This window comes from Pseudomonas sp. GNP012 (assembly GCF_054343835.1).
This window is the reverse complement of record NZ_JBTGUU010000001.1, coordinates 1,067,501-1,125,171: the sequence shown is the minus strand read 5'-3', so window position 1 is coordinate 1,125,171 and position 57,671 is coordinate 1,067,501. Positions and strand designations below refer to the sequence as shown.

Sequence of the window (57,671 nt, the reverse complement as noted above, 5' to 3'; positions counted from 1 at the left end):
CCGTGCGCGAATGCGCGTGGCCAGCAGCGAGTGCCCGCCGAGTTCGAAGAAGCTGTCGTGCACACCGACGCGCTCGACGTGCAGCGCTTCGGCCCAGATCGCCGCCAGGGTTTTTTCCAGGTCGTTGCGCGGCGCGACGAAGGCGCTGCGACGCACATCGAGATCGAGCAAGGCCTGGCGATTGAGCTTGCCATTGGGCATCAGCGGGAAACGCTCCAGCACCTGCAAGCGCGCCGGCTGCATGTGCTCGGGCAGCACCTGCCCCAGATGGCTGCGCAATTCGTTGAGGCGGATGTCGGCGGTGTCGGCCGGGGACAGCACGAAGCCCAGCAGTTGCGGGCCGGTCGGGGTTTCCCGGGCGATGACGGCGGCGTCCTCGATGCCCGGCGCGCTGCGCATGGCCGCTTCGATTTCGCCCAGTTCGATGCGGAAGCCGCGGATTTTCACCTGGTGATCGACCCGGCCCAGATACTCCAGCACGCCATCGGCGCGATAGCGCGCCAGGTCACCGGTGCGGTACAGGCGTTGGCCCGCCGCCTTCGCAAACAGGTCGGGGACAAATCGTTCGGCCGTCAGCGTGGCACGCTGCAAGTAACCCCGGGCAATGCCGGCACCGCCGACATAGAGTTCACCCTCCACGCCCACCGCCACCGGTTGCAGGTCCGGGCCGAGCACGTGAATGCGCATGCCGGCAATCGGCTGGCCAATCGGAATGCTGTCGGCGTCCTGACCGAGCGGCAATTCCCACGCCGAGCACCACACGGTGCCTTCGGTTGGGCCGTATTCGTTGACCAGTGCCACCCCCGGCAATGCCTCGCGATGTCGCTGCACCAGGGCGTTGCTGCAGGCTTCGCCGGCAACGATGACGCAGGCCAGGGTCTGCTGATCGAGGTGTTCGAGAATCTGTGCGTGGTAGGACGGCAGAGTCAGGTAGTGGGAAATCTCTTCGCGCCGGATCAGCGCCGCGAGTTGCGCCGGATCCTTGTAGCGGTCCTCGTCCGGCAGGCACAGGGTCGCGCCCTGCCCCAGCGCCCAGAACACCCCGGCCACCGAACTGTCGAAGGAGAACGACGAGAGCATCAGGAACGCGCGCAGCGGCTGGCGATAAAACCCAGTGCGCGCCAGGGTCGAGGCCACGGCGTTGGCATGACTGATCATCACGCCCTTGGGTTTGCCGGTGGAGCCGGAGGTGTAGATGACGTAGGCCAGGTTGGCGCTTTCGCCCTGAGGTGCAGGCTCGGTTTGCGCGGCGGTCCAGACGTCGGCCCCCGGCATCAGGGAAGTTATCTGTTCATGACGCAATGCGTCCGGCAGCGGCTGGCAGGCCAGCACCTGGCGCGCGCCGGTATCGGCGAGCATGAACGCCAGGCGCTCGATCGGGTAGTTCGGGTCCAGCGGCAAGTACGCAGCGCCGGCCTTGAGTGTACCCAACAAGGCAATGACGATTTCCAGCGAGCGCTGGCCGTAGACCGCGACGATTTCATCCGCCGCCACACCTTGGGCGCGCAAGGTATTGGCCACCTGGTTGGCGCGCGCATCCAGCTCGGCATAGGTCAGGCGCTGACCGTTGATACTCAGGGCGATGCGTTGCGGATGCAGGCGTGCCTGTTCGCTGAACAGCTCTTGCAGGAAACGGCACGGCAAGGCCTGGCCGGTGGCGTTCGGGTTGAAGCCCTCGATCAGGCGGGTTCGCTGTGCAGCATTGACCAGACTCGCCTGAGCCAGGGTCAGCTCGGGCGATGCCAGCAATTGACGGCTGAACTCGACAAACTGCTCCAGCCATTCGGCCAGCATCGACTCCGGCAGCGCACCGTCGAGACACGACAGCTGCAACTGTTCGCCCTGGACACGCAGGCGCAGGACTTCGGGGTTGGCGTCGTCCACCTCGATACCGGCTTCGATGGCGGCTTGATAGACGAAGCCGTAACGCAGAGGCGCGGTGCCTTCGGCGCTCAGTTCGAACTCGTTGAGGCAGTCGAGCCAGGACAACGACTGCTCAACGCTGGCCGCAAAGGCTGCCAAGGCTTGCGCCAGTGTCTGCTGGCTACGGTGCTCGAAGGCCACCGGCAGACGCCGGGCGAAACGGCCGAGGGTGGCGGCGGTCTGCTCGTTGCGACCGTCCATCTGCCAGCCCATCAGCAGTTTTTCCTGCTGGCCGATGCGTGCAACGAACGCGGTCCACAGCAACAGCGCCACTTGCTCCGGCTCAACGCCCGCGTCAACAGCGGCCCGTTGCACCCCAGCCAACCATGGCGCGTCAATCAAGGTGGCCTGACGACGAACCAAGGTGACATCGAGCGCTTTTTCGAACGGCAAGCGGTGGGTCACGGCGAACTGCTGTTGCAGGTTGCGCCAGAACGCGGCGCCCTGGTGGCCGATGTCTTCTTCGCGCAGCTCTTGCTGCCAGGCGCTGTAATCCAGGTATTGCAGCGCGTCCTCGTCTTCGACCAGGGTTTCGCCGCGCAACAGACTGGCGAGTTCAGCCGACAGCACCCGCAGCGAGGCCTCGTCGAAGCTGCACGCCGGGGTCAGCAGAGTGACGATGGATTGCCCTGCTTCGCCCTCGACCTGTGCCACCACCAGCACTTGGTTCGAATCTTCAACCAGGATTTCACGGCTGCGGCTCAAGGCCTCGGCCACCGAAGGCTGGTCGCCCAGCACTGTCAGTGGCAGCGCCTCGCACAGGCTCTGCACTGGCCACTTCATGCCCGGCAAGCGGCGGTACACCGTGCGCAGGGTTTCGTGACGCCGGCACATTATCTCCAGCGCCGCCCGTAACGCCCGGGCATCCACCGGCCTGGCGACCGACAATGTCAGGGCGGCGAACAGCGGCCGGGCACCCAGCTCCTGGACGCGCAAATAAAAGGCCTGCTGGGCCGAAGTCTGGAAGACGTCTACCGAAGGTTCGAGGGCGGTGGTGTTCATGTCGGGTGTCCTTATTCCTGATCCAGGTCGGCGCTTTTCTGCGCGATGGCCATGGCCGTGAGGATTTTTCTGAAGCCAGTGAATTCGTTGCGCGCATGCACGCTGAGGATGTTGTCGAGCAGGACCACGTCGCCCTTCTCCCAGGCGAACTCGACCATCACCTCGCGGTAGATGCCTTGCAGGTGGCGAATCACGTCGTCGGGAATCGGCGAGCCGTCGCCGAAGAAGGTGTTCTGCGGCAGGTCTTGGGGGCCGAATTCACGCAGCAGGTTGTCGCGGATGCTGTCCGGCAGGGTCAGCGCGTTGAAGAAGGTGCCGTGGTTGAACCAGATGCGCTCACCGGTCAGCGGATGGCGCACGATGGCCGGGCCGTTCTGCCGGGTGCGCAGGCGGTTGCCGGACTTCCACTCGGCCTGGATACCGATTTTGGCGCAGTAGGCTTCGACCTCTGCGCGGTCCTCGCTCTGGAACACGGTCTGCCACGGCAGGCCCATGCCGTCGCCGTAGTTGCGCACGTACATGATGCGTTTACGGGCAAATTCTTCGCGCACCGCCGGGTCGATCCGCGCGAGGATCCGGCGGGTATCGCCGAAGGGTGTTTCGCCGCCAGTGGCCGACGGGGTGTCGCAGTAGAAATACAGGTGACGCGGGAACACCGGCGAATACGAGTGTTCGTTGTGCGGGAAGATTTTCTCCGGCGCCGGGTAATCGGTGGAGCTGTAGATCTTGAACTGACCGGTGATCTGGGTGCGTGGCGAGGCGCGGAACAGGTACTCCAGCGCGCCGCCTGATATCGCATCGACGCAGCGGTTGAACTCGCCGATATCGGCCACCTGGAAGCCACGGAACAGGATTACCGCGTGTTCCAGCAGCTTGCTTTCGATCAGCGCGCGATTCTGGCTCGCCCATTCCACCAGGTTCACGCCGGACACGGCCGGACGGCACACCAGCGGCATGCTGTGGCCTTCGAACATCGGCGCAAAACTCACCAGCCGCGTCGGATCGGTGGACAGGCTTTTGCGGGCACCACGACCCATCTTGGGAATGGACTTGGTCGTTGAAACGGTCATAAACCCCTCCAGAAAATGTTGACGGCGGCGCTATAGGGCGCCGCTGCCTGAATCAGTCCGCTGCGGTTTGCGCTGTCGGCGCGCCCCGGCTCGCCGAGCGGCGCTTGATCGCCATGGCGCCACCGAGCAAGGCCTTGCGTTGCTCGTTCAAGCGCGCATCGGCACGGCGCTGGACATCGCTGGCCAGGTTCAGCAAATCACCGACCTGCAACGGCTCAGCGCCTACCAACGCCTGGAGCACCGCCCGGATCTGTTCGAACAGACATTCCAGCGTGCTCGGCAGGTACTGGCCGGCCGGTGTCTCGAAGCTCAGGTGGATGTGCTGCGCGTCGTTGTAGAACGCAGCGACCATGCCGATCTCGGCGGCCTGACGCCCGGAGGGGAAATCCTCCACGTGCAACCCATCCATCGAGGGCAAGCGAGCGACGCCTTCCTGGTAAATCAGCTTGATGTCGAACAGCGGCGAACGGCCGGCCCGGCGCGGCAAGCGCAAGGCTTCCACCAGGCGCTCGAACGGCAGGTCCTGATGGTCCGAAGCCTCCAGCACCGCCCGGCGACAGGCCTCCAGCAACTGCGCTGCCGGCTGCCCGGCATCGACTTCCACTTGCAGTACTAGTTGGTTAACGAAGAAGCCGACCATTTCTTCAAGCTCGGCTTGATTTCGGTTGGCGATATCGGTGCCGATGCGCACCCGAGCGACCTCGGTACGCTGGCGCAACACCAGGGTGAAACCGGCCAGCAGCAGCATGAACAGCGACAGGTCGCGCTGTTGGGCAAAGTCGCGCAACTGCTGGCTGAGTTCGGCACTGAAGGTGAAATGCGCGCTGGCACCTTCTTGCGCCGTGCGCCGGTCGCCATCGGCGGGCAGCTCCAGCACGGCTTGCGGCTCGGCAAGGCGCTGCTGCCAGTAGTCGAGCTGGCGTTGCAACTCGCCGCCCTGCTCCAGCCACTGGCGCTGCCATTTGGCGAAGTCGGCGTACTGCACGCTGTGCGCCGGCAATTGCGGGGTCTGGCCACGGTTGAGGGTTGGATACAGCGTGACGAATTCATTGATCAGCACGCGGAACGACCAGTCATCGGCGACGATGTGATGCACCGTCAGCAACAACACATGCTGGTCATCCGCGACCCGCAGCACCCGCACCCGCAGCAACGGGCCGTGGCGCAGGTCGAACGGCCTTGCGACTTCCTCGCGGGCCAGGTGTTGCGCCTCGACGTCCGGCGCCGGCAGATGCCGCAGGTCGCCGGCCTCGAAGCTCAATGGCAATTGCCGGTGTACCCGCTGCCAGGTCTGACCGTCTTCTTCGTAGAAGGTGGTGCGCAACACCGCGTGGCGCTGCACCAGGGTTTCGAAGGTCTGGCGCAGGGCGTCGAGGTTCAGCTCGCCGCGCAGGCGCAGGGCACCCGGCATGTTGTACATCGAGCTGTCCGGTTCCAGGTTCCACAGGAACCACAGGCGCTGCTGGGCAAAGGACAGCGGCTGGCGTTCGCCAGAGGTGTCCGCCACCAGCGCCGGGCGTTCACAGCGGTGTTGCAGGGTCTGCACCTGAGCGGCGAAATCCTCAAGGCGCGGGTGTTCGAACAGGCTGCGCAGGCTCACCGACAGGCCCATGCGCTGGCGGATCTGCGAGACGATTTGCGTCGCCAGCAACGAGTGCCCGCCCAATTCGAAGAAGCTGTTCTCGCGGTCGACGCGACTGACCTGCAGCACCTGCTGCCAGATCTGCGCCAGCTGGATTTCCAGAGCCCCCTGCGGTGCGCTACCGGTTGCGGCCTCCCAGACTGGCGGGGCCGGCAACGCGGCGCGGTCGAGTTTGCCGTTGCGGTTGAGGGGCAACGCGGCCAGCACCACCAGTTGCGTCGGCAGCATGTAGTCCGGCAGGCGCTCGCCCAAGGCGCGGCGCACGGTGTCGGTGAGTTGCCGCGCATCGGCGTCCAGCTGTTCACCCGAGGCTGGCACCACATAACCGATCAACTGCTTGCCGCCGACGCCTTCGTGCACCAGCACTGCGGCTTCGCTGATCATCGGCAGGCCTTGCAGGTGCGCCTCCAGCTCACCCAGTTCGACGCGGAATCCGCGAATTTTCACCTGGTGGTCGATACGCCCCAGGTATTCCAGTGCGCCATCCTCTCGATAGCGCGCCAGGTCACCGCTGCGGTACAGCCGTGCCCCCGGCGTGGCGGAAAAAGGATCGGCAATGAAACGCTCGGCACTCAAACCCGGACGCTGGTGATAGCGCTGGGCGAGGCCGGCGTCACCGCCGATGCACAACTCGCCGACGCAACCGGTCGGCAGCAGGTGCCCTTCGCTGTCCAGTACATACAACGCACGCCCCGGCAACGCCCGGCCAATCGGCACGCCAATGGGGTTGCGGGTATCGGCCAATGTGCATTCGTGGGTACTGGAAACGACCGTGGCTTCGGTCGGCCCATAGGTATTGAGCAGGCGCACATCGCCCAGACCGGCGGCATGCCACAACTTCAGGCCTTCGAGCGACATGGCCTCGCCACCGACGTGGACCTGACGCAAGCGCCCTTTCTCACGCTGCGTTTGCGCAGCCCACTCTTGGGCCAGCAAGAACCAGTAGGCGGCCGGCAGGTCGGCCAGGGTCACACCACGCGCGATGATCTGCCGATAAAGCCTGTCGGTGTCCCACAACTCATCACCGCGCATCACCAGCGCCGCGCCCACGCACAGCGGCGGGTAGCACTGCTCGACAAAGCCGTCGAAGCTGAAAGTGGCGAATTGCAGCACACGGTCTTGCGCTGTGAGTTGTGAATAGTCCGCCGCGATCACGCAAAACTCGCGCAGCGCGGCGTGGGCCAGGCACACACCTTTCGGGCGTCCGGTGGAGCCGGAGGTGTAGATCAGGTAGGCGAGGTCTTCGGCGCTGGCGAGGTTGTCCGGGTTTTCGGTGGAGTAACCGTCAACGCTCGCCTCCAGCGCCAGGCGCGGCAAACCTTGCGGCAGCGCTACATCGGCGAGCAAGCCCGCTTGCACCAGCAGCAGATCCATGCCGCTGTCTTCGATCATGTAGGCCAGACGCTCGGCCGGGTAGTCCGGATCGAGCGGCACATAACCGGCGCCGGACTTGAGGATGGCCATCAGGCTGACGATCATCTGCGCATGGCGCCGCACCGACAGGCCCACCCGCTGCCCCGGTGCCACACCCTGGGCGCGCAGGCGATGGGCGAGCTGGTTGGCTTGCGCATTGAGCTGGGCGTAGGTCAGGCACTCGTCGCCGACCATCACCGCCAGTGCATCGGGCGTGCGTGCCGCCTGTTGCTCGAAACGCTGATGGGCCAGCAACGGGCTGTCGATTTGCGGCGCAGGCGGACGGGAATACGCCAACACTTTTGCTTGGGCCGTGAGGTCCAGCAAGCTGACCGCACCCAGTGCCTGTTGTGGCTGAGCGACGAACTGCTCCAGCACCTGCAACAGGCTGGCGCCCAACTGGCTGATCTGCGCAGCGCTGAACCGGCTGCGGTCGAAACTGAAATCCAGACGCAGGGTGACGCCGACTTCGATGCCGAGGGTCAGCGGGTAGCTGGTGATTTCGTGATTGCGCAGCGCACCGAAGGTCAGGCCCGCTGGCGCCCCTTGCTTGAGGGCTTCGGCCACCGGGAAGTTCTCGAACACCAGCAGGCTGTCGAACAGCGCCCCCTGTTGCCCGGCCCAGCCCTGAATGTCGTACAGCGGCACGTGCTCGAACTCGCGCAGGCTCAGGTTCAGTGCTTGCAGGTGATTGAGCCACTGGGCCACCGACTGCCCTGCCGGCGGCGCGGCAATGATCGGCAAGGTGTTGATGAACAGCCCCAATTGCTGCTCGATGCCCGGCAGCGGTGCGGAGCGTCCAGCCATGGTGGCGCCGAACGCCACGCAGGATTGTCCGGTGTAGCGCTGCAACAGCAGGCCCCAGGCGCCTTGCAGCAAGGTATTGAGGGTGATTTTCTGTTGGCGGGCGAAATCGCCCAGGCGCTGTAGTGCGGCGCTCTCAAGGGTCAATTGATGTTCGCCCATGCCGCGTCCTTCGACCGGTGTCGGCAAGGCTTGCGCCAGCAGCGTCGGCGTTTCCAGTGGCGCCAGCGCTTGCTTCCAGAACTGTTCGGCGGCCAGCAGCGGCTGCTGTTGAATCCAGCCCAGATAATCGCGGTATTGCCCCAACGGCCTGGCCAGCGTCTGCCCGGCATAGTGCTGGATCACTTCGCCGAGCAACTGCGCGTTGCTCCAGCCATCCATGAGGATGTGATGGCTGGTGTAGATCAGGTGCCAGTCTTCAGGGGTTCGGCGCACCAGCACCAGGCGGAACAACGGCGCGGCGCCGAGTTCGAAGCCGCGACTGCGCTCTTCGGCGGCCAGTGCATCGAGGTCGACATCGGCCGCTTCGATCACTTGCAGTTGCAGGTCGATCTGGCGATGAATCACCTGATGCGCGCACTCAAGCCCCAGCCAGTGGAAGCTGCTGCGCAGAATGTCGTGTCGGTTGATCGCCGCCTGCCAGGCCCGGTCGAATGCCGCCAGTTCCAGCCCCTGGATGTCCAGGCGCAATTGATTGATGTAAGCCTCGGCCTGGGGCTCGTACAGGGTGTGGAACAGCATGCCCTGTTGCATTGGCGTCAACGGATACAGGTCCTCGATGGCCGCTGCCGGGACAGGCAAGGCATCGAGTTGTGCCCGGGTGATGCGCGCCAGCGGGAAGTCCGACGGCGTGACCTGGCCTGGCGTTGTCGCGCAGCAATGTTCGATCAGTGCCTTGAGTTCTTCGGTGTAGGCATCGGCCAGTTGCTGCACCGTGGAGTCGGCGAACATGTCGCGGCTGAAACCCCATTGCAGAGAGAGCTGCCCGCCATACACCTGGCCTTCCACGGTCAGCCAGTTGGCCAGCGGTGCATCATCGCCCTGGGCCTGACCAGCACTTTCCGCGGCCGGGATGAACAGCGCAGCCTCATCGAACTGACGGTCGAACTGCCCCAGGTAGTTGAAGGTGATGCGTGGCGCCGGCAGGTCTTGCAGAAGCTGGCGCTGCGCCGGTTCGCCGAGATAGCGCAGCAGCCCATAACCCAGGCCTTTGCCGGGAATGGCGCGCAGTTGTTCCTTGATCGACTTGATCGAATTTGCCGCCCCGACTTCGGGTTGCAGGCGCACGGGAAACAGGCTGGTGAACCAGCCGACGGTGCGGCTCAGGTCGAGGTCGTCGCCCAGGTCTTCGCGGCCGTGGCCTTCTAGCTGGATCAGCGTCGAGCCCTGCCCGCTCCAGCGGCAGATGACCCGCGCCAACGCCGTGAGCAACAGGTCGTTGACCTGGGTGCGATAGGCCGCCGGTGCCTGTTGCAGCAACCGGCGGGTCAGTTCGGCATCCAGTGTCGATTCGATCTTGCGCCCGTGGCGCTGCTGCAAGCTGCCCTGCGGATTTTCACACGGCAGGTCCCGGGCATCCGCCAGTTGCGCCTGCCAGTACGGCAGTTGCCCAGACAAGGTGCCGGCATGCTGTTGCAGGTGCGCGGCCCAGGCTTGATAAGCGCTGGTTTTCCCGGGCAGCGCCACTTGCCGGTAAGCCTGCTGCAAGTCTTCGAGCAACACCCGCCACGACACGCCGTCCACCGCCAGGTGATGAACCACCAGCAACAGGCGCTGGCTGCCATCGTCAAGGTTGACCAGCAAGGCCCGCAGCAGCGGCCCGCTGGCCAGATCGAGGCTGCGTTGCGCTTCATCGCACAGCGCGGTCAGAGCTTCGGCCGAAGACGCCTGACGTTGCCACAACCCAGTGGATTCGACCTGCGGCCCATGGTGTTGCTGCCAGCCTTGGGCACCGTCGATGAAACGCAGGCGCAAGGCGTCATGATGATGGATGACGGCCACCAAGGCCCGCTCCAACGCTTGCGGATCCAGCGCTTCCCGGGGCGTCAGCAGCAGCGACTGGTTCCAGTGCTGACGTTGGGCAATGGCCTGTTCGAAGAAGTAATGCTGCGCCGGGGTCAGGATCACCTCGCCGCTGACCGGGCCTTGATCGATGCTGCTGCGGCTATCGAACGTCGCGACCAAAGCCAGGCTGCGCACGGTCTGGTACTGGAACAGATCTCGCGGGCTGAGGCGAATGCCGGCCTGGCGGGCGCGGCTGACCACCTGGATGGAAATGATCGAGTCGCCGCCGAGTTCGAAGAAATTGTCTTCAAGGCCCACCGGTTGCGTGCCCAATACGTCCTGCCAGATCTGCGCCAGCGTGGTCTGCATGGCATCCTGCGGTGCGACGAACGCCTGTTGCGGCGCGGCGTCCGGTGGCGGCAAGGCCTTGCGGTCGAGCTTGCCGTTGGCGGTCACCGGCAAGGCATCCAGCGGCATCAGGTAGGTGGGCACCATGTATTCCGGCAGGCTGCCGAGCAGCCAGGCCTTGAGGGTTTGCGGCCATTGCACATCGGCGTCGGCGTTTTCCAGCACCAGATACGCCACCAGATGCTTGCCACCCTGCACCAGCACCACGGCCTCGCGCACCAGGTCATGCTGCATCAGGCGGGTTTCGATCTCTCCCAGTTCGATGCGCAGGCCGCGCAATTTGACTTGATGGTCGAGGCGCCCGAGGTACTCGATCACGCCATTGGCACGCTGCCGGACGCGGTCACCGGTGCGGTACAAGCGCGCGCCGTCGTGGAACGGACACGGCACGAAGCGCTCGGCGGTGAGTGCCGGACGCCGGTGATAACTGCGCGCCAGCCCGGCGCCGCCGAGGTACAGCTCCCCCGCCACGCCCGCCGGAACCGGGAGCAATTGCGCATCCAGCACATGGGTACGCAGGTTGGCGATGGGCCGGCCGATGGGCACGCTGTCGGCGCCTTCATCAACGCAGGTCCAGTGGGTCACGTCGATGGCTGCCTCGGTCGGGCCGTACAGGTTGTACAACCCGGCGCCCGGCAGCTTTTTGAACACCTGCAATTGCGCATCCAGCGGCAAGGCTTCTCCACTGCAAGCAATGCGCTTGAGGCTGGTGCAGGTCTCGACACCCGGTTCGTGGATGAACGCCTGGAGCATCGACGGCACAAAGTGCAGCGTGCTGATGCGGTGGTCAGCGATAAGGCGGATCAACTGCGCCGGTTCCCGATGTGCGCCCGGCGGCGCCACCACCAGACGCGCGCCGGTCATCAGCGGCCAGAAAAACTCCCAGACCGACACGTCGAAACTGAACGGGGTTTTCTGCAATACCGAATCGCTGCCATCGAGCCCGTAGGCCTGCTGCATCCAGCACAAGCGGTTGACCAGCGCCGCGTGACTGTTGCCGGCGCCCTTGGGCTTACCGGTGGAGCCGGAGGTGTAGATCACATAGGCCAGGTTCAACGGATGCACCTCGACCTGCGGGCAGGCGTCGCTGTAGCCATCGAGCCAGTCGTGCTGCCGGTCCAGGGCGATGACCTTGACGCCGTCGGGGGGCAGCGCGCCGAGCAGGGTGCCTTGCGTGAGCAGCACGCCAATCGCGCTGTCGTCGATCATGTAGGCCAGACGTTCGGCCGGGTACTCCGGGTCCAGCGGTACGTAGGCACCTCCGGCCTTGTGAATGGCCAACAGGCCAATGACCATGTCCAGCGAACGCTCGACGCAGATCCCCACCAGTACATCCGGGCCAACGCCCTGCTCGCGCAGGTAATTGGCCAGGCGATTGGTTCGGGCATCGAGTTGCGCGTAGCTCAACTGGCGCTCGCCAAACACAAGAGCCGTTGCCTCGGGCGTGCGTCGGGCCTGGGCCTGGATCAGCTGATGCATGCACTGCTCGACGGGATAGACCTCGGCGGTGCGGTTCCAGTCCTGCACCAGCACCTGTTGCTCATCGGCACTCAGCATCGGCAACTCGCCGATTTTTTGCGTCGAGTCGTCGACTAACGCCTGCAACAGACGCGTCCAGTGCCGGGCCATGCGCGCGATGGTGTCGGCTTCGAACAGGTCATTGGCATAGGTCAGCGCGGCGTGCAGCTTGCCGCCCTTCTCCCAGGTGTCGAGGGTGAGGTCGAACTGGGTGGTGCGGCTTTGCCAGTCGATGCTGCCCAGCACCAGGCCGGAGGCGGTGCTGACCGACGCCATGTCGGCCACGTGCGGCTGGTGGTTGTACATCACCTGGAACAACGGCGTGTGACTGAGGCTGCGCTCCAGCTTCAACGCTTCGACCAGACGCTCGAACGGCAGGTCCTGATGGGCCTGGGCGCCGAGGGCGGTTTCCTTGACGGCGCGCAGCAGGTCGTCGACCCGGGTCTGGCCGTCCAGCTGGGTACGCAGCACCTGGGTGTTGACGAAGAAACCGATCAGGCCTTCGATTTCCCCACGGTTGCGGTTGGCGATGGGCACGCCGACGCGGATGTCGGTTTGCCCGGTGTAGCGATGCAGCAACGCGTTGAAGGCGCCGAGCAACAGCATGAACAGGGTGATGTTGTGCTTCTGCGCGGTGCTGCGCAGTTGCTCGGCCAGTTGCGCTTGGACCGCGAATTCGTAGCGGGTGCCGCGATAGCTCGGCATGGCCGGGCGCGAATGGTCCAGGGGCAATTCCAGCACCGGATGTTCATCGCCCAGTTGTGCCTGCCAGTACGCCAGTTGCCGCGCCTGCTCGCCCGCCTCCAGCCAGCGGCGCTGCCACAGGGCATAGTCGCTGTACTGGATCGGCAACGCTGCCAGCTGCGGTTGGGTGCCGGCATCGAAGGCGTCGTAGCAGCGGATGAATTCGTCGATCAGTACGTTCATCGACCAGCCGTCGGAGACGATGTGGTGCAGGGTCAGCAACAGCACGTGTTCTAGTTCGGCGAGCTTGAGCAAGGTGACCCGCAGCAGCGGACCGGTCGACAGATCGAACGGCAGCATCGATTGCTGCTCGGCGGTGTGCGCCACGGCCCGCTCGCGCTCCTCGGCGGGCAGTGCGCTGAAATCCACCTGTTCGATCCGCAACGGCGCCGTGGCAGGCACTTGCTGCAAGCTGTTGTCGGCCTGACGCTGGAACACCGTACGCAGGGTTTCATGCCGCGTCACCAGGCTGGCGAACGCCTGGTCCAGCGCCAACAGGTTCAAGTACCCGGTCAACCGCACCGCGCCCGGCAGGTTGTAGGCGCCACTGTGCGGGTCCAGCTGCCAGAGGAACCACATGCGTTGCTGGGCGTACGACAACGCCTGGCGATCCTCGGCCTCGATGCCGGCCGGGATCGGGAAACGGGCGAAGTCCACGCCCTCCTTGTGCAAGGCCGCAAGGAACATCTGGCGCTTTTCCAGGGGCAACCCGATAAACCGGCGAGCAAGTTTCAAGGAGTCTTCAGCATTCATCTATCGGCATCCGCATCAGTAGGCAGCAGGCGCAAGGGCGCGTCGTCCCTATAAAACGAATGCAGGCGGGAAAAATTAGCGGATCAGGTAAAAGGCAAAACGCGGAAAAACAGGTTGATAAATACCCCTGTGGGAGCGGGCTTGCCCGCGAAGAGGGAGTGTCAGCAACATACTTATCGCTTGACACACCGCCTTCGCGGGCAAGCCCGCTCCCACAGGTTTTGTGGTGAATTCAGAATAGGATCAGCCCACAGCCATCAATCCATGCCGCCGATGATGCCCCTCAAGCTGATCCTTGATCACCCGCAGTACCTTGGCCTCCTGCTCATGGATGAAGAAGTGCCCGCCGGCCAGCATGTCCACCGAGAAACTGCCGCGGGTTTCCTGGCTCCAGCCGATCAATTGCTCGGTGGTGGCGCGGTCGGCCTTGCCGCCGAGCACGTGCACCGGGCACTTGAGCGGCGGGCGCTGGATCGGTGCGAAACGCCCGCACAGCAGGAAGTCCGCGCGCAGCACCGGCAGGGTCAGGCTCATCAACTCTTGATTGGCCAGGATCTCTTCGCTGGTGCCGTTGAGGGTGCGCAATTGCTCGATCAGTTCGGCATCGGTTTTCGGCTGGGCAAAGCCGCGGTCGTAGTCGGCGCGCAGGGTCGGCGCGGCAGTGCCCGAGGCGAACAGCGCGACCGGTTCCGGGCAACCCAGCGAGCGGAACGCGTGGGCCATCTCGCAGGCCAGCAACGCCCCCATGCTATGGCCGAACAACGCATACGGCGCCTTGAGCGTGGCCTTCTGTTCGTGGGCCAGCTGCAGCGCCAGGCGGCGCATGTCGGTGTGCAAGGGCTCGCCATATCGCGCGCCCCGCCCCGGCAATTCCACCGGTTGCAGCTTGAGCCATTCCGGCAGTTTGCGCCGCCAGCGGCTATAGACCATGGCACTCGCGCCCGAATAGGGCAGGCACAGCAATGTCAGCGGGGTCACCGGGATTTCCTCGAAGGTTGTCTGCTTGGAGAACGGATGAGGTGCCCAAAGAATTAGCCATATGAGTAACCCTGTGGGAGCGAGCTTGCTCGCGATGGGGGCGTGTCAGACACCAATGATGCCGACTGATACTGCGCCATCGCGAGCAAGCTCGCTCCCACAAGGAAATGCCCCGCAGTCAGATCTTCATTTCAAATGGCGATAGCTCGGGATCGCGGAGCCGAGCACCACCGCCCCCGCCGCAATCGCCAGCCAGAATCCGCTGCGCGCGCCGAAGGCGTCCACCAGCCAGCCGGAACCGGCGGCACCGATCGCGACGCCGATGCTCAGCCCGGTGACTAGCCAGGTCAGGCCTTCGGTGAGTTTGGCCGGTGGCACGATCTGCTCCACCAGGGCCATGGCGACGATCAGCGTCGGGGCAAAAAACAGCCCCGCGACAAACACCGCCAGCGACAAGCCGAGAATGTTCGCCGCCAGCAACAACGGCAAGGTGGTCACCGCCGTTGCCACGCCGCCGTACAGGAACAGGCGCGCCAGTGGTACTTTCGAACGCAGCGCGCCGAAGGCCAGCCCGGCCAGGCACGAGCCGATGGCGTACACCGACAGCACGATGCTCGCCGCCGCCGGTTGACCCTGCTGCTGGGCGAAAGCGACGCTGACCACGTCCACCACGCCGACGATGGTGCCCATGGCGACCATCAACAGCATCAGCAATTGAATGTCGCGCGAGCGAATGATCGAGCCTTGATGGTGATCTTCGTGGGGATGCACCGGCGGTTCCGTGCTGCGCTGCAACACGAACGCGGTGACGCCGACGGCCAGCGCCAGCAAGGCCGCCAATGGCCCGGCCTCGGGAAACGCCACCACACACAGGCCAACGGAAAGCGGCGGCCCGACGATGAAGCAGACTTCATCCAGTACCGATTCCAGGGCGTAGGCAGTCTGCAGCTCGGGGCGACCGCGATACACCTCGGTCCAGCGGGCCCGCACCATCGCCGACATGCTCGGCATGCAACCGGCCAGCGCGGCGAAGACAAACAGTGTCCAGTGCGGCGCCTGCAACCGCGTGCACAGCAACAACAGCAACAGCGCCCCGCCGCCGAGCAGCGCCGCCATCGGCAGAATCCGCCCCTGGCCATACCGATCCACCAGTCGCGAGACCTGGGGCGCACAAAAGGCCGTGGCCAGGGCGAACGTCGCCGCCACCGCGCCGGCCATTCCGTAGCCCCCCTGCAACTGCGAAAGCATGGTGATCAGGCCGATGCCGGTCATGGAAATCGGCATGCGCGCGAGCATGCCGGCCAGCACGAATGCGCCGCTGCCAGGGGCTTTGAACAACTCGCGATAGGGGTTTGCCATGGGTCAGGTCTCATCAGGGGACTGCACGTTGCCATAACGGCTGATTGCAGGGGAAGCGTGGAATTGTTGGTTGAATGTGAAGGCCCCTTCGCGGGCAAGCCCGCTCCCACAGTTGATTTGTGCACGCCGTCCAATGTGGGAGCGGGCTTGCCCGCGAAGGGGCCAGTACAGACAACCCACGCCCCCCGCCAAGTGAACTCTCGGCCACCCAGACCAGTCAGCTAAATAGGCCCCAGACTCCCGGAGTTACGCGACAATGGCTGATCACCCCGAACGCCAAAGCCCCATCGACGCCCACGGCATCATCGGCGACATGCGCAGCGCGGCGCTGGTCAATGACAAGGGCAGCGTGGATTTTTTCTGCTGGCCGGAGTTCGACAGCCCGTCGATCTTCTGCTCGCTGCTGGACACCCCCGAGGCGGGGATTTTCCAGTTGTCACCGGACTTGCCCGACGCCCGCCGCGAACAGATTTACCTGCCCGACACCAACGTGTTGCAAACCCGCTGGCTCAGCGACCGCGCGGTGGTCGAGGTCACCGACCTGCTGCCCGTCGGCGACACCGAAGACGACCTGCCACTGCTGATGCGGCGGATCCGCGTGGTCAGCGGCCGCGCCACCTTCCACATGCGTTGCGCGGTGCGCCATGACTACGCCCGCGCCAACACCCGCGCGAGCATGGACAAGGATGACGTGATCTTCGAGGCTGCCGACCAGCCATCCCTGCGACTGTGCGCCGATCAAGCCATGCACATTGATGCCAATGGGGTGGTCGCGCAGTTCACCCTTGAACAAGACCAGACCGCCCAGTTCCTGCTCGGTGCACCTGGCGACCCACGCTTCAGGGAGGGTGCCGCCGATCTGTGCCTGGAACGCACCCTGAAGTTCTGGCGCGACTGGATCGGCCAGTCCAACTACCGCGGGCGCTGGCGCGAGAGGGTCAACCGCTCGGCCCTGGCCATGAAGCTGCTGACCTCGCGCAAGCACGGCGCCATTCTCGCCGCGGCTACTTTCGGCCTGCCGGAAAGCCCCGGTGGCGAGCGCAACTGGGACTATCGCTTCACCTGGATCCGCGACGCTTCGTTCACGGTCTATGCGTTCATGCGCCTGGGCTTCGTCGAAGAGGCCAACGCCTACATGCGCTGGTTGCGCGGGCGGGTCAGCGACTGCCAGGGCAAGCCGATGAAACTCAACATCCTGTATGCCATCGACGGTCGCCAGGAATTGCCGGAAATCGAGCTGACGCACCTGTCCGGTCATGGTGGCGCACAACCGGTGCGCATCGGCAACCAGGCGTACGAACAGGTCCAGCTCGACATCTTTGGCGAACTAATGGACGCGATTTACCTGGTCAACAAGTACGGCGAAGCCATTTCCCATGAAGGCTGGAAACAAACGGTGGAAGTCATCGATCAGGTTTGCCAGACCTGGGAGCAAAAGGACGTCGGCATCTGGGAAATGCGCGGTGAGAAGTACCACTTCCTGCATTCACGACTGATGTGCTGGGTCGCCCTGGACCGCGCCATCCGCCTCGCGTCCAAACGCTCGCTGCCCGCCCCGTTCGCCCGTTGGGACCAGACCCGCCAGGCGATCCATGCCGACATATGGGAGAACTTCTGGAATGACGAGCACGGGCATTTCGTCCAGCACATCGGCGGCACCGGCCTGGACGGTTCGATGCTGCTGATGCCGCTGGTGCGCTTTGTCAGTGCCCGCGACCCGCGCTGGCTGGCGACCCTGCAAGCCATTGAAAAGAGCCTGGTGCGCGACGGCATGATCTACCGCTACCGCAACGACGACAGCCAGATCGACGGCCTGCCCGGCAACGAAGGCGCCTTTGCCGCCTGCTCGTTCTGGTACGTCGAATGCCTGGCCCGCGCCGGCCAGCTCGACAAGGCCCACCTGGAGTTCGAACAGTTGCTCAGGTACGCCAACCCGCTGGGGCTGTATGCCGAAGAATTCGACAGCCATGGGCGGCACATGGGCAACACGCCGCAGGCGCTGACGCACCTGGCGTTGATCAGTGCCGCGTGTTTTCTGGATCGCAGGTTGAGTGGGGAGAAAAACGTCTGGCAGCCTTGAGAATGTGTCGCCCCTTTCGCGAGCAAGCCCGCTCCCACACTTGATCTCGGCCGGACACAAAATTTGTGCCCATTGAAAAGCAAATGTGGGAGCGGGCTTGCTCGCGAAAGGGGCATCAGCCACAACACAAGATTGACTGAATACCGCCGGGTGAACCGGTGACCGGTGCAAGCCAATCTCCTGCAACCACTAAACAAACCTGCCCGGTTATCAGCAAGCAAGGCATCTCCATTGCCCGAAAACGATTGTTGCCAGCCGCTATCTCCCCACCTACCATCCTCAATCAACGGGTACAGCGGAGCTGTCCAGAACCACCCGAATTCAAGGAACCAGAATGACCCAACGCATCCATCGCAGCATCGACACCCCGCTCCGAACCGGTTTGAACCGCGAAGAACTCTGGGAGGCCGACGACAAGGGCCTGATCAAATGCTGGGAAGTCGGCCGCCAGCGCGCCGCCCGTTTCCCCGAACTCGCCCGACAGTGCCTCGCCGGCGAGTTGCCGGTACTGGGCTGGAAAGGTGGCGTCAGCCGCAGCCTGAAGAAAACCGAAAAATACGGCTCCCTCAAATACCTCGCCCAGTGGCAAGGCTTGCGCGGGGAAGACCTGGACGTGGACCTGGCGCAAGAACGAGCGCTGACCTGTGCACGGACAGCCATGGTGGTGACGTTTACACCGGATCGGGCGAAGTATTTCAATCAAGTAGCGGAAGTTGAATCCTAGGAGCAGGGACGATGGTCGATTTGCATCAGGAATTTCAAAACAGTGGATTCTTCCACGAAGCACGCATTGATAGACGTTCAGCCGACGCGTTGACAGGTATTGCGGCTGGACTCGCTGCCGATGGCAAGATCAACCAGCAGGAGGCCGAGTTTCTCAAGAGCTGGATCGAAGCTCATTTGTGTCACCTGGGTGATCCGGTCGTGAACATCCTCTATAAACGCCTCTCCGACATGTTGAGCGATGGCGTGCTGGACTCCGAGGAGTCGGCTGAGCTACTGGATATGCTGCACCAGTTTGCAGGTCTGCCGGTTGGCTCTGGCCAGGTGTTCACAACGCCTTGCAGTCTTCCACTCGACAACCCTGCACCCGCACTGAACTGGGTTGATCGGGTTTTCCTGTTCACCGGAGTCATGGCTTACGGTCCGCGCAAAGCATGCGAATCGCTGATTGTCGAACGCGGCGGTCTGATTGGAGGTTCGGTCAGCAAGAAAATCAACTATCTGGTGGTCGGCAGCATCGGAAACGATCAATGGCTCCATAGCACTTATGGAACCAAGATCAAAAAAGCAGTTGAGCTAAGAGAGAGTGGCGTTCCAATCGCGATCATCAGTGAAGAACATTGGCAAAGGGTGTTGTTCGGGTGACACAACTATCGGCGTCAGGGGGGATGATGATTGAGCAGCCACTAAAGACCGCCCGCACGACACAACTCGACATTGCCTACGAAGAACACGGCCCCGCCACCGGCGACCCGATCATCCTGCTTCATGGCTTTCCCTATTCGCCGCGCGCCTACGACGACATCGCCCCCACTCTCGCCGCTAACCGTTACCGTGTGATCGTCCCGTATCTGCGGGGTTACGGCCCGACGCGTTTCATCAGCGCCGATACCCTGCGCTCCGGCCAGCAAGCCGCCCTTGCCCAGGATTTGCTTGAGCTGATAGATGCCCTTTCCATCAAACGGGCGTCCCTGTGTGGCTACGATTGGGGTGGGCGGGCGGCGTGCATTGTGGCTGCGCTGTGGCCGGAACGGGTGCGCTGCCTGGTCACGGGCGATGGCTATAACCTTCAGGACATCCCCCATTCGACACAGCCATTGGCTCCGGACACCGAGCATCGCTATTGGTATCAGTACTATTTCCACACGCCTCGTGGCGTCGCAGGCCTGACCGAAAATCGCCGCGCCTTGTGCGAATTGCTCTGGAAGCTCTGGTCACCGACCTGGGCCGAAAACGCTGCACGCTATCCGTTGAGCGCCCCGGCCTTCGATAACCCGGATTTTGTCGACGTGGTGATTCACTCCTACCGCCACCGCTTCATGTATGCCCTTGGTGACCCGGCGCTGGAATGGATGGAGCAGGCCCTGAGCAAACAACCAACCATCAGCGTGCCGACGATTTCCCTGTGCGGTGCCGATGACGGTGTCGGACCTGCGCAAGAAATCGACGAAGATATCCGGCATTTCACCGGCCCTTATGAGCGTCGAGTGCTGACAGGCATTGGCCACAACATTCCAGAAGAAGCGCCAGAGGCAACACTCAAGGCACTACTGGATCTACTCCGGCACTGACCGAAAACCGCTCCCGATAAGCCTGCGGTGTCACCCCCATGGCCCGCAGGAAGCTGCGGCGCAGGGTTTCTTCGCTGCCGAAGCCGCATTGCACCGCCACCCGTTTGATCGGCACTCCGGTATCGCTGAGCAGACGCCGCGCGGTTTCGACGCGGATCAGTTCGATGGCCCGGGCCGGGGTCTGGCCGGTGTCGGCACGGTAGTGGCGTACGAAGCTGCGTTCGCTCATGCCGGCCTGCAAGGCCAGGGTCGGGATGCCAAGGTCCTTGGTCAGGTTTTCGCTGATCCAGGCGTGAAGTTCGTCGAATCTCTTGCCTTCGTGTTGCAGGGACAGGGTCACGCTGAATTGCGACTGGCCACCCGGACGCTTGAGAAACACCACCAGTTGCCGGGCGACTTCCAGTGCCATGTTGCGCCCCAGGTCTTGTTCGACCATGGCCAGCGCGAGGTCGATGCCGGCCGTCACGCCGGCCGAGGTCCAGACCGGGCCGTCGTTGATGAAGATCGGGTTGGGCTCGACCTGCAAGCGCGGGTGCTGTTGCGCCAGTTGCTCGCAGCGGGTCCAGTGGGTGACCACGCGCCGGCCATCGAGCCAGCCGCTGGCCGCCAGCAGAAACGCACCGGTACACACCGAGGAAACCCGTCGGCAGCCACGGGCATGCTCGCGCACCCAGGCGACTAACGACACATCTTGCGCCGCCGCGTAGACACCCCAGCCACCGGCGATGATCAGGGTGTCAGTGCCGTCATCCGGTAAGGGTTCGGCCAACAGCGCCAGGCCCGCCGACGACATCACCGCCCCGCCGCCGCTGGCAATCACCGTCGGCGCATAGGGTGGCGGCAGGCCTTGCTGGCGAGCAATGTCGTTGGCCGAGGCGAATACCTGCAACGGCCCGGTGACGTCGAGCAATTGCACGTTGGCGAACGCGAGTACATGGATGGTTTTCGACATTTGGCGTAATTCGTGGGGATATTGGCGTATACGCCAAATCCTACGAGCCTACAGTCAAACCGTCCACCCACTTCACGAGAAAAACACCATGACGTTGCAGATCGGCTTTCTGTTGTTTCCACAGGTTCAGCAACTGGACCTGACCGGCCCTTATGACGTACTGGCCTCGCTGCCGGATGTGAAAGTGCATCTGATCTGGAAGGACCTGATGCCGATCACCGCCAGCACCGGCCTGCTGTTGAAACCCACTACCACCTTCGAGGATTGCCCGGCACTGGACGTGATCTGCGTACCCGGTGGCAGTGGCGTCGGGCCGTTGATGGAAGATGACCAGACCCTGGACTTCCTCAGGGCCCAGGCCGCCAACGCCCGGTACATCACGTCGGTGTGCACCGGCGCACTGGTGCTTGGCGCGGCGGGATTGCTCAAGGGCAAGCGCGCCACCACTCACTGGGCCTATCACGAGTTGCTCACGCCGCTGGGCGCAGTCGCGGTGAAAGATCGGGTGGTTCGCGATGGCAATCTGTTGACCGGTGGTGGGATCACTGCCGGTATCGACTTCGCCCTGACCCTGGCCGCCGAACTGTTCGACCCGGCAACCGCCGAGTTGGTGCAGTTGCAACTGGAATACGCTCCGGCCCCGCCGTTTACGGCGGGCAGCCCCGAGACGGCGCCGGCCAGTGTGCTGGAAGAGGCTCGCCAGCGGGCTGCCGGCTCATTGAAGCTGCGGGCGCAAATCACCGAACGCGCGGCAGCGAAACTCGATCGTCAGTAAGAAAACGGCGGCAGGAATCCGCTTCTGCCGCCCCGACCTTTCCTGCGGTCACAAAAAAACCCGCCGAAGCGGGTTTTTCCAAGACCATGACGACTCCCTGTCGCAGCGTTCCTTGCATATGGTCGATCATCCGTGATCCTGAGCACATCCTGTGCTTCAGTGGGTGAGGCCAGAATACGCATCGGATCCAAATTGTAACAGGCGATATCGCTACCATCGCGTGTAAGACATTCGCTATAAGCCACCTTCCGAAAACCCTTAGATGCTTCAGGCGTCGAGCCTGGAGGCTACGAGTTTCAGGACTTCCAGCTGGATTTCGACTGCCAGGCGCTGGTCAGTCGCCCTGAAGCTCGTGGGCCTTGGTCTTTTCCACAAGAAACTGTTCGATGTTGATCATCTGCTCATCCCAACCACGACTGTCCATACGGAACGCCTTTAGGCGACGACTCTGGGGAATATGGTCGAAACCCGACTCGAACACCTTGAGAAGCGTGCCTTCATCCATGTCTTCAAGTTCGAATTTCACCAGGGTGGTGGGTTCCTGGGAGTAGTCGAACTCCGGCTCTATCGCATAAGGGTGCCAGCGAAACGAAAACAGCCGTTCCGGCTCGACCCGCTCCACCAGTACATTCCAGCGCAAATGCTCATAACCGGGGTAGGTAATCTGCCCCTGGGTCCACTCGCCAGCCACAAAACGCTTGCCTTTCAGCTCCACGCCAAACCACTGTCCGAACTCTTCGGCATTGGCCAGCACGCGCCAGACCTGCGAACGCTTGGCCTTGAGCAGGATTTTCCTTTCGATGCGATCAGATGCGGGGTTCATAAGTCACCTCCTGTACTTGAACAGTAGGTCAGTAAGACCACAAGACCAACCCTAAAGTTGTACCAATCGGGATGCGCAATCAACCATGTCCGAGATATTCGGTTGCATTTGCGCAGATAAGTTCTGGGGTCGGTGAAAAGTCAGAGGCTCGAAACTGCTAACGTTCTCCCTCCAGATCGCCCCACGAAAGGAGTCGTCCATGAAAAAACTGCGCGGCAGTTGCCTGTGTAAAACCATCGAATACCAACTCGATAGCCTCGACATGCCCATCAGCCACTGCCATTGCCAGACCTGCCGCAAGGCTCACGCGGCAGCGTTTGCATCGACCGCCGGGGTCATGCGCGAGCACTTTCGCTGGATCAAAGGCGAGGATCGCCTGAGTCGCTACGAATCGTCGCCGGGCAAGTTTCGATATTTCTGTTCGGTCTGCGGTTCACACCTGATGGCCGAGCGGCCGGTCCAGCCTCACGTGATTGTTCGTGTGGCGACACTGGATGATGACCCGAAAATGACACCCCAAGCGCATATCTGGACGTCTCATGATGTGCCTTGGCTTGAATGCCCATCGGTGGAAAAGCATGCGCAGTGGCAAGCGTAGCGGGCTGAATCCGTCACAGCGCTACACTGCACCTCAACATTCGGTCACAGCGAGTAATCCGGCATGAACCCACGCTTACTATTGGCATTGACGCCCCTGCTGTTCACCTCCATGGCTGTCGCCGTTGACTGCGACAACGCCAGCGACCAGGCGACGATGAACCAGTGCGCGGCGCAACAGAATGCGGCCGCCGACAAGGAATTGAATGCGCTGTACCAGCAGATCACTTCGCGATTCAAGGGCAACCCGGACAACAAGAAACTGCTGGTGGGTGCACAGCGGGCGTGGGTTGCGTTCCGCGATGCCGAGTGCAAGTTCTCGGCGTCCGGGGTGGAAGGCGGGAGTGTGTATCCGCTGATCTACAGCAACTGCACCACGGAACTGACCAAGGCACGGATTCAGACGTTCAAGAACTACCTGAAGTGTCAGGAAGGGGATATGAGTTGTCCGGTGCCGGGGGTTTAAGATTTTCAGAGTTTTTGAGGGCCTCTTCGCGGGCAAGCCCGCTCCCACAGGGTTCAGCGGTGTTCACACAATAGTGACCACACCACAAATCCACTGTGGGAGCGGGCTTGCCCGCGAAGGCGTCGGTTCAGTCGCCGCAATTACCGGACAAATATCTGCGCCGTGGTAATCGCCATGTCCCCGCCCGGCAATTTGATGCTGCCCGTCTGTTTGAGGCTGTCGGCATCGAAGATCGCCACGTCGTTGAACGTCCCGGCCAGGTAGATCTTACTGCCGTCCTTGTTGAAGGAAATGCAGTAGTAGGAGTGATCAAGCGTCGCCGCCTGGAGCATTTTCTTCTCCTTGATGTCGTACTTGGCCAGGCGATTGAGCACGCCGAACATCAGGTTCGGGTCCTTGGGCGAGCGCATGCCGCTGAAATAGATTTCCGTCAGTGGCCCGAAGTCGGTGGTTTCGGTCTTTCCGGTTTTCAGGTCGACGCTGAACAGGCCATACAGGTATTCGGCGGTGGCCGGGTCCTGCTTCTTGTCCTTGAATTTCGCGGCGGTGTAGAGCAGCGAGAAATCATGCCGATACGTCTGCTGGTTCCACACGTAGAGCACGTCCGGCGCGCTGTAGTTCGGGCGTTTCCAGTGACGGCTGGGGATCAGCACGTCGAACTTGCCGGTCTGCACATTGACCTTGTAGACGTCCGCCCCCGCCACATACAAGGTGCCATCGTCGCCACTCTGCATGATGGTCAGCTGCCTTGGCGCCGGGAAGCTGCGCACCGGCTTGGCATCCATCCCGGCGTCGGTCGAATACACATCGAGCCGAGGCTGCTGCACTTCGTAGCGGTCGTTCATCATCAGCGTCGGGTTGGCGATGGTGTACAGCTCCTTGCCGTCGTGGCTGACCGTGAAGGCGAACATGGACTTGGCCTTCTCCCCCGGCTTCTGGGTGATGCTGGCGTGGAACACCTGCTTGCAGTTGTCCAGTTCGACGCCGTAGACATCCGCATAGTGATTGTTCAGCACGTAGGCGGTCTTGCGATCCGGCGACAATTGCACCGTGCCGGGGCCGAAGGCGTCTGGCATCTTGCAGGTCTTGAACAGGGTGTCGGTGGCCAGGTCGATCACGTGCAGGTTGTTCGGGTAGTTGGTGGTCACCATGTATTCGTGACCGACTTGCAGCGCGGTGTTTTCATCGGCCAGAACACTGACAGAACAGCTGCTCAGGACGGCGATCGCGGCCAGGCCGCAGGCTTTGATGTTACGCATGCTGGAATCCTTCTTCTGTGATCACTTGTCTTTGGGGAAGACAGTGCCGAGGTTGCGCCAGTTTTCGTTGGACGCCTGGGCATCCTTGTTCCAGTCCGGGTAGGTGCTCATCATGTCGGGCACCTGGGCAGGCCACCAGCACGGGTCGGAGCAACCGTAGAGATCGGCCTCCATCGGCTGGCACAGCGACGACACACCGCCGAATGCATCGATTTCCCAGCCCGGGTCAGTGGTCGAGGCACAGCCCGCCACGGAGCTCATGGCCACCACTTCTTCTATGCGGTTCTCGTCCGCGGCCTGATCCAGCTTCAACGCTTTGTTATTGATTGCCTTGAGATGTTTCATATCAGTGAGCCTTGCGCGGAGTGATGTAACTGCTGATGAACGCAGGGTTATGGGCCATGATCCGGGTGTAGACCTCGATGCCGAAGTCGACCCAGTCACGCATCAGTTCGCAGTAGTGATAGGTCGGGTGCGTCGGGTCTCCGTAGCGGGCGTAGCTCTCGTGGTAGCAACCGCCGGAGCACAGGTTACGGATCTGACAGTCTTCGCAACCGGTATTGGTGCGGTCCAGGCGCTGGGACAGGAAGTCGTTCAACTCCACCTGCTTGACGCCGCTGTGCACGTTGCCGAAGGTCGGCAGGCTCGAACCGGTAAAGCGGTGGCACAGGTTCAGCTCGCCCTTGTGATCGACCGCCAGCATCTTCAGGCCCGCGCCGCACGGCAGGGCCTTTTTGTGGCCTTCGTGGATGTCGGTGATCAACTGGTGCAGGTTGGAGAAACCGATGTTGCGGTGCTCCAGCGCCGCTTCCAGATAGCGTCGACCGAGTTTTTTCATGTTGGCGAAGACTTCGATCAACTCGTCGCTGGTCAGGTTGAACGTGCTGATGTCGCCGGAAGTTACCGGGGCAAATCCGACCTCGGCGAAACCCAGCTCGTTGAACAGGTGATCCCAGATGGTTTCAACGTCGGTCACGCCGGTGGTCAGGGTCACCCGCGCACCCACCGGACGGCTGTTGTAGCGCGACAGCAGCATTTCGGCCTTGCGCCGCACCACGTCATAGGTGCCCTGCCCGCCCACGGTGATGCGGTTGCGGTCGTGCACGGTTTTCGGCCCGTCGATGCTCACCGACAGCCCGAAACGGTGGGCGTTGAGGTAGTCCACGGTTTCTTCGGTGAGCAGCGTGGCGTTGGTGGTCATGACGAATTCGACGAACTTGCCGGCCTCGCGAAAACGCTTCTCACAGTAATCGACCATGTACTCGATCAGCTTGCGGTTGCTCAGCGGTTCGCCGCCGAAGAACACCACGGTGAAACGCTCTTCGTCCGGGGATTCGCGCAGCAGCATTTCCACCGAGGCAATGGCCGTTTCGACGTCCATCTTCTTGCCCGCCGAGGGCTTGTCGAGGTCTTCCTTGTAGCAGTAGGTGCAGCTCAGGTTACAGCCGGTGTTGACGTTGAGCACCACGGTGTTGATCGCCGTGCGCTCGACCCGTTTGGTGGCGATGTCCGGGGTCAGCGGCGAGCCGTCGCTGACCAGTTCCAGGGCCATCAGCTCGCGCAGGGTCTCGGTGATTTCCTCGCCGTTGAAGCGCGCCGCCAGGCGCTGGATAAGGTCGTCCGAGGAGCAGCCGGGACCACGCAAGGTATCGATGATGGTGCCCGTCAGTTCATCGCTGGCAAACAGCGAACTGCTGGGGATGTGAAACAGCATACGGTCGGCATCGACCTGCACTTCGTGCAGGTTGCGTTCGACCAGATTCAAGATAGCGCCCATTGCAAACCTCCTGTGCAGGCCCCGGTTTGCGGGGCTTGCGGTCATTCCGAAAAGTGTCTGAAGCCGTTGTTTTCAACGCAGCTCAGGTTTCAACATCACGGAATGGGTGGATTGTTCCAGCGTTGCACGGTCACGATCAGGTGGCCTTCGCCGGTCAGGGATTTCCCTGCGTCGTCGACGGCGGCGATCACCTTGAGGTTGCCGGCGTTGTTGGTGGACATCTTGCGTGCCGGGTTCGGCCCGGCATCGCCCGGGGTGAACACGCCCGCGTCGGCCTGCATGGTGCCGGCGAACTTGACGTCTTCGTCTTCCCTGGCACGGTCGTCGAAGGCTTCGACCTTCCACTGCGCCGGGAACACTCCAATGCGATACGGCTTGCCATCGGCGCCCTTGCCCCAGGCTTCCGCGTCGAAACGGCCCTGGACTTTCGGCGTCGATCCACCACCATCGCCGATCCGCGCCACCGAGAACTCAGGCACGACCTTGACTGCATCGATCTTGCTGTACACCGACAGGCTCGGGCCTTTCAGCGTGCCGATGGTGACTGCACGCGCGCCCGGCTGGGCATTGGCGGCGGCCTTGAGCTTGACCTTGATCTGCTCCGGGCTCTGCGAGACGACTTCGACCACTTCCACGCCTTTGCCGAAGTTCGGTTTTCCGGAAAGACCGCTGCCGATCAGGGTCACTTCGGTTTCGCTGCCGGCCTTCACGTAGCCCGGTTGCACCGCCAGCAAACGCTGGGAACCCTGTTTGGCGGCGACGAAGTCCAGACCGCGCTCGTCGTGCTCGGCCTCGAACATGCGGCCCTGCATTCCATTGCCCTGCGCTGCGAACACCTGGCGCATGGCCACGCCATCGATGGTCACGTTGCCGCGCCATTCATAGCCGGTATAGAGAATCGCGCTGCCGTCGCCATTGAACGGCGAGCCGTCCGCGTACTGGCCTTTGACGCTGACCTTGAAGGTGTCGCTGCCGTCGGCCGTCACGCTCATGACACCGGCCAGTTCACCTTTGCCCGGCAAGTGGCCGCTGAAGCTCCAGTCACCCGCCAGGGCCTCACTTTTCGGCGCGGCGCTCTGCCATTTTTTCCAGGCCGGGTTGTCCAGCGGATAACGCTTGGCCAGCAGCGGCACCATCTCTTTGCGGGCCAGATCGAACCAGTCGCGGTCGCGGGACAGGGCCTGGTATTCGAGTGACGGCCATTGGCCGAGGTGGAAGTTCACCAGACGTTCCCACTCCTGGGCGGGCCGCCGTTGCAGGGCCACCCGCGCACCGGAGTGGCAGCGGCCGCACATTTGGCTGGTCTGCTCATCAAATTGCTCAACGGTATTGAGCCGGCGTTCCAGCGCATAACGCACGCCGTCGGTTTCGCTCGGTGCCAGGCCCTGGGTGTCGGCCAGGTATTTGACCAGCGTGCGGCGGTCGTCATCGCTGATCTGCAAACCGTGCATGATCTGCATCCGGGCAATGCTCATCAGCCAGCCTTCCGGCGTCTTGCGCTGGTGGCTGATACGGCTCAGGGCGTTATCGGCTTCGGGGGTATGACAGCCCTGACAGGTTTCCTTGAGGATGGTCTGGGCGTCACGGGCTGCCAGGCTGTGAGGCGAATGCAGCGCTACACAAGCGGCTACGGCCAGCAGGCTGGCGCTCATGCCTGATCGGAGTTTTCTCTTCATCAACGTCGAACCTCGCACGGTGCGTTCTTATTGTTGTGGCTTATCGTTTTTATGGTTTCTGCCGTCGGCGGTGAACCGCTGACGGAGGCAGGAGAAACGTCTGCGATGAGCAATACACGGAGCGTGCCAGCTTATGAATAGTGATATTTATCAGTCGCTTGGAAAAATATTGGGTGTTTTGCCTCGGCCGCAGGCGGGGGGGTTGCGTCTAATATCGCGACATCTGTTGCACTCTGAGACAAGCATAGGATCAAGATCAGAAGATCGCAGCCTTCGGCAGCTCCTACAGGTGCACGCCGATTTTCGTGTGGGAGCTGCCGCAGGCTGCGATCTTTTGATCCTCGCTGTCGCAATTTGCGACGCTCACTGGTTCCCCTGTCATGGGCAAATAGCCCAATAGGCCCATCCGATCAGGGTTCCAATCAAACAAGCACAACTGGCACAGCCATTGCGAAAGACCTCGCCACACGAACAAGACGAGGTTTCATCATGTCGCTCCCACACCTGCTTCCCGCCACTTCGGCATTCATCCAGCGCGCCCCGCGCATGCTCATCGGTGGTGAATGGGTCGAGGCCGCCGACGGCCAGACCATGCCCCTGCACAATCCGGCCACCGGTGAAGTGCTGTGCGTGGTGCCACGGGCAACGCCGGAGGATGTCGATCGCGCTGTACTTGCCGCCCGCCAGGCATTCGACGATTCGTCCTGGACCCGCACCCGCCCCCGGGAGCGGCAGAACCTGTTGTGGAAACTCGCCGACCTGATGCAGCGCGACGCCGAACTGTTGGCACAGCTGGAATGCCTGAACAATGGCAAGAGTGCCGCCGTGGCCCAGGTGATGGACGTACAACTGGCCATCGACTTCCTGCGCTACATGGCCGGCTGGGCGACCAAGATCGAAGGCTCGACGGTTGACGTGTCGGCACCGCTGATGCCCGACGATCAGTTCCACAGCTTCATCCGTCGAGAAGCGGTGGGCGTGGTCGGTGCCATCGTTGCCTGGAACTTCCCGCTGCTGCTGGCCTGCTGGAAACTCGGCCCGGCCCTGGCCACCGGTTGCACGGTTGTACTCAAACCCGCCGATGAAACCCCGCTGACCGCACTTAAACTAGCGGAGCTGGTGCTGGAGGCCGGTTATCCCGAAGGCGTGTTCAACGTGGTCACCGGCACCGGCATTACCGCAGGCTCCGCCCTGACCCACAACCCGCTGGTGGACAAACTGACCTTCACCGGCTCCACCGCGGTGGGCAAGCAGATCGGCAAGATCGCCATGGACTCCATGACCCGGGTCACCCTGGAACTGGGCGGCAAGTCGCCGACGATCGTCATGGCCGATGCCGACCTGAAAACCGCCGCGGCCGGGGCCGCCAGCGCGATTTTCTTCAATCAGGGCCAGGTCTGCTGCGCAGGTTCGCGGCTGTATGTGCAGCGCAAGCACTTCGACAATGTGGTGGCGGACATCAGCGACATTGCCAACGCGATGAAACTCGGCAACGGCCTGGACCCGAGCGTCGACATGGGCCCCTTGATCTCGGCGCGCCAGCAGGAACGCGTCTACGGGTACATCGAAAAGGGCCGGGAAAGCGGTGCGACCATCGCCTGCGGCGGCGAGCAGTTCGGGCCGGGCTTTTTCGTCAAGCCGACGGTGATTGTCGATGTCGATCAGAAGCACTCACTGGTGCAGGAAGAAATCTTCGGCCCGGTGCTGGTGGCGATTCCGTTCGACGACGAAGCCGATGCCCTGCGCATGGCCAATGACAGCCCCTACGGCCTGGGGGCGAGCATCTGGTCGAATGATCTGGCGGCGGTGCACCGGATGATTCCACGCATCAAGTCGGGGTCGGTGTGGGTCAATTGCCACAGCGCCCTGGAACCGGCGTTGCCGTTCGGCGGCTACAAGATGTCCGGGGTCGGGCGTGAAATGGGGTATGCGGCGATCGAGCATTACACCGAGTTGAAGTCGGTGTTGATCAAGTTGTGATTTGTAGCGTCCTTTAGGCCGCCTTCGCGGGCAAGCCCGCTCCCACAGGGTTTTGTGGTGTAGTTGCATTTTTGGGCAACACACCAATCACTGTGGGAGCGGGCTTGCCCGCGAAGAGGTCGGTCCAGACAGCTCAAATCTCAGGGTTTGAATCCCTGAGCCAACAACCAACCCCGAACCATCCTCCCCTGTTCGACGGTCAAACCGGCCAACACCTGCTCAGCCGGCTCAGTGCGCAATCGCCGCACCAGTGGCGCCACCTCAACCCCCTGCACATGCCAGATCCCCAGCGGCTGATCCACCGTGATCACCACCTCGGCCTCGTCGACAAATCCGTCACGCAACACCGGTGCGAGTTCGATTCTCAGGGCATTGAAATCTGCCTCGGCATGGGCAATTTCAGTATCCGGCCATTGCCGTCGTGCCTGCCAGAATGGCTGATCCAGCCAACGGTGCTCATCAGCATAGAAATCCCGGCCGATCCGCGCAAAACGCAAAAACAGCTGTTCCACCCGCTGCTCGTGGAAACGCCGGGCCAGAGCCGCTCGCTCAGGCTTGCACAACAGCGTGTTGATCACCGTCGGCGCCTGCAACGCCGAGGAGAGGGATTGAAAGATGCCATTGCCCGACAACGGGTCCACGGCCATCGCCGCGTCACCGACCCGAATCCAGTTATCGCCGCACACCTGCGGGTTGAGAATCGCCGTGCTGCTGCGGGCATGCAGTTGCAAATCCAGCTCCGGTTCGCCGCCGAAAAAACCACGAGCCACTGCCGACTCCCCACGTCTTTGCCGGCAGTAATCGAGCAACATCGCCTTGCCCGGCAACCCGGCGCTAGCCACGTCCACCGTCCATTGCCAGTAACACTGGCCGTCGGCGCGCCGCGCCATCCATGCCCAGCCGTCCGCAAGGCTTTCCACGGCGCTGACGGTGCTGCCCGGCGTACCTTGCCAGCGATTGAGCAGACTGACGGTCTCGGGGCCGCGCAAGCCTTTACCGAGGGTCGGCGCCTGGCGTCCGCGGGCTTCCACCAGAAAGTCCGCTACCAGCGATTCGTGGCCGTCGATCTCGATTCGATGTCCGCTCGCGCAGGTCTGTACCGACAGCACTCGACCTTCAACAAGATCAATTCCAGCCAAGCGCAAATCCTCGCGCAAGCCGCGATCAAAGGTCGGGCGATCGAGCAGGTATTCAACGTTCTGCGCATGCTGCTGGCCGTTCCAGTTCACCTGTCGCCGGGAAGGCAACGCCGCTTGCGCCGACGCCTTTTGCAGGCCTGCGCCATGTAACGCTTCCAGCACCCGCACGGACACGCCTTCCAGAGCAGCAAAGCGGCGCCACTCGCTGACCAGTGTCACGGCATAACCCAGTCGCCGCAGCCCCAAGGCCACCGCCGCGCCCGCCGGCCCCGCACCCAGAATCACAATCGCAGTCATGGTCCGGAACGCCGTTCGGGGCCGCGATAACGTGCGTTCTGTCGCAGAAACTCGAGGATCTGCTCATTGCTGGCATCAGGCTGCTCGACGAGGAACCCGGCGATGTGTCCGCTCAACGCGGCGCAACCGAGGCTCGCCCCGGATTGCCCCGGGTACGTGCCATGCACACAGGCGGCGAAATCCGCCTGGGCGCTGTTGAGCCACGACCATTCCTGTTCGGCGCAGCGCGCATCGCCGGTCACCCGCAACACCTGCGAATAGTTGGCCGGAAACACCCCTTCGCCCTGGGCCGGACTCGACGCACACAACAGCACGCCCCGGGCCACCGCTGCCGCGCAGGCCGCGCGCAACAGGCTGCGATCCTGGCGCAGGCCGAGGCTCAGATTGATCAGTCGCACGTTCTGCGCCACCAGCCAGTCAATCGCCGTGGCGATCTGCAGGGCACTGGTGACACCGCGCTGGTCGAACACCTGGGCCACGCAAAACAGCGCCGAAGGTGCTCGCCGGCCAATCGCCTCGATCACCGCACTGCCATGCCCCAGCGGGTCTTCGCGCAAGTCGCCCTCGGCCAGGCCATCTTCGAGCAATGAAAAGCGCCGACCGGCGATCACTTGCACCCTTTGCGCCGCCGAATGGCCACTGTCCACCACCCCCACGCGCAACTCAGGTTTCATGCAGCACCGTTTTCGAGGTCAGCACGCCGTCGAGCAATTCGAAACGCAGATCGGCATCGGCCAGGGTTGAAGGGCGATGGCTGATCAGGATGCGCGTGCGTGCGGCAAACAAGCGGTCGATGGCGTCGATGACTTCGCGCTCGGTGGCTTCGTCCACCGCGGAGGTCGCTTCATCGAGCACCAGAATCAAAGGGTCCTGCAACAGCGCCCGGGCAATCGCGATGCGCTGCTTCTGCCCACCGGACAACTGCTGGCCGCGTTCACCCAGCGGACTGTCGAGGCCCTCGGGCAAGGACTCGATCAGGCTGTCGAGTTGCGCCAGGCGCGCCACTTCGGCAATCGCTTCGCGGCTGGCATCCGGCACCGCGTAAGCCAGGTTGTCGGCGAGGCTGCCGCGAAACAGCACGATGTCCTGGCTGACAATGGCAATGCGCCGACGCAACTGGAAAAGGTCCAGCTCGCGCACATCGACGTCGCCCAGCAGGACCCGGCCCGATTGCGGATCGTGATGGCGTTGCAGCAGGTCGATCAGGGTGGATTTACCCACGCCCGAGCCGCCGCTGAGGGCCACTTTCAAACCGTAGGGAATCCGCGCTTCGATACCGCGCAGGGTCGATTGGCGACCGGGATGGGCGAAGTGCACGTTGTCGAACCAGAGATCGCCGCCATCGGGCATCGGCCGTGGTCTGGCAGGCGTCGACACGGTCGCCTGTTCGCCGCGCAACTCCATGACCCGGCCGAGGCTGACGGTCATCCGCTGAATCGCCACATAGAGCCCGAGCAGGCTCTGTACCGGCCCCACAGCCATCCCCAGGTAGGTGGAAAACGCGATCAGCGCACCGAGCTGCCAGGTGCCCTGCACCACCCAGTATCCGCCGATCAAAAAGGCGCAGGCCCGGGACAGCGAGGTCAGCGTGCCGGGCACGGCCTGGGTGAAAAACTCGGTGACTTGCAGGCGCAGCAACTGGCTCATGTAGCCCTGCCCCAGTGTTTCGAGGCGCCGCGCTTCGCGCTGTTGCTGGCCGGCGGACTGGATGAACTTCATCACCGGCAAGGTCTCGACCATGAACGACGACATGTCCGCCGAACGCTCGCGCAGCTGCCGCACATCGCGCTCGACCTTGCGCCGCATCCAGCGCAGCCAGAGGACATCGAGAGGGATCAGCACCAGGGCCAGCAACGAAAGTTTCCACGACAGCGTAAACAGCATCGCGATGGCAACCACCAGACCGATCACGCTCGACACCGCCGAGAACAGCGAGTCCACGGCGAATCGCTGGATCTCCGCGACGTCACCATCGAGTCGCGACATCAGGTCACCGATGCGCCGCTGCCCGTAAAAGCTCGGCGACAGGGATTGCAGATGCCGGTACAGGTCATCGCGCAAGGCAAACAGCATGCGCCCGGACAGTCGCGTATGCAGGTAGCGGTTGATGCCCGAAAGCGCCGTGCCCAACAGCCCGGCAACGATCATCAGCCCGGCGATCAGCACCAGCATCGGGAAGTTGCGCGCCAACAGGCCGTCGTCGATCAACAGTTTGGTCAGCCAGGGTTGCACCAGCACCAACGCCGAAGCGCAGACCGACAAGCCCAGCAGCCCGGCAATCGCCAGGCGATGGGGGCGCACGAAGCTGTACAGCCAGCGCAGCGACGCTTGCAGGGCCTCGGGGTTCTGGCTGTCGATCAGCCGAACGATCAGGCGTTGCATCAGGAGCGCAACTGTTTGAGCTTGCGATACAGGGTCGCGCGGCTGATGCCCAGGGCGTCGGCGGCGGCCGAGACATTGCCCTGATGCGTGTCCAGGGACTGACGGATCAGCTCCAGTTCGTTTTCCCGGATGCTGCCGGCCTGGGGCCGTTCGCTGGCGGTCAATTCGTCGAGCATGCTGTCGGGCAGGTGGTCGAGGGTCAGCACGGTTTCACCCGGTTCGCGCATGGCCAGCGCGGTGCGCAGGACCATCTCTAGCTGGCGGATGTTGCCCGGCCAGTGATAACCGCTGAGCAAGCGATCGAGATCATCGTGCAGGACTACGGCGGGCGCGCCCAGTGTCGTCAGCAGGCGGCTGACCAGCGCGGCGAAATCTTCGCGTTCGCGCAGGGCCGGGAGCATCACGCTGATGCCGTTGACCCGGTAGAACAGGTCCTCGCGAAAGTGTTTATCTTCCACCAGACGCTTGAGGTCGCGGTGGGTGGCGCAGATCAGCGCGACGTCGATGTCCTGCTCTTCGCCAGCGCCCAGTGGCGCGACCTTGCGATCCTGCAACACCCGCAACAGTCGGGCCTGCAAGGCCAGGGGCATGTCGCCGATTTCATCGAGGAACAAGGTGCCGCCATGGGCCTGTTGCAGGCGCCCGACCATGCCGCCCCGGCGTGAACCGGTGAACGCACCCTCGCGGTAGCCGAACAGTTCGGACTCGATCAGGCCTTCGGGAATGGCCGCGCAGTTCACTGCCACGAAGGGTTTGTCGCAGCGCGCGCCGGCCATGTGCAGGGCGCGGGCGATCACCTCTTTACCGGTGCCGGTTTCGCCCAGCAACAAGACCGGCAGTTCGTTGGCCAGCCCTTGACGGGCCATGCGCAAGGCACGCGCGTACCGCGTATTGCTGCCAGCGAGCGCTTCCAGATCCGGTTGCGCCTTGGCCGGTTTCGCGACAGTGCGCGGCGGGCTGCTGACGTTGATCGAGCGTTGCGGCGCGCGCAGGGTTTTATAGAAGAACTCCCCCTTGGCGGTCTGCAGGCTGCCGGTGCCGCCCTGATGCAGGCGCGCCAACAATTGCAGACCGTCGACCCCGAGAAATTCCTCACAGCGCCGACCGATCAGGGCCGAGCGCTCGGCGTGGAGCAACTGACAAGCCTGGGCGCTGACCGCGAGGATCTGCCCGCCGAGACTCACCGCCAGCAAGCCTTGCCACGGGGATTCGAGGTATTGGCGACGGCTGTGGAAGGCGAGGACGATTTCGTCCGGGTAACTGGCATTGAACACCCGGCTTTCGATCTGGCTGACAGCCATGGCCAGCAGCGCCGTGCTGTCGTGGGCGCGGCCGAGCGGGCCTTCGCGGGTCAGGTCGAGAACACCGAGGATGTCGCCCTGTGGGCAATGGATCGGCACCGAAGTGCAGGAAAAATCACTGAGGCGATCCAGATAATGCTCGCCGCAATCGATCAGGGTCGGCCGCGCTTCCACCAGTGCCGTGCCGAGGGCGTTGGTGCCGCGAACCGCTTCGCTCCAGCAGGCGCCGAGGGTGATGTCCTGCAGGCCGCTGCCCTTGAGGCGGTCGCCGCGGCCTTCGACGGCGAGGATGGTAGCGTCGGAGTTGGCGAGGATGATCAGCCCTTCCTTGCCCTGACGCTCGGCCAGGTAATCGATGGCCGGCAACGCAGCGTCGATCAGCAGGCGATTGTTGGCCAATAACAGGTCCAGGCTGGCGCTCGATTCCAGCGCCAGTTCGTGCTTGGCATTGAAATGCACGCCATGACTCAGGCTGCGCCGCCATGAGGCATCGATTTCTGCACGCAGGACGCCATCCGGCACTTCGCCTTCCAGGTGCAGCTTTTCCCGGGCCAGCCGGGCTTCGCGATGCAATTTGGGGGAGTTTGTTTTTATTAGCGTCATCAAGCGCTCCGGGTCGTCCGCCCTTGCGCCTTCATACATCGGCGCCCTGCTGCAATCTTTACGTTAACGGAAGGGCTATGGCAAGTCCTGCAGTGAGGGGGCTTGTCGGATCGCCGCACCGCCCCGTTCGGCTGCGCAGCAGTCGTAAGCCGACGAACATAGTGCTTCTGCAAAAATGCGGTCGCTGGTTTGGCCCAGGAAAGTTGCGCCGGCCTTTCGGCGCATGCTCGCCGGTCACCGAATGGCGGTGACGGACGGCCTGTTGCAGGCCGTCGTTTGCAGCGCTGGTGGATCAGGGTTTACGCGCAATGATTACCTGGCTCTTGGCTACCACCGCATCCAGCGCCTGCTTGATCTGTGTACCCCGGGGCGACGCCAGGATCGCCTGCCAGGTGTCCGCCCAGTGGTTGAGCAACGGATGGTCCGGGTTGCTGAAGTCGACCTTGGCTTCCCAGAACAGCAGCATCCACATCGACCAGTAGAATCCATACTGGCTGTGGCTGATCACTTCCAGGCCGGCATCGCTGACCATCGCCTTGAACTGCTCTTCGCTGATGATGCGAATGTGGTTGGGCTTCTGGAAATACTCGGCCGCCGCGATGTCTTTCTGCAGGTCTTCGGAACTGGGGTGCGGGACGCTCAGCAGATACAGCGCGCCCGGTTTACCGACGCGCACCAGCTCCGCGAGGAACTGGGCCGGATCGTCCACATGCTCGATGACCTCGGTCGACACCACCCGCGTGGCGGTCGCATCGGCAATCGGCAGCGGGTTGCAGTCGGTGACGTGACATTCGACGTCACGGGCCGGTGTATCGCTCAGGCGCTGGCGGGTCGCTTCGACCTTGGCCGCGTCGATATCGGCGATGATGATCTTCGCCCCGCGCATCCCGCAGAAATGCACGTTGCCGCCGTCGCCACAGCCCACATCCAGCAGTGTGTCCTCGGGGGTCACCGGGAAACCGCTGAACAGTTCGCCGGTCTGCTGATTGAACCAGCCGCTGAGCATTGCGTCGTGCAGGCCGAGCATATAGGGGTCGACCTTCTCGGCTACGGGTGGCGCAGGCGCAATCTCTGGCTGCACCGGCGCGGGCGTGCCCGCCGTGAGTTTCTTCAAAAGGCTCAGCATGAGGTGGCTCCAGAGGATGAGACGGCTGTTCGGGAGGTGTCCAGGCGCTTGACCAGCGAGGCGCCGCGGTTGCGCATGGGCATTTCAATGAAGCGATAGTTGAGTTCGCTCAGCAGCACGATCAGGCCGCCAGCCATCAGCAACATCAGTATCGGATGGCCAGCCGGGCTGGGGAGCCCGGCAGCCTGTAAACGGAAAATGAATTCACGTACCAGCAAGTAGGCCGGGATATGGATCAGGTAAATCCCGTAGGAACGGCTGCCGACCCACGTCATCAGGTTCTTGAGCACGCCGCGCGGCCACAGGTAATCGCGGTTGTAGGAAGCGATCCAGACCAGCACTGCGCACAGCACCGCGATCACACCAATGCGGTAATGGGTGAAGGTAAAGCGATCCGTTGCCATGAAGCCGAGCAGCAGCGACACCGCGATCAGTGCGGCGACACCCGCCCATGGACGACGCAGGAATGTTGGCTCCCAGCGCAGGTACGACGGTTGCGTACTCCACATCGCCAACAGCACGCCAAGGGCCAGCGCGTCGGTGCGCACCACCATCAGGATCGGCGTGCGCAGGGTGAACAACTGCACCGCAACCAGCGCCAGCAAAGCCCATACAAGGTGTTTGCGAAACAGCACGATCATCAGCGGGAACAGCAGGTAGAACTGCTCTTCCAGCGACAGGCTCCAGTACACGAAACTGGTGCCGTACTCGTAGTGATAAAAACTGTCGGCAAAGCGGAAATTGGCGTACTGCGCGACGCCGGCCAGGGTTGCCTGAATATTCGCGTGCAGGGTGCCGAAGGCGCCGGAGCGGTTGAGAAAAAGACACGCCAGCAACATCAGCGCCAGCCACAACCAGGCCGACGGCAGCAATCGAAAGGCCCGGCGCAACCAGAAATTGCGCGTCTGTTGCCAATACTCCTGACGCGTTGTGCAGCGGCGCATGGCCGGGATCAGGCTGCGGGCAATGACAAAGCCCGAGATCGCGAAAAACAGGTCCACGCCCCACCACGGCTGGCCGTACAGGGTGATGGTCTGCAGCAAAGGCACAGCCGCCGCGAACAGGCTGTCCTGCAGGTGGTGAAACAGCACGCCAAGCACCGCAATGCCGCGCAACAACTCGATGTCCATGATCCGTTTTTCGTTGCTCATGCGCCCTCCTGGACATGAGGTTTTCGAGCAATGATCACCTGGCTCTTGGGCATGAACCGGTCCAGCATCTGCTTGATCGCCAACCCGTCGGGCTGGGCCAGCAAGTCCTGCCAGGTTTTCGCCCAGCTCTCCATCAGCGGCGGGTACGGCGCCTGGATCCGGTCGCGAACCGCCCCCCCCAGGTCTCGCCCGGCAGCGCGTTCACTGGCCCAGAAAAAAATCATGCCCATGACCCAGAAAAACCCGGTGGCCTGGCGATGCTCGATGACCAGGCCCGCGTCCTCCACCAGCGCGGCAAACCGCTCGGGGGTGAAAATCTGCACATGATTGGGCGATTGAAAGTAGCTGGCCGGGGCGATGCCTTTCTGCAAATGCTCGCCCACCGGCGACGGTACGCTTAGCAGGTACTGCGCGCCGGGGCGGCCCATGCGCACCAGTTCGGCCATGAAGGGTTCCGGCTGGTCGATATGCTCGAGCACTTCCATGCACACGACTTTGCTCGCGCAACCATCGGCCAATGGCAGCGGCAAACTGTTGCTGACCAGCCCCAGGTTCGCTTGGTCCGATTGTGCCGTCACTTGCCGGGCAAGCTCGCGGACCTTGTCATATTCACTGTCGGTGAAGATCACCGAAGCACCCTGGCGGATCGCAAACAAGGTCGCCACGCCTTCGCCGCAACCGACATCCAGCAAGGTGTCGTCGGCGGTGATGGCAAACCCTTTGAGCAGTTCGCCGCTGTCGCCCAGAAACCAGCCGTCGAGCAGGGCATCGTACAAACCGATATCCCTGGGCGAGACTCGTGTTTCGGGTGCGGCGACCACCACCGGTGCAGGCCGCAACTTCGCAAGCAGGCGCCGGATCATGTGTCAGACGCTTGTGCGCAGTTTGCTTCACGCCGTTGCAGCAACTGCTCGAACACGGCTTTCAGACGCTGCTCGGCAACGGCCTGGCTGCAAAATCCCTGCAGGCTTCGCACGGCATGGGCCGACATCCGTTGATAGCGCTGGACGTCCTGTCTGGCAACGTCATGGCTGGCAGAAAAAGCCGTACACAGAGAGTCCCAGTCCGTGACGTACCGCAGGGTACGATAGGCTGCGCGAGGATCGTGGGGCCAGGATGTCAGTTCATCGGTGCTTTCGACGATAAACGCGTTGTCACGGTCGATGTAGTCGGCCATGGCGGTGTTCAGCGGCGCAATCGCCGGCTTGCCGCAGGACATGAACTCCATCAACGGCAGGCATTGCCCTTCGCCGTAGGAGCAGTTGACGACGTAGCTGGTGGCCTCGACCAGGCGCTCGTAGTCGATATCGGCCAGATAGCCGTGGATCAACACGATGCGGCACTGGTAGGACTGGTTCTTGTAGACGTGGTGCATCATGTCGGACAGTGCGTTGGCGATGTCATGGTGCGTGAGCTTGAGCACCAGGGTCGCGTCGGGCGTATCGCGAAAGGCGCTGCAGAACGCACTGATCATGTCCTTCCAGTTCTTGCGACCGTCGTACGGATTGAACACCGAGGTGTAGACCACGCCCTCGAGCAACAGCTCGCAGTCGCGCGGAGGTTGATCGAAGGCGATCGGCGTGCCCTCGCGCAAGCGCTCGGGGCCATAGGGGCGCAAGTCCGCCGTGCGACTGTCGATCAACAGCCCGCGCAGGTTCAGGCGCGTGGGGCCCACGACCGGACGCTTGTCCAGCAGCTCGCCACGGGCGGCAAAACGGTCCCAGACGGGGGCCGCGATGGCACTGACCGGATAATCGCGGCCCATCACATCGTGCACGGCATTCACGGTGAAGCTGGAGTGGGTGATCGCCGTCCCGCAGGCGCCCAACACCATCCGCCAGTCATGCCGCGGTTCACCCTGCCAACTCTCGGTGGGAATGGTGCTGAACTCCCAGGCGAACACCGGAATCGTCGGGCACGCGTAGTGGACCGGCGTGCGATGCGGCGGGGAGAAGGACAGGAACACGCAGTCTTCGCCCCGGCTCAGGCAATCGAAATACAGCCGGTCGACCAACTCGTCGGGGTTGCTGACCTCGATCACCTGCCCCAGCCGTTCGAGCACCGGGCGGAATTCCTTGAGGACGAAGTAATAGCTGTACTCGGGCCGCCCCAGGTTCTGCTGGATGTTGCTCTTGTTGGTTTCCGAATGAATGATGATCAGCACGATGCAGCCCCCGTTTCGGCAACCACCGGCACGACGTCACGGACCGATTCCTGTTTGAAGAACAGCGCCAGCCGCTGCTGTACCGGTGCGAAGCTGCAGTATTCGCGCATGCGTTCGCTGGCCGCGTCCGCCATGGCCTGCCAGGCGTCCGGCTGGTTTTTTGCCATGGCGTAGCTGTTCTCGTAAGCCATTTTCAACGAGCCCCAATCCGGACGGTGGCGCAGGGTGCGATACAGGATGCGCGCGTCTTCCGGCCAGATTGTCGGCTCCTGGCTGGACTTGACGACGAAGGCCACGCGGTCGTCGATGTAGTCGCGCATCGCCGTGTGGTTCGGGGCGATCACCGGCCGCGCGCATGACATGAATTCCATCAGCGGCAGGCACAGGCCTTCGCAGCGTGAAGCGTTGACGTAGTAACTCGCCGCGCCATAGAGACGGGCGAACTGCTCGTCCTGCAGATAACCGTGCATGACCACCACGCGACAGGCGAAGGGCGAGAGTTGGGACAGCAAGGTGATGAGCTCGACGTAATAGGTCGACAGGTCGTTCTGGGTCATCTTCAACACGAGCGTGGCGTCCTCTACATCACGCAACGCCCAGCAGAACGCCGTGATCAGGTGGTGCCAGTTCTTGCGCCCGTCATCAGGGTTGAACACGCTCACGTAGATAACGCCGTCGACCACGATTTCGACCGTTTGGCTGGTGTCGGGGAAAGCCGCTTGTGGATGCTCGTCCTGCGCGCAAGCTGCGCTGATGACGGGTTCATCCGGCACGGCGGGTGCACTGACGACGGGTTCGATCGGCAATGGCTGAGGTCTGCGAAACCTGGCCAGCCATGGGCGAACGGCATCCGGCACGAGATCGCGAATGGCTTCGCGATACCACAGCAGCACGTAATGCCTGGTGATGAAGACGCGTCGCCGCAGGGTCAACGGCGGCGCGGGTTGCGGTTCTGGTTCTGGTTCTGGTTCTGGTATTGGCTCCGGCTCAACGATTTCCACGGGTGGTTGCTCGGTGATCGGCGCGATCAGGCCATCGGCGGACAACCCCATCGAGCGGCTGTCCAGGATGCAACCCTTGATCTGCAGCGTGGCACCGGCGTTCACTGGCGTGCCGGGGTATTGCTGGCGAATGTCGGCAAAGCGCTCCCACAATGGCGTCGGCAGCACCAGCACCGGGAAGTCGTCACCCAGGGTCCGGTGGATGGCTTCGGCGGTATGGGTGGACAAGGTGATCACCCGCCCCAGGCGTGCCAGTGTCCGGCTCCAGTCCTGCCGTGGATCGTTGTCCCAGTGCTCGGCGGGAATGCTGTCGAACTCCCAGGCGACCACGCACACCATCGGACATTGCAAGTCAGTGGGGGTCTTGTGCGGCGGCGCGAACGAAATGAACAGGCAGTCCTGACCGGCCTGCTGCAACTGCCGGTACAGCGGATCGACTTCGGCGGCCGATGACACGACATGCACCGGTCCCAGGCTTTCGAACAGCGGTCGATACGCCTTGAGCACAAAGTAGTAACTGTACTCGGGACGGCCGAGACTCTGGCTGATGGAGCTGTCGTTGACGTCGGAGTAAAGAATGAAATTCATGGCATCCCACGGTGACGCCGCCATCCCGGCAGCCTCACGCTATGACGGGGAGGACACGGTTCGAGCCCGTGTTTACCGGCGCTCGCCCATCGTCTTCCTGCCCGTCTACGTTCTTGTTTTAGTGGTCAGTTTCTCGCAGTTTCGAAGCGACGCTGCCGAACCCCGGGTAATAGTGACGAGGGGCATTCTAAACACATCCATCGAGGGTTCGTGAACCGCCCGACGAGAATAAATCGGGCTACGCTGACGAGAACTGACCAGTCACGGTTGGACCTGTTGAAATTGCCGAGCAAATGGCACAGATTGGCTACCAAACAACTACAACAAACATTTCACCCGCCATTCGAGCGATCATGCCGCTCGCAAGTTTTTCCATGGAGCCTGTGGGAAATGGATGAAATGCATGACCAAGGGGTCGCTGTTTGAAAAAACGTCTGTTTGTCACGGGTCTGAGCGGATTCGTAGGACAACACATCCAATCGCGTTTGCAGGCTGATACCTCGGAATGGGAGCTGCTGCCTGTTCCCGACCGCTACGATCTTGCTGCGCCGCAGAGCCTCGAAGGCTTGTGGCCGCAAATGCCCGATGCGGTGATTCACCTGGCCGGCCAGACGTTCGTCCCGCAGGCCTTTCGTGATCCGGCCGGCACCCTGAATATCAATCTGCTGGGCACCCTGAACCTGCTGCAAGCCCTCAAGGCGCGCGGCTTCACCGGCACGTTTCTGTACGTCAGCTCCGGTGATGTCTATGGCCAGGTCGCCGAAGAGCATCTGCCCATCACTGAACTGCAGCCCCCCTGCCCGCGCAATCCCTATGCCGTAAGCAAACTGTCGGCAGAGTTCCTGAGTCTGCAATGGGGCCTGAGCGAAGGCTGGCCCGTACTGGTTGCCCGCCCGTTCAACCATATAGGCAGCGGGCAGAAAGACAGCTTCGTCATTGCCGGCGCCGCGCATCAGATCTGCCGGATCAAGCAAGGCCTGCAGGCACCACGACTGGAGGTCGGGGACGTCGACGTCACGCGCGACTTCCTTGATGTCGCGGACGTGGTCTCGGCCTACCTGGCCTTGCTGGAAAAAGGCACACCGGGGCAGGTCTACAACATTTGCTCGGGACGCGAGCAGAGCATTCGCAGTTTGATCGAACAATTGGCAAATCTTGCCCAGGTCGACCTGCAACTGGTCCAGGACCCTGCGCGACTTCGCCGCGCGGATCAGCGTCGGGTGTGTGGCAGCCCTGACAGACTGGCCCAGACCACCGGATGGAAGTCTGAAATCACAACACAACAATCCCTGCGGGCGATCCTGTCCGACTGGGAGAAGCGAGTACGACAAGTATGACTAAAAGTGCATTGATCACAGGTATCACCGGCCAGGATGGCGCCTATCTGGCCAAACTGCTGCTCGACAAGGGTTACAAGGTCCACGGCCTGGTTGCGCGTCGCAGCAGCGACTCGCGCTGGCGCCTGCGCGAGATGGGGGTCGAGGCAGACATCGTCTACCTGGATGGCGACATGGCCGATGCCTGTTCAGTGCAGCGCGCGGTGATCAAATCGGCGCCGGACGAGGTCTACAACCTCGCCGCGCAAAGCTTTGTCGCGGCCTCGTGGGATCAACCGGTGACCACCGGCATCGTCGACGGCCTGGGCGTTACGCACTTGCTCGAAGCGATCCGCCAGTTCAGTCCGCACACGCGTTTCTATCAGGCGTCCACCAGTGAAATGTTCGGCCTGATCCAGGCCGAGCAGCAGGACGAGAACACGCCGTTCTATCCGCGCAGCCCTTATGGCGTGGCCAAGCTGTATGGCCACTGGATTACCGTGAACTACCGCGAAAGCTTCAACCTGCACGCCAGCAGCGGGATTCTGTTCAACCATGAATCACCGCTGCGCGGCATCGAGTTCGTGACACGCAAAGTCACCGACGCCGCCGCCCGGATCAAACAGGGCAAACAGCAGGAACTGCGCCTGGGCAACATCGACGCCAAGCGCGACTGGGGCTTTGCCGGCGACTACGTCGAAGCCATGTGGCTGATGCTGCAACAGGACAAACCCGACGACTTCGTGGTGGCCACCGGCGTGACCACCACCGTGCGCGAGATGTGCCGGATCGCCTTCGATCATGTGGGCCTGAACTACCGCGACTACGTGAAGATCGACCCGGCGTTCTTCCGCCCGGCCGAAGTCGAAGTACTGCTCGGCAACCCGGCCAAGGCCCAGCGAGTGCTGGGCTGGAAACCAAAAACCGATCTGGATGCCTTGATCCGCATGATGATGGATGCGGACATGAAACGCGTTGCCAAGGAGTAGGCCATGCTGATTCCCGTGATTCTCTCCGGCGGTGCCGGGACAAGGTTGTGGCCGGTGTCGCGTGAAGGCCATCCCAAGCCGTTCATGGCCTTGCCTGACGGCCAGTCGCTGCTGGGCAAGACCTATCGGCGTGCCGCAGAGTTGCTCGACGGCTGGGGCGATATCGTCACGGTGACCAACCGCGAGTACTACTTCCAGAGCAAGGATCACTTTCGGGACGCGCACCTTGGCCGTCATCGCGGGCACTTCCTGCTGGAACCGACGGGGCGCAATACGGCGCCGGCGATTGCCGCCGCCGCCCTCTCCCTCCAGGCCCTGCATGGCGACGACGCGATCATGCTGGTCATGCCGGCCGACCATCTGATCGTCAATGTCGAGGCGTTGAAGGACGCAGTCGAACATGCCGTGACGCTGGCCAGGCGCGGTCACCTGGTGACCTTCGGTGTGGTGCCGACGGCGCCGGAGACCGGTTTTGGCTACATTGAAGCCGGCACGTCACTGGACGACAAAGGCGCTGCCAGCGTGCGGCGCTTTGTCGAAAAGCCCGACCTGCAAACCGCGACGCATTACGTGGAAAGCGGCAACTTCCTGTGGAACTCCGGGATGTTTTGCTTCTCGGTCGCCACCCTGCTGGCCGAACTGCAAACCCACGCTCCCGATTTGCTGGAGCAGACGCAAACCTGCATGGCCGCCAGCGCTGCGGTGGAAAACGCCGGGAGCGTGCAACAGGAACTGTCACCGGCGCTGTTTGGCGAAATCATGGACATTTCCATCGACTACGCGTTGATGGAGCGCTCCGACAAAGTGGTCGTCGTGCCCGCCCGTTTCGATTGGAGCGACATCGGCTCCTGGGGTGCGGTGGCCGCGCTGGTGCCGGCGGATGCACAGAACAACCGTGCCGTCGGCGAGGCGATTTTCATCGACAGCCACAACAACTTTGTCCAGAGCGACAACCGTCTGGTAGCGACCGTGGGCGTGGATGACCTGATCATCGTCGACACCGCCGACGCGGTGCTGGTGGCCCACGCCGACCGCGCCCAGGATGTGCGCCGGGTGGCCAGGCAACTCAAGGACAAAGAGCACGAGGCCTACCGCCTGCACCGTACGGTCAGCCGGCCATGGGGCACCTACACCGTGCTCGAGGAAGGCCCGCGCTTCAAGATCAAACGTATCGTGGTCAAGCCCGGCGCCAAGTTGTCATTGCAGATGCACCACCATCGCAATGAGCACTGGGTGGTGGTCGAAGGCATGGCCAAGGTCACCAACAACGGCACCGGCACGCACCTGGTGGCCAAGAACGAATCGACCTTCATTGCCGCCGGTCACAAGCATCGCCTGGAGAATCCCGGTGTGATCGACCTTGTGATCATCGAAGTGCAAAGCGGCGAATACCTGGGAGAGGACGATATCGTCCGCTTCGAAGACCAATATGGGCGGACGGTTTGAATGCTGCGTAATCTTTACCAATCCCTGTGGAGTTACCGGGGTTTCATCCTCGGCAGCGTCAAGCGGGAGTTTCAGGCGCGTTATCGCAACTCGCTGTTCGGTGCCTTGTGGACCGTGCTCAATCCGCTGTCGATGATCCTGGTCTACACGGTGATCTTTTCCACCATCATGCGCGCCCGCTTGCCGGGCGTGGATGACGGGCTCGCCTACAGTGTCTACCTGTGCGCCGGCCTGCTCACCTGGGGCCTGTTCGCCGAGATCACCACGCGCAGCCAGAGCATGTTCCTGGAAAACGCCAACCTGCTGAAGAAAATCAGCTTCCCGCGCATCTGCCTGCCGGTCATCGTGCTGCTCAATGCCGGCATCAATTTCGCGATCATCCTGGGCTTGTTCCTCGGCTTCCTGCTGATCAGCGGGCGGCTGCCGGGCATGGCGTTACTGGCGCTGGTGCCGTTGCTGATCCTGCAAGTGATGTTCGCCGCGGGGCTGGGGATGATCCTGGGTGTGCTCAACGTGTTCTTTCGCGACGTCGGGCAGTTTTTCGGCATCTGCCTGCAATTCTGGTTCTGGCTGACGCCGATCGTTTATCCGCTGTCGATCCTGCCGTCGGGTATCCAGAGCTTCATCGAACTGAACCCGATGACGGCACTGATGAACAGCTACCAGAACCTGTTTCTCTACAACCAATGGCCGAACTGGAGCTCGCTGGTCCCCTTACTGGTGATCGGCCTGTTGTTCTGTGGGATGGCGCTGCGGCTGTTCCGCCAGCGTGTCGGTGAAATGGTGGACGAGCTCTGATGGGACAAATACGTGTCAGTGGCCTGGGCAAGGCCTACAAGCAGTACCCCAATCGCTGGAGCCGGCTGTTCGAATGGCTGGTGCCCTTTTCCCCTACCCGGCATCACCTGCACTGGGTGCTGCAAGGGGTCGATTTCGAGATTCAGCCGGGCGAAGCCGTGGGCATCGTCGGGGTCAACGGTGCCGGCAAAAGCACGCTGTTGAAGATGATCACCGGCACCACCCAACCCACCTGCGGCGACATCCAGCTGCAAGGTCGCGTGGCCGCGCTGCTTGAACTGGGCATGGGTTTCCACCCGGACTTCACCGGTCGGCAGAACACCTTCATGGCCGGCCAGTTGCTCGGCATGCAGGTGGAGGAAATCGAAGCGCTGATGCCAGAGATCGAGAGCTTCGCCGAAATCGGCGAGGCCATCGACCATCCGGTTCGCACCTACTCCAGCGGCATGCAGATGCGCCTGGCGTTCAGCGTGGCCACCGCGCGCCGGCCGGATATCCTGATCGTCGACGAAGCGCTGTCCGTGGGTGATGCCTACTTCCAGCACAAGAGCTTCGATCGCATCCGCAACTTCCGCAAGGCCGGCACCACGTTGCTGATCGTGTCCCATGACCGCTCCGCGATTCAGTCGATCTGCGACACCGCCATCCTCCTGGAAAACGGGCGCATGGCCATGCGCGGCAAGCCCGAAGAAGTAATGGACTACTACAACGCCATGCTCGCCCAGCGCGAGGGCCAGACGGTGCGCCAGGAAATGCTCGCCAACGGGCAGGTGCAAACCATTTCCGGGACAGGCGAAGCGGGCATTCTCAGCGTCCGCCTGCTTGACCCCAAGGGCCGTTCGGTGGAAGTGGCAGAAGTCGGTCAGGCGATGGTCCTGGAAGTACAGGTCGAGGTGCGCCAGGACATCGAGCGGCTGATTCTCGGCTTCATGATCAAGGATCGCCTCGGCCAGCCCATGTATGGCATCAACACCCACCGGGTCGACAAAGCACTCACCGACCTGAGTGCCGGCGAACGCATCACCTATCGTTTTGCCTTCGACATGCGCCTGGGCAAGGGCAACTATTCGGTGGCCCTGAGCCTGTCGCGTCTGGACTCGCACCTGGATCGCAATTTCGAATGGCGAGACTACGGGCTGGTCTTCCACGTGATCAACAATCGCCAGGAAGATTTTGTCGGTTGCTCCTGGCTCGAAGCGCAGACCAGTGTTACCCGCTCCAGCGAAAACCAGGTGGAAACAGTTGGGGTGACGCAATGACCAGACTGCTGGTGGAATGTACCTACGTTTTCGAACACCCCGATGCCAACTCGGGCATTCAGCGGGTCGTTCGCAATGTGATTCAGCAATTGCCGGCTGCGGACGCCCAGCGTGAATGCATTCCGGTGGTGATGATCAATGGCGCGTTGTTCGAGGTGAAAAGCCTGGCGCCCCTGCCGACCGTCAAAGTGGATCTGGTGAGCCTGCGGGTGAAGCTCGAACAGTTCGCCAATCAGTTCTGGCTGCGCCACCGCGCGCTGGAACGACGCCGCCCTTTCAGCCAATCGAAGTTCGCCCGCCGGGTGCTTTATGTCGGTTGCCGCCTCACCGCGTTCGCCTGCCTGAGCCTGCCGATGCGCCTGCTGGACCGGGTACTCAAGGGCAAGCCGGTTCCCGAGCGCTGCGTGCCATTGCAACATCGCGCTGGCGACCAGTTGGTGCTGCTGGACTCGTCCTGGCATGCCAACTTTTTCCCCCTCGCCGAGCAACTCAAGCGTGACGGGGTCGGCATCGTGTCGGTGATCTACGACCTGATTCCCCTGACCCACCCGCAATTCTGCGACGCCGGGCTGGTAAAGGTGTTCAACGAATGGTTCGACTGGATCGCCCGCACCGCCGATGGCTACGTGGCGATCTCGACCACCATCCGCGACCAGGTGCGCCAGGAGATGACCCGCAGGATCGGCACCGCGCAGGTCCAGCAACGCTGGTTCGACTACTTTCACCTCGGCTCAGAACTCGACCTGAGCGATGCCCGCTCCGCCGTCGACCCGGGGCTGCTGCAGATGTTCAAGTCGGCGAGCCCTGTATTCCTGATGGTCAGCACCATCGAGCCGCGCAAGAACCATGCGTATCTGCTCGACGCGTTCGAGCGAGCCTGGGCGGCCGGATCCAGGGCCCGGTTGTGCATCGTCGGCAAGATCGGCTGGAAGTGCGAGGCGCTGATCGAGCGTATCCGCCAGCATCCAGAGTTGAACCAGCGCCTGTTCATGTTCAATACGCTCTCGGACAGGAGCCTGGAACACGCCTATTCCCACGCGACATCGCTGGTGTTCCCGTCCTACGTCGAAGGGTTCGGGTTGCCGCTGGTGGAAGCGATGCAGCGTGGCCTGCCGGCAATGGCCAGCGACATCCCGGTGTTTCGCGAAATCGGTGGCGAGTACATGGCGTACTTCGACCTCACCGACCCGCAGAACCTGGCCGAAATGGTCATCGACATGGAAACGAGCGGCGCATTTCCCGCGCCCCTCAACCTGGAAAACTGGCGCTGGCTGAGTTGGCGCGAGGCGAGTGCGCAACTGGTCGACCGTATCCAGTGCAACCTGCACAGCGATGCGAAGGTGCCTGAGAATCAGCATGCGAATTGCCCTTAACGCCCGCATCCTCCAGGCCCCGCGCACGGGCATCGGCCACTACGTCGCCGAACTGGCGACGGCCCTGGCCCGCGAACCGGACGTCGAGTTGTCGTTGTTCCATGGCTGGGGCTGGAGTTCGGTCCTGCCCGAGGCGGCGATGCCCGGTTACTCGCGCTTGACACCATTGCTGCGACAGATCCCGGGGGCCTATCAGGCGCGGCGCTGGCTGGAACAGAAGCGCTTCGACCAGCGCCCCGCCCAGTCCATCGATCTGTATCACGAGCCGAGCCTGTGGCCGCTGTCGTTCAACGGCCCGACCATCATCACGCTGCATGACCTCACCCACCTGCACTATCCCGACACCCAGCCACCGGCCCGTCTGCGCGAAATCGAGCGTCGACTGGCCGACGGCGTACAACGGGCGCGCCTGATTCTGACGGACTCGCAGCACATCGCCGATGAAGCGCAGGCCTGGTTCGCTCTGCCGGCCGAACGCTTCGTGGTGGCACCGCTAGGTGTGGCCCCGCGATTCCACCCGCGTGAACCCGAGGCCATCGATCGCGTCCTCAAAACCCACGGCGTCGAGGCGCGGGAGTATTTTCTCTGCGTCGGCACCCTGGAGCCGCGCAAGAACCTGATCCAGGCCCTGCGCGCCCATGCCCGACTACCGGAAACGGTGCGCCAGCGGTTTCCCTTGCTGATCGCCGGTATGGCCGGCTGGCAGCGTCAGCAGTTCAATGACGAGTTGCGTTTGGCCCTCGCCTCAGGTCATGTGTGCCTGCTGGGGTACCTGCCCGACGAGGATCTGGCGCAGTTGCTGGCCGGTGCCCGGGCGCTGGTCTTCCCGTCGTTGTACGAGGGGTTCGGCCTGCCGGTGCTGGAAGCCATGGCCAGTGGCACCCCGGTGATTCTGACGGGAATATCGGCGATGCCGGAGGTGGCTGGCGATGCCGGCAACTACATCGAGGCGCACGACCCGGACACCTTGCGCGATGCCATGCAGCGGCTGATCGACGACCCGGCACACTGGCAGGTCTGTCGCGAGGCGGGCTTGCAGCGAGCGAAGCTTTTTTCCTGGGAGCGTTGCGCGACGGTGACCGCCCGCGCCTACCGCCAGGCTATGGAGAACTGATATGCGCGTTCTGCACTTTTACAAAACCTACTTGCCCGACTCCATGGGCGGCATCGAACAAGTCATTTTCCAGATGAGCGAAAGTGGCGCGCGCCATGGTGTCGACAGCACGGTGCTGACCCTGAGCAATAACCCGGCGCCGGGCGCGTTGCAGATCCGCGAGCACCAGGTGCATCAGGCCAGGATGGATTTTCAGCTCGCCTCCACCGGCTTTTCCTACAGCGTGTTCAAGCAGTTTCGTGAGCTCGCCGCCGAAGCCGACGTGGTCAACTACCACTTCCCCTGGCCCTTCATGGACCTGGTACATTTTGTCAGCGCCACCAAAAAGCCCAGCGTGGTGAGTTATCACTCCGACATCATTCGCCAGCGTCATCTGCTCAAACTGTACCGTCCGTTGATGCGCCGGTTCCTGGACAGTGCGGATCGAATCGCCGTGGCGTCCCCCAACTACTTTCACACCAGCGACGTGCTCAAGGACTATCGGGACAAGACCCGGGTCATCACCTATGGCCTGGACAAATCGGGTTATCCGAAGCACGACGCGGCACGTACAGAGCGCTGGCGCCAGAAACTGGGGGACAAGTTCTTCCTGTTCGTCGGTGTCATGCGCTACTACAAGGGGCTGCACATCCTGCTCGAAGCGATGCAGGGGCTGAACTACCCCGTGGTGATCGTCGGCGCCGGCCCGCTGGAAGAGGAGTTGCATGCCCAGGCCAGGGCACTGGGCCTGCAGAACCTGCACTTTCTCGGCTTCCTCGGTGATGAAGACAAGGTTGCCTTGCTCGAGTTGAGTTATGCGGTGGTGTTCCCGTCGCACCTGCGCTCCGAAGCATTCGGCATTTCACTGCTGGAAGGCGCGATGTATGGCAAACCGATGATCTCCAGTGAGATTGGCACGGGCACCAGTTACATCAACATCCATAACGAAACCGGGCTGGTGGTGCCGCCAAGTGATCCACTGGCGTTTCGTGAGGCGATGCGCACGCTTTGGGAAAACCCGGTGCTGGCGGCACAAATGGGCGAGAAGGCGCAGGCCCGCTATCAGAATCTGTTTACGGCGGACGAAATGGGTCGCAAATGGGCGGCGTTGTATGAGGAACTGCTGGAAGAAAAAAACCTCGCCTACGCATGAGGCTTTTTTGCGGGATCCGACTTGCCTTGGCTGCGGCCGGGGAAATCTACGGGCAAATGTCCCAGGTCAGCAACGTGCTGGAACAACCGGCCGATGAAGTAATTGGCAAATTGCCGATGTCGAGATTCATTTGCTGTGGAACCGCGAACAGAAGATGAGCCCTGACGGTTCAGACGTGAGGATCTCCCGGCGCCTTGCCCGGTGCCGCGTACTGCGGCTTCAGGTGCCCGTCCTGATCGAGTAGCCAGGCGTCCATGATCTGCCGTACGACCGGTCCGGCGACGCGGCCACCCGCCTCACCGTTTTCGATCATCACCGAAATCACGATCTTCGGGTGCTCGGCCGGGGCGAAACCGACGAACAAGGCATTGTCGCGGTTACGCTCACGGGTTTTCTCCCGGTTGTAGCGTTCGCCCTGCTTGATCGCCACCACTTGCGCGGTACCACTCTTGCCGGCAATACGGTATTGCGCGCCCGCGGCTGCGGCCCGGGCAATCCCGCGGGCATCGTGCATCACCATCTGCATGCCATGGTTGACCTGCTCCCAGTCGCGTGGATCCTTGAGCAGGATGTCCGGGATCGGATGCTCATCCACCGGCGCGACACCGTCCACGGTTTTGGCCAGGTGCGGGCGATTCCACACGCCTTTGTTGGCAATCAGCGCCGTGGCCTGGGCCAATTGCAGCGGCGTGACTTGCATGTAGCCCTGGCCGATACCGAGAATCACCGTCTCGCCAGGAAACCAGGCCTGTCGACGCGTGGCGCGCTTCCATGCCTGGGATGGCATCAGGCCGGGGGACTCTTCGTTCATGTCCAGGGAGACTTTCTCACCCAGTCCGAACATTGCCATGTAGTCGTGCAGGCGATCGATCCCCAGCTTGTGTGCGAGGTCATAGAAATAGGTGTCGTTGGAACGCATGATCGCTGCATCCATATCCACCCAGCCGTCGCCGTTGTGGTTCCAGTTGCGGTACTTGTGATCGAAATCCGGCAGTTGGTAATAACCGGGATCGAACACACGGGTCTGTGGCGTGACGACCCCCGTGTCGAGGCCGGCGATTGCCACTTCCGGCTTGATGGTCGAACCCGGCGCGTACAGGCCGCGCAGCACACGGTTGAACAGCGGTCGGTCGACGGAGTCGCGTAGCGCAGAGTACTCCCTGGAACTGATGCCGGTGACGAACAGATTAGGATCGAAACTCGGGTTGCTGACCATGGCCAGCACTTCACCGGTCGACGGATCGAGCGCAACCACCGAGCCGCGACGATCACCCAGAGCTTGTTCGGCTGCTTCCTGCAGCTTGACGTCGAGACTCAGGACAATGTTTTCACCCGGCACCGGATCCGTGTGCTTGAGCACTCGCAGCACGCGGCCCTGGGCATTGGTTTCGACTTCCTCATAACCCACATGGCCGTGCAGTTGCGACTCGTAGAATTTTTCGATCCCGGTCTTGCCAATGGATTGGGTGCCTCGGTACTCGACCGTATCCAGGGCCTTTGACTCTTTCTCGTTGATGCGTCCGACGTAGCCGACCGAATGCGCGAAGTGCGCGCCCAACGGATAGTGCCGAACGAACTGCGGCTCCACATCGATGCCCGGCAAACGGAACTCGTTGACGGCGAGTACAGCGATCTGTTCTTCGCTCAGTTCATAGAACAGCGTCACCGGTACGAAGGGGTGACGTGCCTGCCTCATCACCTTGTCGAATTGCGACCGATCTTCAGTGGACAAGTGCAGGAGATTGACGACTTCGTCCAGCTCTTCGTTGGCATTGGAAGCACGTTCGCGGGTGATGGTCAGGTTGAAGCTGGGGCGGTTGTCCGCAAGGAGTACGCCGTTGCGGTCATAGATCAATCCGCGGGTAGGCGTAATCGGCAGGACATGTACGCGATTGTTTTCGGAGATGGTCGAGTGATAGTCGAACTCGACGACCTGCAGGACATACAGGCGTACCACCAGAGCACAGGTTATGGCGGCAACGAACAAGGCGCAGGCCATGAGTCTCTTGTTGACCAGGCGTGTTTCTTTTTCGTGGTCCTTGATCGGTATCGGTTCAGGCACTTGTGCAGCAACTCTTTGAAAAGAATGCCGATCCGTGGGCGCAGACTCAGTCCATTAAAAATGAGCTGCACCTTAGCAAAACCAGGGAGTCCGGTTTGTGTGATTTTTTTTACAATTGACTTTGAATGGAACGCTCGTGTTTTTTCGCGCGCAAAAACAAAACCCCAACTGCTTTCGCAATTGGGGTTTCGGAATTTAATCTTGACGATGACCTACTCTCACATGGGGAAACCCCACACTACCATCGGCGATGCATCGTTTCACTTCTGAGTTCGGGATGGGATCAGGTGGTTCCAACGCTCTATGGTCGTCAAGAAATTCGGGTACTGAGTCGTGGCCAGTTGGCCTCGCTTCAGCAAATTGGGTATGTGACAGCTCGGTGTTTTGTGAGTCTTTCGAACTTTCGGTTCGTTTCGTCTTCACACACCGCAATCTGGTCTCTTTCGTATTTTTCAACTAGGAGCATCAAATTGCTTGGGTGTTATATGGTCAAGCCTCACGGGCAATTAGTATTGGTTAGCTCAACGCCTCACAGCGCTTACACACCCAACCTATCAACGTCGTAGTCTTCGACGGCCCTTCAGGGGACTCAAGGTCCCAGTGAGATCTCATCTTGAGGCAAGTTTCCCGCTTAGATGCTTTCAGCGGTTATCTTTTCCGAACATAGCTACCCGGCAATGCCACTGGCGTGACAACCGGAACACCAGAGGTTCGTCCACTCCGGTCCTCTCGTACTAGGAGCAGCCCCTCTCAAATCTCAAACGTCCACGGCAGATAGGGACCGAACTGTCTCACGACGTTCTAAACCCAGCTCGCGTACCACTTTAAATGGCGAACAGCCATACCCTTGGGACCGGCTTCAGCCCCAGGATGTGATGAGCCGACATCGAGGTGCCAAACACCGCCGTCGATATGAACTCTTGGGCGGTATCAGCCTGTTATCCCCGGAGTACCTTTTATCCGTTGAGCGATGGCCCTTCCATACAGAACCACCGGATCACTAAGACCTACTTTCGTACCTGCTCGACGTGTCTGTCTCGCAGTCAAGCGCGCTTTTGCCTTTATACTCTACGACCGATTTCCGACCGGTCTGAGCGCACCTTCGTACTCCTCCGTTACTCTTTAGGAGGAGACCGCCCCAGTCAAACTACCCACCATACACTGTCCTCGATCCGGATAACGGACCTGAGTTAGAACCTCAAAGTTGCCAGGGTGGTATTTCAAGGATGGCTCCACGCGAACTGGCGTCCACGCTTCAAAGCCTCCCACCTATCCTACACAAGCAAATTCAAAGTCCAGTGCAAAGCTATAGTAAAGGTTCACGGGGTCTTTCCGTCTAGCCGCGGATACACTGCATCTTCACAGCGATTTCAATTTCACTGAGTCTCGGGTGGAGACAGCGCCGCCATCGTTACGCCATTCGTGCAGGTCGGAACTTACCCGACAAGGAATTTCGCTACCTTAGGACCGTTATAGTTACGGCCGCCGTTTACCGGGGCTTCGATCAAGAGCTTCGCGTTAGCTAACCCCATCAATTAACCTTCCGGCACCGGGCAGGCGTCACACCCTATACGTCCACTTTCGTGTTTGCAGAGTGCTGTGTTTTTAATAAACAGTCGCAGCGGCCTGGTATCTTCGACCGGCGTGGGCTTACGGAGCAAGTCCTTCACCCTCACCGGCGCACCTTCTCCCGAAGTTACGGTGCCATTTTGCCTAGTTCCTTCACCCGAGTTCTCTCAAGCGCCTTGGTATTCTCTACCCAACCACCTGTGTCGGTTTGGGGTACGGTTCCTGGTTATCTGAAGCTTAGAAGCTTTTCTTGGAAGCATGGCATCAACCACTTCGTCACCAAAAAGGTAACTCGTCATCAGCTCTCGGCCTTAAGATCCCGGATTTACCTAAGATCTCAGCCTACCACCTTAAACTTGGACAACCAACGCCAAGCTGGCCTAGCCTTCTCCGTCCCTCCATCGCAATAACCAGAAGTACAGGAATATTAACCTGTTTTCCATCGACTACGCTTTTCAGCCTCGCCTTAGGGACCGACTAACCCTGCGTCGATTAACGTTGCGCAGGAAACCTTGGTCTTTCGGCGTGGGTGTTTTTCACACCCATTGTCGTTACTCATGTCAGCATTCGCACTTCTGATACCTCCAGCAAGCTTCTCAACTCACCTTCACAGGCTTACAGAACGCTCCTCTACCGCATCACCCGAAGGTGATACCCGTAGCTTCGGTGTATGGTTTGAGCCCCGTTACATCTTCCGCGCAGGCCGACTCGACTAGTGAGCTATTACGCTTTCTTTAAAGGGTGGCTGCTTCTAAGCCAACCTCCTAGCTGTCTAAGCCTTCCCACATCGTTTCCCACTTAACCATAACTTTGGGACCTTAGCTGACGGTCTGGGTTGTTTCCCTTTTCACGACGGACGTTAGCACCCGCCGTGTGTCTCCCATGCTCGGCACTTGTAGGTATTCGGAGTTTGCATCGGTTTGGTAAGTCGGGATGACCCCCTAGCCGAAACAGTGCTCTACCCCCTACAGTGATACATGAGGCGCTACCTAAATAGCTTTCGAGGAGAACCAGCTATCTCCGAGCTTGATTAGCCTTTCACTCCGATCCACAGGTCATCCGCTAACTTTTCAACGGTAGTCGGTTCGGTCCTCCAGTCAGTGTTACCTAACCTTCAACCTGCCCATGGATAGATCGCCCGGTTTCGGGTCTATTCCCAGCGACTAGACGCCCTATTAAGACTCGCTTTCGCTACGCCTCCCCTATTCGGTTAAGCTCGCCACTGAAAATAAGTCGCTGACCCATTATACAAAAGGTACGCAGTCACCTAACAAAGTAGGCTCCCACTGCTTGTACGCATACGGTTTCAGGATCTATTTCACTCCCCTCTCCGGGGTTCTTTTCGCCTTTCCCTCACGGTACTAGTTCACTATCGGTCAGTCAGTAGTATTTAGCCTTGGAGGATGGTCCCCCCATATTCAGACAAAGTTTCTCGTGCTCCGTCCTACTCGATTTCATGACTAAGAGATTTTCGCGTACAGGGCTATCACCCACTATGGCCGCACTTTCCAGAGCGTTCCGCTAATCTCAAAGCCACTTAAGGGCTAGTCCCCGTTCGCTCGCCACTACTAAGGGAATCTCGGTTGATTTCTTTTCCTCAGGGTACTTAGATGTTTCAGTTCCCCTGGTTCGCCTCTTGCACCTATGTATTCAGTACAAGATAACCATCTTATGATGGCTGGGTTCCCCCATTCAGACATCTCCGGATCAAAGTCTGTTTGCCGACTCCCCGAAGCTTTTCGCAGGCTACCACGTCTTTCATCGCCTCTGACTGCCAAGGCATCCACCGTATGCGCTTCTTCACTTGACCATATAACCCCAAGCAATCTGGTTATACTGTGAAGACGACATTCGCCGAAAATTCGAATTTCTCAACTAAGAGAACTCACAAATTTTACCTTAGCCTGATCCGTTACCAGTGAAAGTAACGTTCAGTCTATCTTTCTATCACATACCCAAATTTTTAAAGAACGATCTAATCAAAAGACTAGAAATCAATATTCGTTGCAGAATATTCATTTCTAAACTCTCAAACTTTCGAAGCAGTTAATGGTGGAGCCAAACGGGATCGAACCGTTGACCTCCTGCGTGCAAGGCAGGCGCTCTCCCAGCTGAGCTATGGCCCCATACAAAATTGGTGGGTCTGGGCAGATTCGAACTGCCGACCTCACCCTTATCAGGGGTGCGCTCTAACCAACTGAGCTACAGACCCAATTTCGAGCGCGTAACTGTTAGCGTTGAGCTATCAGCTTGGAGCTTAAAGCTGCTTCTATCGTCTTCTTCAATGAATCAAGCAATTCGTGTGGGAACTTATGGAGAAGCTGAGTCGTCGATTAAGGAGGTGATCCAGCCGCAGGTTCCCCTACGGCTACCTTGTTACGACTTCACCCCAGTCATGAATCACACCGTGGTAACCGTCCTCCCGAAGGTTAGACTAGCTACTTCTGGTGCAACCCACTCCCATGGTGTGACGGGCGGTGTGTACAAGGCCCGGGAACGTATTCACCGCGACATTCTGATTCGCGATTACTAGCGATTCCGACTTCACGCAGTCGAGTTGCAGA

Annotated in this window: 37 protein-coding genes, 2 tRNA genes and 3 rRNA genes (2 of these 42 running past the window's edge); 16 read left to right on the top strand and 26 right to left on the bottom strand. The window is 61.7% G+C overall.

Features of this window, described 5'->3' with window-relative positions; genetic code table 11:
* The 5 genes from ACXX83_RS04935 to ACXX83_RS04915 form a co-directional block, all read right to left on the bottom strand.
* Positions 1 to 2,925 carry the 5' portion of a non-ribosomal peptide synthetase gene (locus ACXX83_RS04935; protein WP_458547702.1) on the bottom strand. The gene continues 174 nt to the left of window position 1, outside the view, so 2,925 of the gene's 3,099 nt are visible here — the first part of the coding sequence; it begins with the start codon at positions 2,923 to 2,925; the stop codon falls past the left edge of the window.
* A gap of 11 nt (positions 2,926 to 2,936) precedes the next feature.
* Positions 2,937 to 3,995: a TauD/TfdA family dioxygenase gene (locus ACXX83_RS04930; RefSeq protein ID WP_458547701.1), complete on the bottom strand. Its 1,059-nt coding sequence runs from the start codon at positions 3,993 to 3,995 to the stop codon at positions 2,937 to 2,939.
* Between the two features lie 52 nt (positions 3,996 to 4,047).
* Positions 4,048 to 13,281: a non-ribosomal peptide synthetase gene (locus tag ACXX83_RS04925; RefSeq protein WP_458547700.1), complete on the bottom strand. Its 9,234-nt coding sequence runs from the start codon at positions 13,279 to 13,281 to the stop codon at positions 4,048 to 4,050.
* A 243-nt stretch (positions 13,282 to 13,524) separates the two neighbouring features.
* Positions 13,525 to 14,259 carry a thioesterase II family protein gene (locus tag ACXX83_RS04920; RefSeq protein WP_458547699.1) on the bottom strand — a complete coding sequence of 245 codons (735 nt, stop codon included), beginning with the start codon at positions 14,257 to 14,259 and terminating at the stop codon, positions 13,525 to 13,527.
* 186 nt (positions 14,260 to 14,445) lie between these two features.
* Positions 14,446 to 15,618 (bottom strand): MFS transporter, encoded by a 1,173-nt coding sequence (locus ACXX83_RS04915; protein ID WP_458373189.1) that lies wholly within the window; start codon positions 15,616 to 15,618, stop codon positions 14,446 to 14,448.
* 256 nt (positions 15,619 to 15,874) lie between these two features.
* On the opposite strand from ACXX83_RS04915, the gene ACXX83_RS04910 reads away from it, so the two are divergent.
* From ACXX83_RS04910 to ACXX83_RS04895, 4 genes are all read left to right on the top strand, one after another.
* A complete protein-coding gene (locus ACXX83_RS04910; RefSeq protein WP_458547698.1) occupies positions 15,875 to 17,698 on the top strand; it encodes a glycoside hydrolase family 15 protein in 1,824 nt (607 codons plus the stop codon).
* 334 nt (positions 17,699 to 18,032) lie between these two features.
* Complete coding sequence (locus ACXX83_RS04905) at positions 18,033 to 18,422, top strand: hypothetical protein (protein WP_458547697.1); 390 nt, start codon at positions 18,033 to 18,035, stop codon at positions 18,420 to 18,422.
* Between the two features lie 11 nt (positions 18,423 to 18,433).
* Entirely contained in the window at positions 18,434 to 19,066 is a 633-nt protein-coding gene (locus ACXX83_RS04900) for a BRCT domain-containing protein (protein ID WP_015094139.1), read from the top strand.
* Between the two features lie 23 nt (positions 19,067 to 19,089).
* Entirely contained in the window at positions 19,090 to 19,992 is a 903-nt protein-coding gene (locus ACXX83_RS04895) for an alpha/beta fold hydrolase (protein ID WP_458547696.1), read from the top strand.
* Here the strand turns inward: ACXX83_RS04895 and ACXX83_RS04890 are convergent.
* Positions 19,961 to 20,944 (bottom strand): GlxA family transcriptional regulator, encoded by a 984-nt coding sequence (locus ACXX83_RS04890; protein WP_458547695.1) that lies wholly within the window; start codon positions 20,942 to 20,944, stop codon positions 19,961 to 19,963. The genes ACXX83_RS04895 and ACXX83_RS04890 overlap by 32 nt on opposite strands.
* A gap of 88 nt (positions 20,945 to 21,032) precedes the next feature.
* Here ACXX83_RS04890 and inhA point away from each other — a divergent pair, with 88 nt between their 5' ends.
* Entirely contained in the window at positions 21,033 to 21,719 is a 687-nt protein-coding gene (gene inhA, locus ACXX83_RS04885) for an isonitrile hydratase (RefSeq protein ID WP_458547694.1), read from the top strand.
* A 334-nt stretch (positions 21,720 to 22,053) separates the two neighbouring features.
* On the opposite strand, the gene ACXX83_RS04880 is transcribed toward inhA, so the two are convergent.
* Complete coding sequence (locus tag ACXX83_RS04880; RefSeq protein WP_458547693.1) at positions 22,054 to 22,542, bottom strand: SRPBCC family protein; 489 nt, start codon at positions 22,540 to 22,542, stop codon at positions 22,054 to 22,056.
* Between the two features lie 199 nt (positions 22,543 to 22,741).
* Between ACXX83_RS04880 and ACXX83_RS04875 the strand changes: the two genes are divergently transcribed.
* Positions 22,742 to 23,140 (top strand): GFA family protein, encoded by a 399-nt coding sequence (locus ACXX83_RS04875; protein ID WP_458547692.1) that lies wholly within the window; start codon positions 22,742 to 22,744, stop codon positions 23,138 to 23,140.
* Between the two features lie 63 nt (positions 23,141 to 23,203).
* A complete protein-coding gene (locus ACXX83_RS04870) occupies positions 23,204 to 23,605 on the top strand; it encodes a lysozyme inhibitor LprI family protein (RefSeq protein WP_458547691.1) in 402 nt (133 codons plus the stop codon).
* 140 nt (positions 23,606 to 23,745) lie between these two features.
* Here the strand turns inward: ACXX83_RS04870 and peaD are convergent, their stop codons facing one another.
* The 4 genes from peaD to peaA form a co-directional block, all read right to left on the bottom strand.
* Positions 23,746 to 24,864 carry a quinohemoprotein amine dehydrogenase subunit beta gene (gene peaD, locus ACXX83_RS04865; protein ID WP_458547690.1) on the bottom strand — a complete coding sequence of 373 codons (1,119 nt, stop codon included), beginning with the start codon at positions 24,862 to 24,864 and terminating at the stop codon, positions 23,746 to 23,748.
* Between the two features lie 21 nt (positions 24,865 to 24,885).
* A complete protein-coding gene (gene qhpC / locus ACXX83_RS04860; protein ID WP_007971075.1) occupies positions 24,886 to 25,209 on the bottom strand; it encodes a quinohemoprotein amine dehydrogenase subunit gamma in 324 nt (107 codons plus the stop codon).
* Between the two features lies 1 nt (position 25,210).
* Complete coding sequence (gene peaB, locus ACXX83_RS04855) at positions 25,211 to 26,641, bottom strand: quinohemoprotein amine dehydrogenase maturation protein (RefSeq protein WP_102701350.1); 1,431 nt, start codon at positions 26,639 to 26,641, stop codon at positions 25,211 to 25,213.
* Between the two features lie 95 nt (positions 26,642 to 26,736).
* Positions 26,737 to 28,317 carry a quinohemoprotein amine dehydrogenase subunit alpha gene (gene peaA / locus ACXX83_RS04850; protein ID WP_458547689.1) on the bottom strand — a complete coding sequence of 527 codons (1,581 nt, stop codon included), beginning with the start codon at positions 28,315 to 28,317 and terminating at the stop codon, positions 26,737 to 26,739.
* Positions 28,318 to 28,806: 489 nt separating this feature from the next.
* Between peaA and ACXX83_RS04845 the strand changes: the two genes are divergently transcribed.
* Positions 28,807 to 30,297, top strand: coding sequence for an aldehyde dehydrogenase family protein (locus ACXX83_RS04845; protein ID WP_458547688.1), 1,491 nt, complete (start codon positions 28,807 to 28,809; stop codon positions 30,295 to 30,297).
* Between the two features lie 140 nt (positions 30,298 to 30,437).
* Here the strand turns inward: ACXX83_RS04845 and qhpG are convergent, their stop codons facing one another.
* The 9 genes from qhpG to ACXX83_RS04800 all read right to left on the bottom strand — a co-directional run bounded on the left by qhpG (position 30,438) and on the right by ACXX83_RS04800 (position 42,049).
* Entirely contained in the window at positions 30,438 to 31,733 is a 1,296-nt protein-coding gene (gene qhpG / locus ACXX83_RS04840; RefSeq protein ID WP_458547687.1) for a flavin-dependent monooxygenase QhpG, read from the bottom strand.
* Positions 31,730 to 32,407 (bottom strand): subtilisin-like serine protease QhpE, encoded by a 678-nt coding sequence (gene qhpE / locus ACXX83_RS04835; RefSeq protein ID WP_458547686.1) that lies wholly within the window; start codon positions 32,405 to 32,407, stop codon positions 31,730 to 31,732. Before qhpE ends, qhpG begins: the two co-directional genes overlap by 4 nt.
* Positions 32,397 to 34,115, bottom strand: a complete 1,719-nt coding sequence (locus ACXX83_RS04830) for an ABC transporter ATP-binding protein (protein ID WP_458547685.1) — start codon at positions 34,113 to 34,115, stop codon at positions 32,397 to 32,399. Before ACXX83_RS04830 ends, qhpE begins: the two co-directional genes overlap by 11 nt.
* Positions 34,115 to 36,019, bottom strand: coding sequence for a sigma-54-dependent Fis family transcriptional regulator (locus ACXX83_RS04825; protein ID WP_458547684.1), 1,905 nt, complete (start codon positions 36,017 to 36,019; stop codon positions 34,115 to 34,117). Before ACXX83_RS04825 ends, ACXX83_RS04830 begins: the two co-directional genes overlap by 1 nt.
* 292 nt (positions 36,020 to 36,311) lie before the next feature.
* Positions 36,312 to 37,145, bottom strand: a complete 834-nt coding sequence (locus tag ACXX83_RS04820) for a class I SAM-dependent methyltransferase (protein ID WP_102702014.1) — start codon at positions 37,143 to 37,145, stop codon at positions 36,312 to 36,314.
* The gene (locus ACXX83_RS04815) at positions 37,139 to 38,296 is read right to left on the bottom strand and encodes an acyltransferase family protein (protein WP_458547683.1); all 1,158 of its coding nucleotides are present in this window, start codon (positions 38,294 to 38,296) and stop codon (positions 37,139 to 37,141) included. Before ACXX83_RS04815 ends, ACXX83_RS04820 begins: the two co-directional genes overlap by 7 nt.
* Positions 38,293 to 39,159, bottom strand: coding sequence for a class I SAM-dependent methyltransferase (locus ACXX83_RS04810; RefSeq protein ID WP_458547682.1), 867 nt, complete (start codon positions 39,157 to 39,159; stop codon positions 38,293 to 38,295). Before ACXX83_RS04810 ends, ACXX83_RS04815 begins: the two co-directional genes overlap by 4 nt.
* The gene (locus tag ACXX83_RS04805; RefSeq protein ID WP_458547681.1) at positions 39,156 to 40,460 is read right to left on the bottom strand and encodes a glycosyltransferase; all 1,305 of its coding nucleotides are present in this window, start codon (positions 40,458 to 40,460) and stop codon (positions 39,156 to 39,158) included. The genes ACXX83_RS04810 and ACXX83_RS04805 overlap by 4 nt, the downstream gene beginning before the upstream one ends.
* The gene (locus ACXX83_RS04800) at positions 40,454 to 42,049 is read right to left on the bottom strand and encodes a glycosyltransferase (RefSeq protein ID WP_458547680.1); all 1,596 of its coding nucleotides are present in this window, start codon (positions 42,047 to 42,049) and stop codon (positions 40,454 to 40,456) included. The genes ACXX83_RS04805 and ACXX83_RS04800 overlap by 7 nt, the downstream gene beginning before the upstream one ends.
* 422 nt (positions 42,050 to 42,471) lie before the next feature.
* Here ACXX83_RS04800 and ACXX83_RS04795 point away from each other — a divergent pair, with 422 nt between their 5' ends.
* From ACXX83_RS04795 to ACXX83_RS04760, 8 genes are read left to right on the top strand one after another with little or no spacing between them, the layout of a single operon-like run.
* Positions 42,472 to 43,386, top strand: coding sequence for a GDP-mannose 4,6-dehydratase (locus ACXX83_RS04795; protein ID WP_217837616.1), 915 nt, complete (start codon positions 42,472 to 42,474; stop codon positions 43,384 to 43,386).
* Entirely contained in the window at positions 43,383 to 44,354 is a 972-nt protein-coding gene (gene gmd, locus ACXX83_RS04790; protein WP_015094126.1) for a GDP-mannose 4,6-dehydratase, read from the top strand. The genes ACXX83_RS04795 and gmd overlap by 4 nt, the downstream gene beginning before the upstream one ends.
* 3 nt (positions 44,355 to 44,357) lie before the next feature.
* The gene (locus tag ACXX83_RS04785) at positions 44,358 to 45,800 is read left to right on the top strand and encodes a mannose-1-phosphate guanylyltransferase/mannose-6-phosphate isomerase (RefSeq protein ID WP_217837615.1); all 1,443 of its coding nucleotides are present in this window, start codon (positions 44,358 to 44,360) and stop codon (positions 45,798 to 45,800) included.
* A complete protein-coding gene (locus ACXX83_RS04780; RefSeq protein WP_458547679.1) occupies positions 45,801 to 46,598 on the top strand; it encodes an ABC transporter permease in 798 nt (265 codons plus the stop codon).
* Positions 46,598 to 47,857, top strand: coding sequence for an ABC transporter ATP-binding protein (locus tag ACXX83_RS04775; RefSeq protein WP_458547678.1), 1,260 nt, complete (start codon positions 46,598 to 46,600; stop codon positions 47,855 to 47,857). Before ACXX83_RS04780 ends, ACXX83_RS04775 begins: the two co-directional genes overlap by 1 nt.
* Positions 47,854 to 49,230 carry a glycosyltransferase family 4 protein gene (locus ACXX83_RS04770; protein ID WP_458547677.1) on the top strand — a complete coding sequence of 459 codons (1,377 nt, stop codon included), beginning with the start codon at positions 47,854 to 47,856 and terminating at the stop codon, positions 49,228 to 49,230. The genes ACXX83_RS04775 and ACXX83_RS04770 overlap by 4 nt, the downstream gene beginning before the upstream one ends.
* Positions 49,214 to 50,344, top strand: coding sequence for a glycosyltransferase family 4 protein (locus ACXX83_RS04765; protein ID WP_458547676.1), 1,131 nt, complete (start codon positions 49,214 to 49,216; stop codon positions 50,342 to 50,344). Before ACXX83_RS04770 ends, ACXX83_RS04765 begins: the two co-directional genes overlap by 17 nt.
* A gap of 1 nt (position 50,345) precedes the next feature.
* Positions 50,346 to 51,476: a glycosyltransferase family 4 protein gene (locus ACXX83_RS04760; protein ID WP_458547675.1), complete on the top strand. Its 1,131-nt coding sequence runs from the start codon at positions 50,346 to 50,348 to the stop codon at positions 51,474 to 51,476.
* Positions 51,477 to 51,645: 169 nt separating this feature from the next.
* Here the strand turns inward: ACXX83_RS04760 and mrdA are convergent, their stop codons facing one another.
* The 6 genes from mrdA to ACXX83_RS04730 all read right to left on the bottom strand — a co-directional run.
* On the bottom strand, positions 51,646 to 53,538 hold the full coding sequence (mrdA, locus tag ACXX83_RS04755) for a penicillin-binding protein 2 (RefSeq protein WP_458547674.1): 1,893 nt from the start codon (positions 53,536 to 53,538) through the stop codon (positions 51,646 to 51,648).
* A 199-nt stretch (positions 53,539 to 53,737) separates the two neighbouring features.
* Positions 53,738 to 53,853 (bottom strand): 5S ribosomal RNA (gene rrf, locus ACXX83_RS04750).
* Positions 53,854 to 54,023: 170 nt separating this feature from the next.
* Positions 54,024 to 56,917: ribosomal RNA gene (locus tag ACXX83_RS04745) — 23S ribosomal RNA — on the bottom strand.
* Positions 56,918 to 57,157: 240 nt separating this feature from the next.
* Positions 57,158 to 57,233: transfer RNA gene (locus tag ACXX83_RS04740), tRNA-Ala, on the bottom strand.
* A 9-nt stretch (positions 57,234 to 57,242) separates the two neighbouring features.
* Positions 57,243 to 57,319, bottom strand: a tRNA-Ile gene (locus ACXX83_RS04735).
* Positions 57,320 to 57,441: 122 nt separating this feature from the next.
* A 16S ribosomal RNA gene (locus tag ACXX83_RS04730) occupies positions 57,442 to 57,671 on the bottom strand; it runs 1,307 nt beyond the window's last position.
* Together the 16S, 23S and 5S rRNA genes with 2 tRNA genes alongside form the textbook arrangement of a ribosomal RNA operon.

Coding starts and splice junctions, on each gene's coding strand:
- ACXX83_RS04930 (WP_458547701.1), bottom strand. CDS start 3,995: ATGACCGTTTCAACGACCAAGTCCATTCCCAAGATGGGTCGTGGTGCC.
- ACXX83_RS04925 (WP_458547700.1), bottom strand. CDS start 13,281: ATGAATGCTGAAGACTCCTTGAAACTTGCTCGCCGGTTTATCGGGTTG.
- ACXX83_RS04915 (WP_458373189.1), bottom strand. CDS start 15,618: ATGGCAAACCCCTATCGCGAGTTGTTCAAAGCCCCTGGCAGCGGCGCA.
- ACXX83_RS04910 (WP_458547698.1), top strand. CDS start 15,875: ATGGCTGATCACCCCGAACGCCAAAGCCCCATCGACGCCCACGGCATC.
- ACXX83_RS04905 (WP_458547697.1), top strand. CDS start 18,033: ATGACCCAACGCATCCATCGCAGCATCGACACCCCGCTCCGAACCGGT.
- ACXX83_RS04900 (WP_015094139.1), top strand. CDS start 18,434: ATGGTCGATTTGCATCAGGAATTTCAAAACAGTGGATTCTTCCACGAA.
- ACXX83_RS04895 (WP_458547696.1), top strand. CDS start 19,090: ATGATGATTGAGCAGCCACTAAAGACCGCCCGCACGACACAACTCGAC.
- ACXX83_RS04890 (WP_458547695.1), bottom strand. CDS start 20,944: ATGTCGAAAACCATCCATGTACTCGCGTTCGCCAACGTGCAATTGCTC.
- inhA (WP_458547694.1), top strand. CDS start 21,033: ATGACGTTGCAGATCGGCTTTCTGTTGTTTCCACAGGTTCAGCAACTG.
- ACXX83_RS04880 (WP_458547693.1), bottom strand. CDS start 22,542: ATGAACCCCGCATCTGATCGCATCGAAAGGAAAATCCTGCTCAAGGCC.
- ACXX83_RS04875 (WP_458547692.1), top strand. CDS start 22,742: ATGAAAAAACTGCGCGGCAGTTGCCTGTGTAAAACCATCGAATACCAA.
- ACXX83_RS04870 (WP_458547691.1), top strand. CDS start 23,204: ATGAACCCACGCTTACTATTGGCATTGACGCCCCTGCTGTTCACCTCC.
- peaD (WP_458547690.1), bottom strand. CDS start 24,864: ATGCGTAACATCAAAGCCTGCGGCCTGGCCGCGATCGCCGTCCTGAGC.
- qhpC (WP_007971075.1), bottom strand. CDS start 25,209: ATGAAACATCTCAAGGCAATCAATAACAAAGCGTTGAAGCTGGATCAG.
- peaB (WP_102701350.1), bottom strand. CDS start 26,641: ATGGGCGCTATCTTGAATCTGGTCGAACGCAACCTGCACGAAGTGCAG.
- peaA (WP_458547689.1), bottom strand. CDS start 28,317: ATGAAGAGAAAACTCCGATCAGGCATGAGCGCCAGCCTGCTGGCCGTA.
- ACXX83_RS04845 (WP_458547688.1), top strand. CDS start 28,807: ATGTCGCTCCCACACCTGCTTCCCGCCACTTCGGCATTCATCCAGCGC.
- qhpG (WP_458547687.1), bottom strand. CDS start 31,733: ATGACTGCGATTGTGATTCTGGGTGCGGGGCCGGCGGGCGCGGCGGTG.
- qhpE (WP_458547686.1), bottom strand. CDS start 32,407: ATGAAACCTGAGTTGCGCGTGGGGGTGGTGGACAGTGGCCATTCGGCG.
- ACXX83_RS04830 (WP_458547685.1), bottom strand. CDS start 34,115: ATGCAACGCCTGATCGTTCGGCTGATCGACAGCCAGAACCCCGAGGCC.
- ACXX83_RS04825 (WP_458547684.1), bottom strand. CDS start 36,019: ATGACGCTAATAAAAACAAACTCCCCCAAATTGCATCGCGAAGCCCGG.
- ACXX83_RS04820 (WP_102702014.1), bottom strand. CDS start 37,145: ATGCTGAGCCTTTTGAAGAAACTCACGGCGGGCACGCCCGCGCCGGTG.
- ACXX83_RS04815 (WP_458547683.1), bottom strand. CDS start 38,296: ATGAGCAACGAAAAACGGATCATGGACATCGAGTTGTTGCGCGGCATT.
- ACXX83_RS04810 (WP_458547682.1), bottom strand. CDS start 39,159: ATGATCCGGCGCCTGCTTGCGAAGTTGCGGCCTGCACCGGTGGTGGTC.
- ACXX83_RS04800 (WP_458547680.1), bottom strand. CDS start 42,049: ATGAATTTCATTCTTTACTCCGACGTCAACGACAGCTCCATCAGCCAG.
- gmd (WP_015094126.1), top strand. CDS start 43,383: ATGACTAAAAGTGCATTGATCACAGGTATCACCGGCCAGGATGGCGCC.
- ACXX83_RS04785 (WP_217837615.1), top strand. CDS start 44,358: ATGCTGATTCCCGTGATTCTCTCCGGCGGTGCCGGGACAAGGTTGTGG.
- ACXX83_RS04780 (WP_458547679.1), top strand. CDS start 45,801: ATGCTGCGTAATCTTTACCAATCCCTGTGGAGTTACCGGGGTTTCATC.
- ACXX83_RS04775 (WP_458547678.1), top strand. CDS start 46,598: ATGGGACAAATACGTGTCAGTGGCCTGGGCAAGGCCTACAAGCAGTAC.
- ACXX83_RS04770 (WP_458547677.1), top strand. CDS start 47,854: ATGACCAGACTGCTGGTGGAATGTACCTACGTTTTCGAACACCCCGAT.
- ACXX83_RS04765 (WP_458547676.1), top strand. CDS start 49,214: ATGCGAATTGCCCTTAACGCCCGCATCCTCCAGGCCCCGCGCACGGGC.
- ACXX83_RS04760 (WP_458547675.1), top strand. CDS start 50,346: ATGCGCGTTCTGCACTTTTACAAAACCTACTTGCCCGACTCCATGGGC.